Annotated in this window: 49 protein-coding genes and 1 pseudogene; 36 read left to right on the top strand and 14 right to left on the bottom strand. The window is 52.5% G+C overall.

Annotated features, from left to right (window positions below):
• Nucleotides 1-125: 125 nt before the first annotated feature.
• Nucleotides 126-707: a Maf family protein gene (locus tag CUC53_RS10555; RefSeq protein ID WP_100294126.1), complete on the bottom strand. Its 582-nt coding sequence runs from the start codon at nt 705-707 to the stop codon at nt 126-128.
• A 118-nt stretch (nt 708-825) separates the two neighbouring features.
• Between CUC53_RS10555 and yceD the strand changes: the two genes are divergently transcribed.
• The 15 genes from yceD to CUC53_RS10480 all read left to right on the top strand — a co-directional run bounded on the left by yceD (nt 826) and on the right by CUC53_RS10480 (nt 13,018).
• Entirely contained in the window at nt 826-1,347 is a 522-nt protein-coding gene (gene yceD, locus CUC53_RS10550; RefSeq protein ID WP_100294125.1) for a 23S rRNA accumulation protein YceD, read from the top strand.
• 19 nt (nt 1,348-1,366) lie between these two features.
• A complete protein-coding gene (gene rpmF / locus CUC53_RS10545) occupies nt 1,367-1,534 on the top strand; it encodes a 50S ribosomal protein L32 (protein WP_005300935.1) in 168 nt (55 codons plus the stop codon).
• A gap of 9 nt (nt 1,535-1,543) precedes the next feature.
• Nucleotides 1,544-2,563: a phosphate acyltransferase PlsX gene (plsX, locus tag CUC53_RS10540; RefSeq protein WP_100294124.1), complete on the top strand. Its 1,020-nt coding sequence runs from the start codon at nt 1,544-1,546 to the stop codon at nt 2,561-2,563.
• A gap of 7 nt (nt 2,564-2,570) precedes the next feature.
• Nucleotides 2,571-3,530, top strand: a complete 960-nt coding sequence (locus tag CUC53_RS10535; RefSeq protein ID WP_100294123.1) for a beta-ketoacyl-ACP synthase III — start codon at nt 2,571-2,573, stop codon at nt 3,528-3,530.
• A 71-nt stretch (nt 3,531-3,601) separates the two neighbouring features.
• Entirely contained in the window at nt 3,602-4,537 is a 936-nt protein-coding gene (gene fabD / locus CUC53_RS10530) for an ACP S-malonyltransferase (RefSeq protein WP_100294122.1), read from the top strand.
• A 13-nt stretch (nt 4,538-4,550) separates the two neighbouring features.
• A complete protein-coding gene (fabG, locus tag CUC53_RS10525; protein WP_100294121.1) occupies nt 4,551-5,285 on the top strand; it encodes a 3-oxoacyl-ACP reductase FabG in 735 nt (244 codons plus the stop codon).
• Between the two features lie 157 nt (nt 5,286-5,442).
• Nucleotides 5,443-5,679, top strand: coding sequence for an acyl carrier protein (gene acpP / locus CUC53_RS10520; RefSeq protein ID WP_005300909.1), 237 nt, complete (start codon nt 5,443-5,445; stop codon nt 5,677-5,679).
• Nucleotides 5,680-5,761: 82 nt separating this feature from the next.
• Complete coding sequence (gene fabF / locus CUC53_RS10515; protein ID WP_100294120.1) at nt 5,762-7,003, top strand: beta-ketoacyl-ACP synthase II; 1,242 nt, start codon at nt 5,762-5,764, stop codon at nt 7,001-7,003.
• 66 nt (nt 7,004-7,069) lie between these two features.
• Entirely contained in the window at nt 7,070-7,876 is an 807-nt protein-coding gene (pabC, locus tag CUC53_RS10510; RefSeq protein ID WP_100294119.1) for an aminodeoxychorismate lyase, read from the top strand.
• Nucleotides 7,866-8,867: an endolytic transglycosylase MltG gene (gene mltG / locus CUC53_RS10505; protein WP_167386733.1), complete on the top strand. Its 1,002-nt coding sequence runs from the start codon at nt 7,866-7,868 to the stop codon at nt 8,865-8,867. Before pabC ends, mltG begins: the two co-directional genes overlap by 11 nt.
• Nucleotides 8,867-9,493: a dTMP kinase gene (tmk, locus tag CUC53_RS10500; RefSeq protein ID WP_100294118.1), complete on the top strand. Its 627-nt coding sequence runs from the start codon at nt 8,867-8,869 to the stop codon at nt 9,491-9,493. Before mltG ends, tmk begins: the two co-directional genes overlap by 1 nt.
• Nucleotides 9,478-10,425, top strand: a complete 948-nt coding sequence (gene holB / locus CUC53_RS10495) for a DNA polymerase III subunit delta' (RefSeq protein ID WP_100294117.1) — start codon at nt 9,478-9,480, stop codon at nt 10,423-10,425. The genes tmk and holB overlap by 16 nt, the downstream gene beginning before the upstream one ends.
• Nucleotides 10,426-10,479: 54 nt before the next feature.
• Nucleotides 10,480-11,259 (top strand): TatD family hydrolase, encoded by a 780-nt coding sequence (locus CUC53_RS10490; RefSeq protein ID WP_100294116.1) that lies wholly within the window; start codon nt 10,480-10,482, stop codon nt 11,257-11,259.
• Nucleotides 11,260-11,559: 300 nt separating this feature from the next.
• A complete protein-coding gene (locus tag CUC53_RS10485; RefSeq protein WP_100294115.1) occupies nt 11,560-12,588 on the top strand; it encodes a tyrosine-type recombinase/integrase in 1,029 nt (342 codons plus the stop codon).
• A gap of 160 nt (nt 12,589-12,748) precedes the next feature.
• Nucleotides 12,749-13,018 carry a RepB family protein gene (locus tag CUC53_RS10480; RefSeq protein WP_100294114.1) on the top strand — a complete coding sequence of 90 codons (270 nt, stop codon included), beginning with the start codon at nt 12,749-12,751 and terminating at the stop codon, nt 13,016-13,018.
• A 251-nt stretch (nt 13,019-13,269) separates the two neighbouring features.
• Here the strand turns inward: CUC53_RS10480 and CUC53_RS10475 are convergent, their stop codons facing one another.
• The 3 genes from CUC53_RS10475 to CUC53_RS10465 all read right to left on the bottom strand — a co-directional run bounded on the left by CUC53_RS10475 (nt 13,270) and on the right by CUC53_RS10465 (nt 17,100).
• A complete protein-coding gene (locus tag CUC53_RS10475) occupies nt 13,270-15,822 on the bottom strand; it encodes an MlaD family protein (protein WP_100294113.1) in 2,553 nt (850 codons plus the stop codon).
• Between the two features lie 65 nt (nt 15,823-15,887).
• Nucleotides 15,888-16,496, bottom strand: coding sequence for a paraquat-inducible protein A (locus CUC53_RS10470; RefSeq protein WP_157798254.1), 609 nt, complete (start codon nt 16,494-16,496; stop codon nt 15,888-15,890).
• Nucleotides 16,474-17,100: a paraquat-inducible protein A gene (locus CUC53_RS10465; protein WP_100294111.1), complete on the bottom strand. Its 627-nt coding sequence runs from the start codon at nt 17,098-17,100 to the stop codon at nt 16,474-16,476. The genes CUC53_RS10470 and CUC53_RS10465 overlap by 23 nt, the downstream gene beginning before the upstream one ends.
• A gap of 146 nt (nt 17,101-17,246) precedes the next feature.
• Here CUC53_RS10465 and prpB point away from each other — a divergent pair, with 146 nt between their 5' ends.
• The 9 genes from prpB (at nt 17,247) to CUC53_RS10420 (ending at nt 24,963) form a co-directional block, all read left to right on the top strand.
• Complete coding sequence (gene prpB, locus CUC53_RS10460; protein WP_100294110.1) at nt 17,247-18,134, top strand: methylisocitrate lyase; 888 nt, start codon at nt 17,247-17,249, stop codon at nt 18,132-18,134.
• Between the two features lie 10 nt (nt 18,135-18,144).
• Complete coding sequence (prpC, locus tag CUC53_RS10455) at nt 18,145-19,272, top strand: bifunctional 2-methylcitrate synthase/citrate synthase (protein WP_100294109.1); 1,128 nt, start codon at nt 18,145-18,147, stop codon at nt 19,270-19,272.
• Nucleotides 19,273-19,282: 10 nt separating this feature from the next.
• Nucleotides 19,283-20,728, top strand: a complete 1,446-nt coding sequence (locus CUC53_RS10450; protein ID WP_100294108.1) for a bifunctional 2-methylcitrate dehydratase/aconitate hydratase — start codon at nt 19,283-19,285, stop codon at nt 20,726-20,728.
• A gap of 134 nt (nt 20,729-20,862) precedes the next feature.
• Nucleotides 20,863-21,168 (top strand): YebG family protein, encoded by a 306-nt coding sequence (locus tag CUC53_RS10445; RefSeq protein ID WP_100294107.1) that lies wholly within the window; start codon nt 20,863-20,865, stop codon nt 21,166-21,168.
• Between the two features lie 280 nt (nt 21,169-21,448).
• Nucleotides 21,449-22,723, top strand: coding sequence for a tyrosine-type recombinase/integrase (locus CUC53_RS10440; protein ID WP_100294106.1), 1,275 nt, complete (start codon nt 21,449-21,451; stop codon nt 22,721-22,723).
• Nucleotides 22,724-23,043: 320 nt separating this feature from the next.
• Nucleotides 23,044-23,262 carry a hypothetical protein gene (locus CUC53_RS10435; protein ID WP_100294105.1) on the top strand — a complete coding sequence of 73 codons (219 nt, stop codon included), beginning with the start codon at nt 23,044-23,046 and terminating at the stop codon, nt 23,260-23,262.
• Nucleotides 23,263-23,515: 253 nt separating this feature from the next.
• Nucleotides 23,516-23,854: a hypothetical protein gene (locus tag CUC53_RS10430; RefSeq protein WP_100294104.1), complete on the top strand. Its 339-nt coding sequence runs from the start codon at nt 23,516-23,518 to the stop codon at nt 23,852-23,854.
• A 78-nt stretch (nt 23,855-23,932) separates the two neighbouring features.
• The gene (locus tag CUC53_RS10425) at nt 23,933-24,178 is read left to right on the top strand and encodes a hypothetical protein (RefSeq protein WP_157798253.1); all 246 of its coding nucleotides are present in this window, start codon (nt 23,933-23,935) and stop codon (nt 24,176-24,178) included.
• A gap of 308 nt (nt 24,179-24,486) precedes the next feature.
• A complete protein-coding gene (locus CUC53_RS10420) occupies nt 24,487-24,963 on the top strand; it encodes a hypothetical protein (RefSeq protein WP_157798252.1) in 477 nt (158 codons plus the stop codon).
• Between the two features lie 247 nt (nt 24,964-25,210).
• On the opposite strand, the gene CUC53_RS10415 is transcribed toward CUC53_RS10420, so the two are convergent.
• Nucleotides 25,211-25,408, bottom strand: a complete 198-nt coding sequence (locus CUC53_RS10415; RefSeq protein ID WP_100294101.1) for a hypothetical protein — start codon at nt 25,406-25,408, stop codon at nt 25,211-25,213.
• 97 nt (nt 25,409-25,505) lie between these two features.
• On the opposite strand from CUC53_RS10415, the gene CUC53_RS10410 reads away from it, so the two are divergent.
• From CUC53_RS10410 to CUC53_RS10380, 8 genes are all read left to right on the top strand, one after another.
• The gene (locus tag CUC53_RS10410) at nt 25,506-26,663 is read left to right on the top strand and encodes a phage/plasmid replication domain-containing protein (RefSeq protein WP_236757905.1); all 1,158 of its coding nucleotides are present in this window, start codon (nt 25,506-25,508) and stop codon (nt 26,661-26,663) included.
• An 88-nt stretch (nt 26,664-26,751) separates the two neighbouring features.
• Nucleotides 26,752-26,940 (top strand): hypothetical protein, encoded by a 189-nt coding sequence (locus tag CUC53_RS18875; RefSeq protein ID WP_157798251.1) that lies wholly within the window; start codon nt 26,752-26,754, stop codon nt 26,938-26,940.
• A 41-nt stretch (nt 26,941-26,981) separates the two neighbouring features.
• On the top strand, nt 26,982-27,296 hold the full coding sequence (locus tag CUC53_RS10405; RefSeq protein WP_100294099.1) for a hypothetical protein: 315 nt from the start codon (nt 26,982-26,984) through the stop codon (nt 27,294-27,296).
• Nucleotides 27,296-27,556, top strand: coding sequence for a hypothetical protein (locus CUC53_RS10400; RefSeq protein ID WP_100294098.1), 261 nt, complete (start codon nt 27,296-27,298; stop codon nt 27,554-27,556). Before CUC53_RS10405 ends, CUC53_RS10400 begins: the two co-directional genes overlap by 1 nt.
• Before the next feature lie 20 nt (nt 27,557-27,576).
• Entirely contained in the window at nt 27,577-27,804 is a 228-nt protein-coding gene (locus CUC53_RS10395) for a hypothetical protein (protein ID WP_100294097.1), read from the top strand.
• A 129-nt stretch (nt 27,805-27,933) separates the two neighbouring features.
• Nucleotides 27,934-29,196 carry a hypothetical protein gene (locus tag CUC53_RS10390; RefSeq protein ID WP_236757904.1) on the top strand — a complete coding sequence of 421 codons (1,263 nt, stop codon included), beginning with the start codon at nt 27,934-27,936 and terminating at the stop codon, nt 29,194-29,196.
• Nucleotides 29,189-29,584: a DUF2523 family protein gene (locus tag CUC53_RS10385; RefSeq protein ID WP_100294095.1), complete on the top strand. Its 396-nt coding sequence runs from the start codon at nt 29,189-29,191 to the stop codon at nt 29,582-29,584. The genes CUC53_RS10390 and CUC53_RS10385 overlap by 8 nt, the downstream gene beginning before the upstream one ends.
• Complete coding sequence (locus CUC53_RS10380) at nt 29,585-30,916, top strand: zonular occludens toxin domain-containing protein (RefSeq protein ID WP_100294094.1); 1,332 nt, start codon at nt 29,585-29,587, stop codon at nt 30,914-30,916.
• Between the two features lie 524 nt (nt 30,917-31,440).
• Here CUC53_RS10380 and ihfA read toward each other — a convergent pair.
• From ihfA to pheS, 3 genes are read right to left on the bottom strand one after another with little or no spacing between them, the layout of a single operon-like run.
• Entirely contained in the window at nt 31,441-31,737 is a 297-nt protein-coding gene (gene ihfA / locus CUC53_RS10375; protein ID WP_100294093.1) for an integration host factor subunit alpha, read from the bottom strand.
• 3 nt (nt 31,738-31,740) lie between these two features.
• The gene (gene pheT / locus CUC53_RS10370; protein ID WP_100294092.1) at nt 31,741-34,128 is read right to left on the bottom strand and encodes a phenylalanine--tRNA ligase subunit beta; all 2,388 of its coding nucleotides are present in this window, start codon (nt 34,126-34,128) and stop codon (nt 31,741-31,743) included.
• A gap of 12 nt (nt 34,129-34,140) precedes the next feature.
• A complete protein-coding gene (gene pheS, locus CUC53_RS10365; protein ID WP_100294091.1) occupies nt 34,141-35,124 on the bottom strand; it encodes a phenylalanine--tRNA ligase subunit alpha in 984 nt (327 codons plus the stop codon).
• A 394-nt stretch (nt 35,125-35,518) separates the two neighbouring features.
• Here pheS and CUC53_RS10360 point away from each other — a divergent pair.
• A pseudogene (locus CUC53_RS10360) lies at nt 35,519-35,747 on the top strand (replication endonuclease); the annotation flags it as partial.
• A gap of 115 nt (nt 35,748-35,862) precedes the next feature.
• Here the strand turns inward: CUC53_RS10360 and rplT are convergent.
• The 6 genes from rplT to CUC53_RS10330 form a co-directional block, all read right to left on the bottom strand.
• The gene (gene rplT / locus CUC53_RS10355) at nt 35,863-36,219 is read right to left on the bottom strand and encodes a 50S ribosomal protein L20 (protein ID WP_005300683.1); all 357 of its coding nucleotides are present in this window, start codon (nt 36,217-36,219) and stop codon (nt 35,863-35,865) included.
• Between the two features lie 15 nt (nt 36,220-36,234).
• On the bottom strand, nt 36,235-36,432 hold the full coding sequence (rpmI, locus tag CUC53_RS10350; RefSeq protein WP_100294090.1) for a 50S ribosomal protein L35: 198 nt from the start codon (nt 36,430-36,432) through the stop codon (nt 36,235-36,237).
• Nucleotides 36,433-36,518: 86 nt separating this feature from the next.
• Complete coding sequence (gene infC / locus CUC53_RS10345; protein WP_185219337.1) at nt 36,519-37,049, bottom strand: translation initiation factor IF-3; 531 nt, start codon at nt 37,047-37,049, stop codon at nt 36,519-36,521.
• Between the two features lie 21 nt (nt 37,050-37,070).
• Entirely contained in the window at nt 37,071-38,999 is a 1,929-nt protein-coding gene (gene thrS, locus CUC53_RS10340) for a threonine--tRNA ligase (RefSeq protein WP_100294089.1), read from the bottom strand.
• A gap of 271 nt (nt 39,000-39,270) precedes the next feature.
• Nucleotides 39,271-40,266 (bottom strand): D-alanine--D-alanine ligase, encoded by a 996-nt coding sequence (locus CUC53_RS10335; RefSeq protein ID WP_100294088.1) that lies wholly within the window; start codon nt 40,264-40,266, stop codon nt 39,271-39,273.
• 213 nt (nt 40,267-40,479) lie between these two features.
• Nucleotides 40,480-41,088 (bottom strand): 2OG-Fe(II) oxygenase, encoded by a 609-nt coding sequence (locus CUC53_RS10330; RefSeq protein ID WP_201796747.1) that lies wholly within the window; start codon nt 41,086-41,088, stop codon nt 40,480-40,482.
• A 308-nt stretch (nt 41,089-41,396) separates the two neighbouring features.
• Here CUC53_RS10330 and CUC53_RS10325 point away from each other — a divergent pair, with 308 nt between their 5' ends.
• From CUC53_RS10325 to selD, 3 genes are all read left to right on the top strand, one after another.
• On the top strand, nt 41,397-41,873 hold the full coding sequence (locus CUC53_RS10325; protein WP_100294087.1) for a glutathione peroxidase: 477 nt from the start codon (nt 41,397-41,399) through the stop codon (nt 41,871-41,873).
• A 218-nt stretch (nt 41,874-42,091) separates the two neighbouring features.
• Nucleotides 42,092-43,480 (top strand): DEAD/DEAH box helicase, encoded by a 1,389-nt coding sequence (locus CUC53_RS10320; RefSeq protein ID WP_100294086.1) that lies wholly within the window; start codon nt 42,092-42,094, stop codon nt 43,478-43,480.
• A gap of 156 nt (nt 43,481-43,636) precedes the next feature.
• The coding region (gene selD / locus CUC53_RS10315) for a selenide, water dikinase SelD (protein WP_100294085.1) at nt 43,637-44,651 on the top strand (1,015 nt) is incomplete at its 3' end.

Here is a 44,651-nt window from a genome sequence, read left to right as displayed (position 1 = left end):
ATTATACCGAAATTAATCAGCTCAAGACGACAGCCCCTAGCAGGGCTAAGACGAGTGTCGCCATCCAAATATAAAAAACGGAAGCCAAGACTTCCGTTTTTTATTGGCATAGTTGCAACAAGGGATCAGGGTAGGGCGATGCCGTGTAGACTCAGTAACTCGATCAAACCGATCAGTGGTAAGCCGATCAGTGCGTTGGGATCGCGCCCTTCCAGCGCGTTGAACAGCACGATCCCCATCCCCTCACATTTGAAGCTGCCAGCACAGTCAAGTGGCATTTCTGCCTCGACATAACGGCGAATTGCGGATTCGGTAAGTGCGCGAAAATGGACAGTAAATGGCTCAACTAACTGATGAATTTCCTCAGTGGCTGCGTTCACTACGCATAGACCTGTGTAAAAGGTCACACTACGCCCTTGAGTCGCCATCAGCTGGGCGACGGCATTGTCGAGCGTACCTGGCTTGCCGAGGATGTGGCCATCGCACACGCACACCTGATCAGAACCGATGATTAAGCCGTGATCACGTTGCTTTGCGATAACATTAGCCTTGGCATAAGCCAGTCTGGCTACCAGCGCTTCGGCTGATTCGCCAGCCAACGAACGTTCATCTACATCAGGTGAGGCACATTCAAACGGGAGGCCTAGCTTTTCCAGCAGCGCTTTGCGATAGCGAGAAGTTGAGGCGAGGATCAGATTCTGTGGCATAATCGGCTACCGATGTGAGCAAGTGCCGACATTGTAGTGGCCCGCGCTATTAAAATCATCGGCTGTAAGGACCTTTTCCTTTGACTATCACTTGTTGGACCTATATTATTCGCGCCCTATGCAAAAGGTGAAGTTGCCCGTTAAGGTTGATCCAGTCCGTAGTGCCTCGAAGCTACTCGATTATGTCGGGATAGTGGAAAAGTCGCAGATGCCCAGATTGGAAGCGTCAACCGCTGGCTTACGGAGTGATATCGATGTATCGCTGCACTTTGGTAAAGATGTCCAAGCGTTAACCGTTATGAAAGGCACTGCCCATGCCAAGGTTGACCTGGTTTGCCAGCGTTGTGGGGAAACATTTGAACATCTCTGTGAAGCTGAATTTATCTACACTCCGCTGTTCGAAAGAACAAACGAGGAAGAACTGCCGGAAGCTTATGAGCCCATTGAGTTGGACGAAAACGGCGAAATTGATCTTCATCAACTCCTAGAGGATGAAATAATCCTTTCGTTGCCACAGGTAGCCATGCACTCTATGGATGTCTGTCCGCGTGGGAACATGGAGATGACTTGGGGTGAAATTGAGCCTGCTGATGAGCGCCCGAATCCCTTTGCAGTTCTTGAAACGCTTAAACGTAAGTGAATTTAGGAGTTAGCCTACCATGGCCGTACAACAGAACCGTAAAACCCGAGCTAAGCGTGGCATGCGTCGTTCCCACGATGCGCTGACCACTGCTGCCCTGACTGTGGATCAGACCAGTGGCGAAATCCATCGTCGTCATCACGTGACGGCCGATGGTTTCTACCGCGGTAAAAAGGTAATCGCTTAAGGATTGCCATTGTCTACGCAGACTGTCGCGCTAGACATCATGGGGGGAGACTTTGGCCCCTCGGAAACAGTGCCTGCCGCCGTGCAGGCACTGTCTCTTTTACCCCAGCTAAAACTTATCCTGGTCGGTGACCAACATCAGACCTCCTCTCTGCTGCAGCAACATGGCTTGCTGAATCATTCCCGCGTTCGTTTCGTACATGCATCCCAAGTGGTTGGCATGGGCGATAACCCCATTATTGCTTTGCGCACGTTGAAAGATTCTTCCATGCGGATCGCACTTGATTTAGTGAAAAGTGGAGATGCTGACGCTTGCGTTAGCGCCGGCAATACCGGTGCTCTGATGGCTATGGCTAAGTGTGTGCTCAAAGCGTTACCAGGCATAGACCGACCGGCTCTGATCAAAGCCCTGCCTACCCTAAATGGTCAGCGTACTGTGATGCTTGACCTTGGCGCTAATGTCAATTGTGACGCAAAGGAGTTGTTGCAATTTGCCGTTATGGGCTCTGTCGTGGCGCAAACCGTGGAGGGGGTCACCGCACCCAGAGTCGCCTTACTGAACGTGGGGGCGGAAGATAACAGGGGCAACAAACTAGTACGTCACAGTGCTGATTTGCTGCGTCAGTGTCAGGCACTCAATTTTGTCGGTTTTATCGAAGGGGATCATCTCTTTAGCGGGGAGTGTGACGTGATCGTCTGTGACGGTTTCGTTGGCAATGTCGCACTTAAGACCGCTGAGGGGGTCGTGCGGATGATGGCGGCGCTGGCAGGATATCCCCGCAAAAAACGTAGTTTTCTTGGTTTTATCGCCGAAATTATGTTCAAACGGCGTTTTTTATACCTGAACCCCGACCAGTATAACGGAGCAAGTCTGTTAGGATTGCGCGGAATTGTGGTAAAAAGCCATGGGCGGGCAGAACGGCGCGCTCTATATAACGCGATTCTGCTGGCCGCACAAGAGGCCAAACATCAACTTCCACTGCAAATAGCAGATCGCCTTGAAGCTGTCTTTTCCGACAGGGACCGATAAAAACTCTATGCATAGTAAAATTCTGGGTACTGGCAGTTATCTGCCGAGTGCCGTGCGCACAAATGCAGACCTCGAACAGATGGTTGAAACCAGTGACGAGTGGATTGTGGAACGCACCGGTATCCGTGAGCGCCGCATTGCCGCTGTTGACGAGACCGTTGCCACCCTCTCTTACCAAGCTGCCTTGCGGGCCCTTAATGCAGCGGGTCTGAACGCTGCCGATCTCGATATGATCGTGCTGGCCACCACTAGTGCTGAAAATGCCTTCCCCGCTGCTGCCTGCGAACTGCAGGGGCTGCTCGGCGTACCGAGTATTCCTGCATTTGACGTGGCGGCGGCTTGTGCCGGTTTCACTTATGCGCTTTCCATTGCCGATCAGTTCGTCAAGTCAGGTGCCGCTCGCCATGTGCTGGTCGTTGGTGCCGATGTCCTGTCCCGTATGTGTGATCCGCAAGATCGTGGCACCATCATCCTGTTTGGTGATGGGGCAGGGGCGGTTGTGATTGGTGCCAGTGATACACCTGGCATTCTCTCCACCCATCTCCATGCCGATGGCCGTTATGGCGAACTGCTTAAGTTACCTCAGCCTCGTCGCGGTATGCTAGGGGCAGAGCTTGAAGCCTACATGTATATGAAGGGCAATGATGTCTTCAAGGTGGCGGTCACCCGTTTGAGTGAAATCGTCACCGAAACCCTAGCTGCAGCCAATATCGAGCCGAGTGAGCTGGACTGGCTGGTGCCTCATCAAGCTAATTTCCGCATCATCAGCGCTACCGCCAAGAAGCTGGGCATGGGACTCGACAAAGTAGTGCTGACCCTCGACAAGCACGGCAACACCTCGGCTGCCTCTGTCCCTATTGCCTTTGATGAAGGGATACGAGATGGCCGGATCAAGCCCGGACAGCTGGTATTGCTGGAGGCTTTTGGTGGCGGTTTTGCTTGGGGCTCGGCGCTAGTTCGCCTCTGATCTTCGCTGGGGTGGTGCATTCATCGTCCCATCACAGATTTCATTTTTGTCTTATCTAAAAGGAATCAACAATGACTCAATTTGCCATTGCCTTTCCTGGACAAGGTTCCCAGTCCGTCGGCATGTTGGCCGAGCTGGCTGAACAACATCTTGTGATCAAGGAAACCTTCACCGAGGCGAGCCAAGTACTGGGCTATGACCTATTTGCCTTAGTGATGGCCGGACCAAGCGACGAGCTTAATAAGACTTGGCGTACCCAGCCTGCGCTGCTGACCGCCTCTGTCGCCCTGTGGCGCCTGTGGCAGCAGCAGGGTGGGGCAACCCCCGCCATGATGGCGGGTCACAGCTTGGGTGAGTACTCCGCGCTGGTTTGCAGTGGCGCACTCGATTTTGCCGATGCGGTCAAACTGGTCGAGCTGCGTGGCCTAGCCATGCAGGAAGCCGTGCCAGAAGGCATCGGTGCCATGGCGGCCATCATCGGCCTAGATAACGATGCCATCGCTGCCAACTGCGAAAAAGCAGCGCAAGGGCAGGTGGTCTCGCCGGTCAACTTCAACTCCCCGGGCCAGGTGGTGATCGCCGGTCATAAAGAAGCCGTTGAGCGCGCCAATGTGCTTATGAAAGAGTCGGGCGCTAAACGTGCGTTGCCGTTGCCGGTTTCTGTGCCGTCTCACTGCGCGCTGATGAAACCCGCCGCAGAAAAACTGGCAACTGCGCTGGACGGGATCGAGATCAAGGTTCCAACCATCGCGGTCATCAATAATGTCGACGTGTCCTGTGAACAGGATCCGGCCGCTATCAAACAGGCTTTAGTGCGTCAACTGTTCAGCCCAGTTCGTTGGACCGAGACGGTCGAGCGGATGGCTAATGAAGGGGTGACCCTCGAGATTGAGATGGGACCGGGCAAGGTATTGACTGGGCTGGCCAAGCGCATTGACAAGCGGGTGGAAGGTATCCATGCCAACGATGTCGCCTCTTTCGAACAGGCATTGGCCCAGGCTAACTAAACAGGAGCAATAGATGAGCTTTACCGATAAGGTTGTGTTGGTGACCGGTGCCAGTCGTGGCATCGGCCGTGCGATTGCCGAGACATTCGTGGCCCGTGGCGCGAAAGTGGTCGGCACGGCGACCAGCGAGAGTGGTGCCGAGGCGATCAGCGCCTACTTGGGCGACAATGGCTGCGGCATGGCACTGAACGTCACCAGCCAAGAATCCATCGAAGCTGTCTTTGCCGCCATCAAGGCGCGTTTTGGTGACATCGATATTTTGATCAACAATGCAGGGATCACCCGCGACAACTTGTTGATGAGGATGAAAGATGACGAGTGGAACGAGATCATTGATACCAATCTGACCTCACTTTATCGTCTGAGCAAACCGGTGTTGCGCGCCATGATGAAGAAGCGCAATGGCCGCATCATCAGCATTGGCTCCGTAGTGGGAACCATGGGCAACGCCGGTCAGGTCAACTATGCCGCAGCCAAGGCTGGGCTAGTCGGTTTTACTAAATCGCTTGCGCGTGAAGTGGCCTCCCGTGGCATCACAGTCAATGCGGTTGCCCCTGGTTTTATCGAGACAGATATGACTAAAGCACTCAATGAAGAGCAGCGTGCTGGCATCATGAGCCAAGTGCCTGCCGCTCGTTTGGGTGATCCTAAAGAGATTGCTGCCGCTGTGGTATTTTTGGCTTCTGATGAGGCAGCGTATATTACCGGTGAAACCCTGCATGTTAACGGCGGGATGTACATGGTGTAATCAATTTGTCGTGATTTCTGTTCAAATTTGCGATAGTACGCCGAAGTTTGGCACTTTTCGTGGTTTGACCAGCGGCAAGCTACTTGCAAACTCACAGCAATTGAATAAACTACCCCAACCAGACGCAATAGCGTATTTTTAAAGGAAAATTCAGGTCATGAGCAACATCGAAGAACGCGTAAAGAAAATCATCATCGAACAACTGGGTGTCAAAGAAGAAGACGTTAAGAACGCTGCCTCCTTCGTCGACGACCTGGGCGCTGACTCTTTGGATACCGTTGAATTAGTAATGGCGCTGGAAGAAGAATTCGATACCGAAATTCCTGATGAAGAAGCCGAGAAGATCACCACTGTTCAAGCGGCTATCGACTACATCACCGCTAATCAGGAATAAGTTCCTGTTCTGAAAGAAGCGGCCCAAGGGCCGCTTCTTTTGCATTTACTCCTCTTTAAAACACCTCTCGGAGACTACCTCAGTGTCAAAACGCAGAGTCGTGGTGACCGGCTTGGGGATGCTTTCCCCGGTAGGCAACACTGCTGAAACCAGCTGGCAAGCCCTACTTAACGGGCAGAGCGGCATTTCCCTCATCGAACATTTTGATGCCAGCGAGTTTGCAACCCGCTTCGCAGGCTTGGTCAAGGATTTTGATCCTGAGCAGTACGGTATTAACCGTAAAGAAGCTCGCAAGATGGATCTCTTTATTCAGTACGGTATTGCCGCAGGTATTCAGGCACTGAACGATGCCGAGCTCGACATTAATGAGCAGAATGCCGAGCGGATGGGTGTGGCAATCGGTTCTGGTATCGGTGGTTTAGGATTGATTGAACAAAACCACAGCAGCCTGCTCAACGGTGGTCCACGCAAGCTGAGTCCCTTCTTTGTACCCTCAACCATTATCAATATGGTGTCAGGCCATCTTTCCATCATGAAAGGTCTGCAAGGGCCGAACATTGCCGTGACCACCGCTTGTACCACAGGTACTCATGCGATTGGGATGGCGGGGCGGATGATCGCTTACGGCGATGCTGACGTCATGGTGGCTGGAGGAGCGGAAAAAGCCTCTACCACGATGGGGATGGGGGGCTTTGCGGCGGCTAAAGCACTTTCTAATCGTAATGACGAGCCGACCAAGGCCAGTCGTCCGTGGGATAAGGACCGCGATGGTTTCGTGCTGGGTGATGGTGCTGGGGTACTGGTGCTGGAAGAGTATGAACATGCCAAGGCCCGTGGCGCCAAGATCTATGCTGAACTGGTTGGTTTTGGCATGAGCGGTGACGCCTACCACATGACTGCGCCTCCTGCTGATGGTAACGGTGGCGCCCGTGCCATGAAAAATGCCATCAAGGATGCCGGCATTGCCCCCGAGCAGATCGGGTATATCAATGCCCACGGCACCTCCACCCCACTCGGTGATGTGGCTGAGTTGCGTGGTATGAAAGCAGTATTTGGTGAACATGCCAAGTCGCTGATGGTCAGCTCGACCAAATCGATGACCGGTCACCTGTTGGGTGCTGCGGGTGCCATCGAAGCGATCATCACGGTATTGGCATTGCGTGATCAAATCGCTCCACCGACCATCAATCTGGATCACCCTGATGATGAGTGTGATTTAGATCTGGTTCCCCACGTGGCCAAGCCGGGCAACTTTGAATATGCCCTCTCCAACTCGTTTGGTTTTGGCGGTACCAATGGTTCCTTGATCTTCAAACGCGTATAATTGCCCGCGGGCAATAAGACAGGCCCGATACTGCCAGTATCGGGCCTTTTTTATCGGAGGATCACTTTGCTTATCAATGGAATGACACTCGATACCATCTCGGCTCATGACCGCGGGCTAGCTTATGGTGATGGACACTTTACCACCATGGCCGTCAAGGAAGGGCGAGTGCTGCAATGGGCGGCTCATTTGGCTAGGTTACAACAGGGTTGCCAGCGCCTAGGAATGGTCGAACCGGATTGGCACCAGCTGACGCAGGAGCTAGAGCAACTTGTCGTAGGTGAGGCGCAGTGTGTTGCTAAGGTGATCCTGACCCGAGGGGAGGGGGGGCGTGGTTATGATGGCAGCGGGTGCCAACAAACAACTCGTATTCTTTCGCTAGCCCCCTTTCCAACGCAGTATGCTAGCTGGCGCCATACGGGGATCAATATGATGGTCTGCCGCCAACGGATCGGTGATGCTCCCATGCTGGCTGGGCTCAAGACCTTGAACCGGTTGGAACAGGTGTTGCTCAAAAACGAACTTGTTTGCGCAGGAGCAGTCGAAGGAGTAGTACTGAGCAGCCGTGGTGTATTAGTTGAAGCTGTCAGTGCGAACCTGTTTTGGCGTCGCGGTAAGACTGTTTTCACGCCAGATCTGAACCGCTGTGGGATCGATGGCATCATGCGCCGGCAGATAATGGCGATGCTCAAACAGATGGGGATTGAGTTACGGGTGGTGGAGGCTCCCTTGGAGTCACTTTGGCAAGCAGAAGAGGTGTGGCTGACGAATACCCTGATGGGGGTGGTGCCAATCAACAGTATCGACGATATGCATTATCCTGCACCAGAATTGAGTCGCCGTTTACAGGAGCGTCTGGCCCTTGAAGTTTAATCGGCTTTACACCTTGCTCGCGGGCGCTGCGTTGATAGCTGCTACCGCAGGGGGGTATATACATACTAAATGGCAGCAAGTAGAGGTACTGACCAATAAGGGGCCAACTCGCCTCTTTACGGTTGAGAAAGGCGCCCATGCCGCTCGCTTGATCGCAGAGCTCGCCGATAGCGAAATCACCCCTTGGGCGGTGCGGCTTTGGCTACGTGGCCACCCTGAATTAGTGGCCATCAAGTCAGGCACTTACGAAATTAAAGAGGGGGCATCGCTCAAGGAGACTCTCTCTCTATTTGCTTCGGGTAAAGAGTTCCATTTTAGCCTGACCTTTGTGGAAGGCTCCCGCTTTGAAGATTGGCAAAAGCAGCTTGCTAGCGCACCTTATCTTGAACGGTTGCTCGCCGAACAACCTGATGTTGATCTTGCCCACGAACTGGGGATTGAGAATGGTCAGCTGGAAGGGTGGTTTTTACCAGAAACCTATGCCTATACCACTCATGCCAGTGATCTCTCGATTTTGCGCCGGGCTCACCAAGAGATGGCGACCTTTTTGCAGCAGAGCTGGGAAAAACGCCAAGCAAATCTGCCTTATAAAACCCCTTACGAAGCCTTGATCATGGCCTCTATTATTGAGAAGGAGACGGGGCTGCCAGATGAACGAGCGCAAATTGCCTCGGTGTTTGTTAATCGTTTACGGCTAGGCATGAAACTGCAGACCGATCCTACCGTGATTTATGGGGTCAAAGATCGTTACGACGGTAATATTCGCCGTAGCGACCTGACTGACAACAACCCTTATAACACCTATGTGATTGATGGACTGCCGCCTACGCCTATCGCTATGCCGGGGAAGGCATCTATTGAAGCTGCATTAAACCCAACCTCGACCGACTTTCTCTACTTTGTCGCCAAAGGGGGCGGTGCCCACTATTTCTCTAAAACCCTTGATGAACATAATCGAGCGGTGCGTGAATACCTATTGAAGAAGCCTTAATGTCAAAATTTATTGTGATCGAAGGATTGGAAGGGGCTGGGAAAAGCTCAGCGGTGCGTTACGTTACCGCGTTTTTACAGCGTCATGGTATAGCACGGTTTGAGTGTACTCGTGAGCCCGGTGGCACGCCGTTAGCGGAACGAATGCGTGCCATCGTCAAAGAGGTGCACGATGAGCCTCTCACCATTGAAGCCGAGCTGTTGTTGATGTACGCGTCTCGGGTTCAATTGGTTGAGACTCGTATCAAGCCTGCTCTTGCTCAAGGGATCTGGGTTGTCGGTGATCGCCATGATCTCTCTTCCCAAGCCTACCAAGGGGGAGGACGCGGTATTGATGCCGCGCTTATCCGAGCTATCAAGCAAGCGGTGCTGGGTGATTTCAAGCCGGACCTTACTCTCTATCTCGATATCGATCCCAGCCTCGGTTTGCAGCGAGCCCGCGATCGTGGGGAGTTGGATCGTATTGAGCTGGAACAGCTCAGCTTTTTCGAACGCACCCGAGCGCGCTACCTTGAACTGGCGGCCCAAGATGATGCCATTGTGGTGATCGATGCGGCGCAAACGCCGGAGCAGGTAAACGCGGCGATCGATGCCGTATTGGATAGCCATTTATGTATCCCTGGTTGATCCCTGACTGGCAGACGCTGAGTCGGACATCGGTTGCCGGTAGACTTGGCCATGCTTGGCTGCTACTTGGTGATCCTGGCCTGGGTAAAGAGCAGTTAGCAGATAAGCTGGCATGTTTGCACCTTTGCCAGCAGCCACAAGGGGGGGAACCATGTGGTCACTGTCACTCCTGTCAACTGTTTGACAAGGGCCATCATCCGGATCTTGGTGTCATCAGCCGTGAAAGCAAAACTATCGGCGTCGAGGCCATTCGTGATATTTGCCATCGGTTACAGCGTTCAGCACAACTGGGTCATGGCAAGGTGGTGATCATCTCAGGGGCAGAGCGGATGACCGAGTCTGCGGCCAATGCGCTGCTCAAGACCTTGGAAGAGCCGGCCGGTGATAGCCTGCTGATCCTCATTGCCTCTCAGGTTTCCCATCTGCTGCCTACCATTCTCAGTCGTTGTCACAAACATGTCTGTCAGTTACCTGTGGAAGGGGAGACGTTGCAGTGGCTGGCCGACCAAGGCCATCAGGCGACCTTGACACAGGTGCGGATCTGTCAGGGAGCACCGCTGCGCGTGCTCGAATATATCGAGCAGCATCAAGATGATGCCCGCCGTGAGCTGCTGGCAGATCTGATTGCACTTGGCACAACGCCCAGCAAGGTGATGGCGTTATGCCATCAGCTTGCCGAAGAGACTCAGGTTCGCCTGCACTGGGTGCAACTTTTTTTGTGTGATGCCCTGAAAACCCAAGCCGGCTGTAGCCACCATCAATTGGCCATGCCGGATCTGGCGATTCAGAGCCAGCTACTGGCCGAACGCTATGCTAGTGAGACATTGCTTGATGCCGAGCAGCAACTGGTCGCGTTGAAAGAAGCCTGTCAGCCAGGGCAGCTCTCCAATCCCACTATTCATCTGATGAACTGGCTCAATCGCTGGTTATAACGGTATAACGTATTGTTGTGAATATCTCGACATCGTTCGTCATAAAGGATTTTTATGTTACTTGTTGACTCCCACTGTCACCTTGATCGTCTCAGTTATGGCAGCAAACAGAGCTGTATGGCCGACGTGCTGGCCAACGCTGCCGCCCGTGATGTGGGCTATTTTCTCTGCGTCAGTGTGACGCAAGCTCAGTTTCCGACCATGCTTGAGGCGATCGCGCCTTATCCCCAAGTGTTTGCCTCCTGCGGGGTACATCCCCTCAACCAAGATCCTGGAGTCAATGCTGAGTTACTGCTGACCCAAGCGGCCGATCCACGTGTGGTTGCGATCGGCGAAACCGGTCTTGATTACTTCTATTCCCCTGAAAATAAAGAAGTGCAGCAGGCCTCGTTTCGGGAACATATCCGCGTTGCCCGCGCCTTGAACAAACCGCTGATTATTCATACCCGCGATGCCCAACAAGATACCTTGCAGATCATGCGCGAGGAGGGTGCTGAGCAAGTCGGTGGGGTATTGCACTGCTTTACCGAATCGTTGGAAATGGCACAGGCGGCAATGGCAATGGGGTTTTATATCTCTATTTCTGGGATTGCGACGTTTAAAAATGCGGGGGCGTTGCAAGATGTCGTCAAAGCGCTGCCTCTGGACAGATTGCTGGTCGAGACCGACTCGCCCTATCTTGCTCCCGTCCCACACCGGGGGAGGGAGAACGAACCGGCATTTGTGCGTGACGTTGCTCAGTTTATCGCTGATCTGCGGCAGATACCGCTCACTGAGTTGGCACAGGCTACCACGAACAACTTTTTTGCCTTATTTAAATGGGCAAAACAGTAACCATCACAGCCCCGCCCATCGGGGCTGTTTTATTTGAGATAATCTGAGGCCCGTTACCTAAAATTTACGATAAAAAGGCATTGTTATCTCTCACGCATCATGGTGAGTTGTTGTGGCAATATTGGCACAATTGCCTCGAGAGCGAGGGTCTGAGTTACCCACAGTGAGTAATGAGTAAGTTGAAATAGCTGATGAGTATTTTGCTGATCTTATAAGTATCGATAATATTCATTATCGATACTTGATGTATAGGAAAGATCCTGTAAGATCGTCACAAACTCCTTATGAATCATACTGTTTGTGACATACCCCGATATTTCAGGCTCCGCTTACTCATCACTGCAAACCGTTTTCGATGCTCAGCTAAATAGTCGAGCTCGGCGCTTTTTACGCAGTGCTAAAGCAGATTCAACCCTGAATGCCTATCAGGCTGATACCCGCATTTTTGTCTTTTGGTGCCAACTACATGGGGTGGAACCACTGCAAGCAAGCCATCACCATATTATGAATTTTTTAGCTGACCAAGCTGATGGCGTATTGGCAGATTGGGTATGGTTGGATAAGGCAGAGGGGAAGGGAGAACTTCGCCATGGTGAACCACGTAAACCTGCCACTTTAGTCAGACGGCTGGCAGGCATCCGTTACGCTTTCAAACAGAAAGGTATTCATCCAATGCCGACTGAACATCCCGATATCAAGGAGATGATGCGCGGTATTGTCCGGCTTGGGGATAACCATAAACGTAAAACCGGTGCCTTGACTCTTGAGCCACTGGCTAAAGTACTGGATGGTATCGACACCCATGATTTAGCAGGTCTGCGTGATCATACCTTGCTGCTCTTAATGTTTAGCGGCGCGTTGCGCCGTTCTGAGGCAGCACGAATCGAAGTCAGTGATCTCGATTTTGTAGGGCAGGGGATCCGTCTTCGCCTCAAACCAAGTAAACATCAGCTGCATGAAACCGAGATAGCCCTGATCCCCGGTAAACATTATTGCCCCGTATTGGCACTGAATAACTGGCTCAAAAAAAGTAGGATCAATAGCGGGCCACTGTTTAGGCGAATGAATCGTTGGGGCCAGATCACCCCCGATCCCTTGGGACCACAAGGCATTAACTTGATGATCAAACGACGAACTGGCCACTCTATCGATTATCTTTACGTCAGTGGCCACAGCTTACGTCGCGGTTTTATCACCTCAGCGGTCACCGCAGGTAAACCGATGAACAAAATCATCGAAGTCACTCGCCATAAAGATATGCGGACGTTACAAGAGTACTTTGATGACGCCCATAAATTTGCGGATCATGCGCTGGATGGCTTGTTATAGCAGACTGCATCACTTGTTTTTTTATGTTAAATTTCATCATATTGATATCAATGCATATTTCCAGACCATTCAAGAGCTCGAAATAACGTCAGCCACAGCAGCTAACAATACTGAGCTTTTGTGAGAGATAACAAAATCAAAAGTGGAGCATTGCAACCCTATGAGCCAAGAAGTAGCAATCAATGAAGGCGAGGTGGCAACCCCCGACAATTGTGCTGAACGGCAACGTCAGCATGTGAAACGAAAACAGCAGAATCATACTCGGCTACAGTGCTGGATCAGTCACGCTCATATTGAGCGACTACAAAAACTGTGTATGTCTCTTGAAGACAGCCAAGCATCTGTGATCGAGCAAGCCATCGATCAACTCTACTTTCATGAGCAGCTCTCACTGGATAAACGGGATGAAAGGAGGGGAGGCGACCAATAAAAAAGCCAGGTATCAACAAACCATCATACCTGGCACTGGGGAATCGGCTCTTAAAAGAGCCTTGCGCTAACTGATATTCGGACATTTTCAGTGTAGTCAAAGGTGAAAAAGCCGCAATTTTTTATCAAAAAATCAACCAAAGTGTGGGTTTTTAGACTCATTTAGGTTTAACTCACTGACCACACGCCACAGCTCATCCCCTCGAACCGGCCTAATCGATTCGAGGGCTCAACTCTTGGTCACCTGCTAGGTCAAGGGGCAATTCTGGGGTTCCACTCAAGCCACTCTTTCTGCGCCTTACTGTGTAACGGATAGCGATGATTGGCTTTGACGGTTGAGCCCATCTCTTGTTCCGGCGTGGTAAAAGCAATGCCCCCAGCTAATAAACTTTGCACCGTTTCAACTTCAATGGTGCCTCCGGTTAACCCAATATCTGCTTTTACCCCAGATACATTCCAAAAACGGCTGTTTGCCCTGACGAGATGGGCGTATTCCTGTTGAATATTTACCGCAACCACTATTTCACTGCCATCGCGAGCCAGTTCAATATTGGTCACACTGCCGACCACCATCTTACGAAATAGCAAAGGACTACCGATAGCAAGACCATCAACCGCTCGACTGGTCAGGGTCAGCGCTAACCCAACTGGCTCATGTTGGCTGAGGGGAAACTGATCCCGACTCGCCCCTTTACCAGGTTCAGCATCAATAAATGCCCCCTTAACCAAGGTATCGAGATGGGCGATCCCCCCTAACCCAACTTTGGCTTCGACCAAGTTAAATCGAGCACCAGACTGCAAAAAACGCGCGGCATACTGGGCATTTAATGCGGCTTTAAACATCACTTGCCCCATTGAAGGCTGCAACATTATCTGCTCAACATGACCGATATCGACCCCACGATAGCGGATCGGGCTGCCGATTTTCAGGCCCGGATTACTATCAGCAACCAGCGATACGGTACGTACTTTGGCTTGCGCCTGCGCTTTGCTCTCAAATAACTGATGACTGCTATGGCCATTGGCTAACTCATCAAACTCGATAGCCCCCCGCAACAAGGTGGCCAAATTGCCCACCTTCACCTCGACCCCATCAAGGCGAAATTGCGTTTCCAGCGCAGGTTTTTTCCAAAACTGAGGTTGCTGTGCAAGCAGAGGAGCATAAGCCGCGTTGATCGCCAGCACCACCTCAACCCCCTCTTTGCCTGCCCGCAGCGCGCTGACCTTACCCGCTTCCAGCCCCAAATAGAGGACCGGCGAGCCTACCCCAATGCCATCTGCCTGCGCCGCTTGCAAGATCCACTGGCGAGGTTTGTTAGCGCGAGAGCCGAGCAGTGCCAGTTCTTGGCTGGGATAGAGGTAGCTAAGTTGCTCGCTGTTCGGCACCTGGACTAGTGAGATCCCCCCTGCTAGCCATGTGCTGACAGGGCTAGTCTCGACCTTGATACCACTCAAATCGGCATTGATCAGCAGTGGGGTAGCGCGATAGAAGCGAGCCCCTTTGAGGAGGTGGCCATAATCGGGAGCAATATGTAACTCAACACGGGCTTGCCCTTCTGAATCAAGGACCAACTGGCTAATTTGTCCGACTTGTAGCCCTTTGTACCAGATAGGAGCGTCTTGGCTCAGCCCAGTAAGGTCGTCGGCTCGGAGCACCACCTTGGTGCCAATCGGAGTAGCACGATCAATGAGCGCCAGCGTCTGGGTAAGATTGCCCGGTTTATAATCGAGCCGAATGGCTGGGCCTGTGAGTAAACGGTCGGTATGTTTAACACCGGCAGGCGACAAACTGGCGCTCTCCCATATCAACTGACTGTTATCGGTAATCCGATAAGCCTGCTCTGGGTTGAACAACGCGGTGACCACTCGGCCTTTATCGGTCAAACGAACGGGGTCGATCCGGCCGATTTCAATCCCTTCATAGAGGATTGGCATCCCTTCCTTAATGGCCAGATCCCCAGCAAGGATCTCAATGCGCTCGCCGCGGGCGGCTTCGGCAAGCCCTTTGTACAGGACAAAGATCTGACCTTTCTCTGATTCTGGCGATGCATTAGGAGAGTCAAAGGCAATCCCCCCACTTAAGATAGAGCTGAGACTTCCGGCCTCCACACTCACCCCCGCCAAACTAAAAGAGCTCTTAATCCCGCTGATGTTCCAAAAACGCGTATCCGCTTTTACCAGATGTTCAAAACGAGGCTCGATCACCACATCAAGAAGGACATGTTGGTTATCCTTGCCAAGACGGGTATTAATGACACTGCCCACCTCGATCCCCCGAAAATAGAGCTTGGCCCCAATACCGATAGAGCCCAATGAATCAGCGGTTAGGTGCAACACGCGCCCTTGAGCCTGATAGCCGGGGGGTGGACCTTCAAGCGCCTCGAACGTCTCTTCTGGTGGATTGCTTTCCTGTCCAGGTTGCACATTGATGTAGTTGCCAGATACCAGCGTATCTAAACCTGAAATCTCGGTCAGGGATGCTCTTGGACTCACCAGCCAGAACTCAGATCCCTTACGCATAAGCGATCTCGCTTGGCTATCAATCTTGGCTAGCACAGCTATCTTGCGACCATCATCAGCCAGCTCAAGATCTTGGACGATGCCAATGGCGACCCCTTGATAACGGATCTGGGTCTTCCCCGGCAAGATGCCATTGCCTTGGGCAAAATTAATTTCGATCAGCTGGCCACGGCTCACTACCTGCTGATAGAGAAAGCCTCCCGCCAGTAACAACGCAATCAAGGGCAATAGCCAGACCGGCGATAACCAACGGCGTTTTTCAATGAGGGGTTCAGCCCCGACCATACAGGCTCCTTTCGTTTGTGAAAACGCTATCTTATTGATGAAAAACAATAGGGTGGCTCGCCTTGTTACCTGGCAGCCTTATCCCACAATAAACGGGTATCCAACATCCGCGCCGACAACATCGTCAATACCACCACGCCGGCAAATGCCGTTGCACCCGGGCCCGCTCGCACATTGAGCAACACCCCCCGATCTACCAAGGCCACCATCAAGGAGATCACAAACAGATCTAACATCGACCAGCGGCCGATAAAGTCGATCAGCCGATACATCAACAGCTGGCGTTTGCGCCGCACCGGCTTCGCCCGCTGCAACTGCCAACAAATCCAAGCCAAGCCAATCACCTTGCCCACTGGCACTAGAATACTGGCCGCCAACACGATGGTGGCAATACCAGACATCTTGCTGCGATAAAGCATCATGATCCCGCTAAAAATGGTGTCTGACTGCAGCAATCCTTTGTTGTAGAAGTGGGTGATAGGTAACAAATTCGCCGGCAATAGCATAAACGTGGCCAGCGCTAATAGTCCCCATGACCACCTGAGCGAATGAGGGATACGAACCTGTAGCCGAGAGCGGCAGCGAGGGCACTGGGCATTAGTTTGGTAACGCACCAGCAGGCCACAGGTATGGCAACGGCAGAGTCCTAACTCACGAGCACTGGTCATCGCTATCGCGCTCCTCTGCGACCCGGCGCCAATAGGGGGAGGGGTCAAATAGGGTCAGTAAGGTCAAATTGAGCAGCATCAGGATACCGAGGCTCAATAAGCCTCCCCCTAGGCGCACATCAGCAATATCAACCAGTTTGAACAACGCAACCAGCAGGCTAGCTATATAGACCTCGAGCATCGCCCAGTGGCGGAAAACGGCCACTGCTTTGAGGGTGAAAGGCAAGATGCGCCAACGTTTAGCCAAGCCAGAAGCCAACGCGAAGATACCCAGTAGCAAGCCGACCGGCGCCAATACCGCACACCACAGCACCAAGGCAGCGACCACATACTCATGCTCTGCCAGTAGGATAAAAATCCCCTTGAGCAGGTCCGCGTCGGTATTCACTCCGGCTAATCGCAGATAGATAAGTGGTTCGAAAAACGCCGATGGCAGTAATAACAAGCCGGTTATCGTCAGCGCCATTAACTGAGAAGGGCGAAAGGCATAACGGCCGTAGAGGTGCTGGTGGCAGCGAGGACAGTGAGCATGGCGACGCAGCGGGAGAGCCTTGCGCTTAATAAGCAGGTCACACGCTGGACAAACGATAACGAAGTCGGGCTCCATCATATATTCAACCTGTTGAAGCAATAGCGGAAATTTACCCTAAAAGCCTCCCCCTGTCTTGCCCACCTATCAATTGATACCAAAGCGGTGTTGACGTTAACGTAAACGTGATATTAGATGACCTCATTACTTGGATGAAAGGAGTCAACATGTCTACTGCGTTTCCCTCGGCAGGATTGCGCTTTCGCGCCGCCTTGGCTAATGAAGCGCCCCTACAGATCGTCGGTACCATTAATGCCTATATGGCGTTAATGGCCGAGCGTAGCGGTTTTCAGGCGCTCTATCTTTCTGGCGCTGGGGTGGCCAATGCCTCCTACGGTTTGCCGGATCTCGGCATGACCTCCCTCAACGACGTGCTGATCGATGCCGAGCGGATCACCGCGGCTACCCGAGTACCACTGCTGGTCGATATCGACACTGGCTGGGGCGGGGCATTCAATATCGCCCGCACCATCCGCGCGTTCGAGCGGGCTGGGGTTGCCGCCGTCCATCTGGAAGACCAGGTAGCCCAGAAGCGCTGCGGCCATCGCCCCAACAAGGCGGTGGTGTCGCTGGAGGAGATGTGCGATCGGATAAAAGCAGCAGTGGATGCTCGCGAGCATAGCGAGTTCGTCATCATGGCCCGCACCGATGCGCTGGCGGTGGAGGGGATAGATTCTGCTCTTGAACGTGCCGCTGCCTATGTAGACGCTGGCGCCGATATGATCTTCGCCGAGGCAGTGACCGATCTTGCCCAGTATGACCAGTTCAAGCAGGCAGTCGGGGTGCCGATCCTCGCCAACATGACCGAGTTCGGCAAAACCGAGCTGTTTGACAAAGAGCAACTGGCCGCTCACGGGGTCGACATGGTGCTCTACCCCTTGAGCGCCAATCGAGCCGCCAATCAGGCAGCCCTCAACGTCTATCAACATATTCGCCAGGATGGCCATCAAAGGGCCGTCGTGGAGACCATGCAGACCCGGGAGTCACTCTACGACTTCCTCGGCTATCACCACTACGAGCAGACACTGGATCGTCTGTTTTCTGGCAACGAGTAAGAGGCCACATATGGGACAACAACAACCGTTGAGCGGGGCCGGTCTGCGCGGGCAGAGTGCGGGGGAAACCAGTATCTGCACCGTGGGCAAGAGCGGCACCGGCCTCACCTATCGCGGCTACGACATCAAGGAGCTGGCCGATAGCGCCCAGTTTGAAGAGGTCGCCTATCTGCTGCTCAAGGGGGAGCTGCCAAACAAGCAGCAGCTTGATGGGCACAAACGTGAACTGCGTCGCCTGCGCGCCTTGCCCCAGCCACTGTTGGAGGTATTGGAGCGTATCCCCGCCAATGCCCATCCCATGGATGTGCTGCGCACCGGCTGCTCCATGCTTGGCGATCTGGAGCCGGAAGAGGGGTTCGAGCATGAACATGAGGTAGCGGATCGGCTGTTGGCCGCCTTCCCGGGGATCCTGATCTACTGGTACAAGTTCAGCCATGAAGGGATACGCATCGCTCTCGATACCGATGAAGAGTGTATCGGCGGCCACTTTCTGGCACTGCTGCACCAGAAAGCGCCAAGCGAGCTGGAGCGTCGGGTGATGCACGTCTCCCTCATCCTCTACGCCGAGCATGAGTTCAACGCCTCCACCTTTGCAGCGCGAGTTTGCGCCTCGACCCTGTCCGACATGTTCTCCTGCATCACCGCCGCCATCGGCACCCTGCGCGGCCCGCTCCATGGCGGCGCCAACGAGGCGGCCATGGCGATGATCGCGCCTTGGCAGGATGAAGCCCAAGCAAGGCGCGAACTGCTGGCCAAGCTGGCGGCCAAGGAGAAGGTCATGGGCTTTGGCCACGCCATCTACCGCACCTCGGATCCGCGCAACGTTATCATCAAGGCGTGGTCGGCCAAGCTTGCCGAAGCGGTGGGGGATGACCGGCTCTACCGCATCTCTTGCGAGGCGGAGCAGGTGATGTGGGAAGAAAAAGCGCTCTTTCCCAACGCCGACTTTTTCCATGCCAGCGCCTATCACTACATGGGGATCCCGACCAAGCTGTTTACCCCCATCTTCGTCTGCTCGCGGGTCACCGGCTGGTGCGCCCACGTGATGGAGCAGCGCGAGCACAACCGGATCATCCGTCCGAGCGCCGATTACGTCGGCCCGGCCCCCCGTCACTTTGTCTCTCTACAACAACGATAAGGAAGTCACGATGTCCGCCAACGTCGACGTCAACCACAGACCCGCGCCCGATCAGGTGCTGGTCGATATTGCCGATTATGTCTGCAAACACCCCGTAACCTGCGAGGCGGCCCTCGACACCGCCCGCTACTGCCTGATGGATACCCTGGGCTGTGGCCTCTTAGCCCTGCGCTTTCCCGAGTGCACCAAGCACCTTGGCCCCATCATACCCGGCACCATCGTGCCCCATGGTGCCCGGGTGCCCGGCACCCAACTCTGCCTCGATCCGGTCAAGGCGGCCTGGGATATCGGCGCCATCATCCGCTGGCTCGATTACAACGACACCTGGCTGGCCGCCGAGTGGGGTCACCCATCCGACAATCTGGGCGGTATTCTGGCCACCGCCGATTGGCTCTCCCGTACCCGCGTCGCCGAGGGGAAAGCACCGCTCACCATGGCTGATGTGCTGGTGGCCATGGTCAAAGCCCATGAGATCCAGGGGGTGCTGGCGCTGGAGAACTCCTTCAACCGGGTCGGTCTCGATCACGTGGTATTGGTCAAGGTCGCCAGCACCGCCGTGGTGACTCATATGCTGGGCGGCACCCGCGATCAGGTGATCGATGCGGTCTCCCAAGCCTGGGTCGATGGCCAGAGCCTGCGGACCTACCGTCATGCCCCCAATGCGGGTTCCCGCAAGAGCTGGGCGGCGGGGGATGCCACTTCCCGCGCAGTGCGCCTAGCGCTCATCACCATGAGTGGCGAGATGGGGTATCCCGGCGTGCTGACTGCCCCCAAATGGGGTTTCTACGATGTGCTGTTCAAGGGCAATCAGTTCGCCCTGCAGCAGGGGTATGGCACCTATGTGATGGAGAACGTGCTGTTCAAGATCGCCTATCCCGCCGAGTTCCACGCCCAGACTGCGGTGGAGTGCGCCATGAAGCTGCACGGTCAGGTGAAGGGGCGGCTGGATGAGATCGACCGCATCGAACTCACCACCCATGAGTCGGCCATTCGCATCATCAGCAAGGTGGGTGCCCTCAACAACCCGGCCGACCGGGATCACTGCCTGCAGTACATGGTGGCGGTGCCGCTGATCTTTGGGCGCCTGATCGCCGAGGATTACGAGGATGACGTGGCGGCCGATCCCCGCATCGACGCGCTACGCGGCAAGATGGTGGTGCAGGAGGACAAGCGCTACAGCCGTGAATATCTGGAGGCGGACAAACGATCCATTGCCAACGCCATCCAGATTTTCTTCAAGGACGGCACTCACACTGCCAAGGTTGAAGTGGAGTACCCGGTCGGCCATCGCCGCCGGCGGGAGGAGGGGATCCCGCTGCTGGTGGAGAAATTCCAGCACAATCTGGCCACCCGCTTCCCGGCGAAACGGGTCAACGACATTCTGGCCCTCTGTCAGGATGGGTCACGCCTTGCCGCCACCCCGGTACACGCTTTTATGGATCTGCTGGTGATCTGACTCGGCGAACGCTGCTAGGTTATTCGTACTGACACGCGGGCCTTGCTGGTCCGCACTGTTTTCCCTGCACGGATGTTTGCAATACTGTATATCCATACATATACTTTATTCATCATCAGCAAAAGGAGGCCAGCATGGCTGTCGAAACCAAATATGTGGTAGTACGTGAGGGAGTGGAAAAAATGACCTTTGCCAGCAAAAAAGAGGCGGATGCCTATGACAAGCTGCTGGATACCGCCGATGAGTTAATGACGCTACTGGCGAACGGCCCTGTGGCGTTGACCACAACACAACAAGAAGAGTTGGCGTTTTACCTCGCCGAGCAACGGGAATCGTTACAGCATCTGTTGAAAGGAGGAAAAGGGCAGGGGAGTGATACCGCCGCACCGCTGACCAGTGGGCATGCCGCCAAGGGCAAGTCGCTCAAGAGCGTGGCATAAACAAGGCTCACGATTTATGGGGGCTAACGCAGCCCTCTTATTCATAAAAAACGATTTTAAAATCATTTTTAAAGCTATTTACCCCGAGAAATTTTTAACTCATGCGCATATCTATTGAATATGGCCCTGCTCACATGACAGTGGCCATTGTCTCTATCCTGATGGGTCAATGAGCCAAATACCTTCGCCGCTGTGGGTCGTCGTATGAGCGTAACCAACCCCCATTAGCTGAACGTCAGCCCTCAAAGCCGATCCACCATTGCACACAGTAATCATCCCCATGACACCACTATTATTGCCACCCGCGATGCCACTGTTTGATGGCTTGCCATACCTTGAGGCGGGTAACCCAGAGGTGAACCGTTATTTGGCCCACCTTAGCCTCAATGATGTACCCGATGCTGGGCTGATTTATGAGCTGGCCGTCGACTGGCTGCTAGAGCAACGTCACAGTGAGAACAATTACAAAACCTATCGCAGTGAACTCACTACCTTCTTACACTGGTGCTTTGCTGTCATGCGCATCAACCCAAGCGAGCTGACCCGCCGCGTGATGATCCACTACCTCGACTATTGTCACTCCCCACCTGCAACGCTTATCGCCTATCGCAACGTGGCACAATTTGTTGTCGATAAGGAGTGGGGAGAGCGGTTACCCAATCCACTGTGGCGCCCCTTCTTGGGTAAGCGAGAGCTCGGCAGTGAGCTGCCATACCGCTTGAGTGAACCCGCAATGAAAACCAAGCTCGCGATCCTGTCCGCCTTTTTTCAGTTTCTGATCCAAGAGGAGTACATGGAGAGGAATCCAGCCCTGCAGCTGCAACGGGCCAAGCGCCCCGCGCCACCAGAGGGGGAGGAGAGCAACCAAGCCTTTAGCGAGTTGCAGTGGTCTTATGTGATCCAGGCAGCCGATCAACTGGCCAGCGCATCACCAGAACAACATGAGCGCAGCCGTTTTCTGGTGATCTTGCTGTACGCCTGTTATTTACGGATCTCTGAGGTCGCCGCCAAACCGGGCTTTACCCCAGTGATGGGGCAATTTCGCCGTGACCATCATACCGGGGTATGGGGGTACTACATTCCCCGTAGCAAAGGAGGCAAACGGCGCACCGTCGCGGTATCCAACGCCTTACTGGATGCACTCAAACGCTACCGGATCCAGCTCGGTTTATCACCCCTACCAGCTCCCAATGAGCAGACGCCGCTGTTTGTGCGTCATAAGCCTGCGGCCCATGGTCGCCAGCAAGGCGAGCTCAATGCCAATCTCGGTATTCGGCAACTACGGGAACTGGTACAAGCGGTGATCGTCAAAGGTGCAGAATTGGCCGAGCAGGATGGTTTTGCTCAAGATGGTGCAGAGATGCGTCAGCTCACCCCACATGCAATACGCCATACCGGGATCACCCATGATATTAACCTCAACGGTCGGCCGCTTTCCCATGTGCAAGCTGATGCAGGCCATGACAGCATCGACACCACTTCGCAATACCTGCATACCAGCCAGCAGGAACGTCACGAAAGTGCTCAGCAAAAACCGTTGGATAGATTGCGATGACGTGAGAGATAACGAATGAACGTCCTCTTTTTCGCAGTAACAAGGAGTGTAAGTGTTGCTGTAAACCCCATTAGGCTAAACGATAATCTATCGCATTTTATGCTCGCGGCAGCATACACTAGCAGGCTCGTGCTAACGCCTCGCTATAAACCATTGTGATAGGCACAACTTGAATGATAAATTACTCACTAAAACAGATAAGGCTTAGGCGGCCACCCATTTTAGCTGCCCATCAGAGGCACATAGACGCTGGTCACATTGGCTAGCGTTCTCTCGTTGGCGTGCCGTCGGCTCGAACACCGTTGAATTGAGGAGATACCATGATTTCGGATATACCATTACAAATGCTGCCTGCGTCCGGTTGGTTTTTCAGCACCGCCGACGGGGCGCTTCGTCCGGTGATCGCCTGGAAATGCGTCGCAGGTATTATCACCGGAATGGTGGCTGATGGTACTCGTCCTATCGCAGTGGATGTCAGGCCCAGCGATGATGGCGTGTTTGTTCATGAATCAGAGCTAGAACAACATTCCCCTGAATAGCCTGCGGCCTTCTTAACACCTTGATACCTAACACAGGGGCTACGGCCCCTTTGTCATAACGCCTTATTACCAACGCTAAAAATACGGGGGGAATTCCCAGAAAACCATGCTCACGCTATCCACAGGGGAGGGGTGTTATCTCTTTTGAGTTATCAATCAGTGATTAAGGCCAAGTTAAGGTTCAGATGACAACATGACTGCCAGTAGGGAAATGGTTTTCTGCTTTTATTTACAATGACTTATGAGGTGATAAATGGGTGTAATTGAACGTATTTTGAACATTCAACTAAAAATGGATGTTTACGCTAACGAAGATCGTAAGGTTGCAGGGATTGCTCAGTCAGCAATTGAGAATGATTTTGCCAGTTTGACTGCGCTTCAACAGGCCGTTCTTCAGTCATTTTTGACTCAACAGTGTTCGGGTGTGACTGACCCTGGTGATCACCACAATGGATGTGAGGTTCCGCTTGAAGGTAATGATCTTCTTGAGGCTTATACATTTTGTGACGATCCAGAGGTTTTGCTATGTCCTAGCTGTCGTCAAGAAGAACATGATTACGCGGAAGAAAAGGCTGAATTAGACGCTGAATGATGCCGATAAAGCCAATTATCGGCATCAATGATCAAGGGGCTTTGTCGGCCCGTTCTAACAACCTTGCAGGGCTACCATATGGGCTATGTGTGGAATGATTTTGGTGTGCTCGCCGGAGTATGTGAAAACGACGATTGTTTTTTTGTGGTCAGCACCGAGGCTCAAGCCAGAAAGATCTCAAAGTATGCATTCAAGGAAAGTGCTGTCGATGTTGCACAGACTGCAAAGTCGATGATTGGATGCAAGGTAAGGCTACGGACAAGCCAAAATACGGCCAAATGGTCGCCTGAGGTGTGGTTTAGTGGCATCGAACAGGTGAATTGAGACTATCCGCTATGATCAAGGGGCCTCCGGCCCCTTTGTTCTACCTACAGGCATAAATGCGCATAATGTGCGTGATTATGTTGAGTGGTTTTCACCCTGCCATACTCCCGCAGGGGGCAGGGTGACGCTGTTAGGCCGCGACGTGGGCCAGTTCGCTGGCATCGTCGCAACGACATAGCGCCCGTAACATAATCTGGATTATGCGAAGCCTCGATTTTTTGGTAACAGTTACCGAAAATCATTGCATTTATGGTAACAGTGACCCATAATGCAATTACGGTAACAGTTACGATAAATAGGGGATGGTTATGAAAATTCGCTGCACGCAATCGGGCATTGGGGTTGAATCAGGTACTACATGGCCAGTTCTACAGGACACTAAAACGTACTGGATTGCTGTTATTTGTGGGGTTGAAAAAAAAGTAATCAAATCAACGGGTTTGTTTGCTGGCGCTCCCAAAAACGGCCCCTCGTTTGAACTGGTAACAGTTACCGAAAATCAACTCGATTTAATCCCCCAGTCTCGCCCACGGGGTCGCCCATCAACTGGTTCAGCCCTCACCCCAGCCCAAAAACAGGCCCGTTACCGTGCCCGTAAATCTCAAAAATCGGTAACTGTTACGTTTAATCGAGAGCATTTCGAGCAGTTGGATACATTCATTCGGGCTGTTCGACAGGGCCACAGTATGGAATTGACTCCCGATGCGTTGGACGCCATTTACCGCGCCATTCGCGATGCTGCGTTTTATCAGCTGCCAAAATCCGGCATCAATAGCCAGATTTGATTTTTCACACTGCCGTTTTGATTTGGCATTTATGGTCACAGTGACGATAAATGCCGTTTTTGATGTGGTGCTCGTATAGCCTCGGCCATTCTGTCATGGCATCGTTTCGCCATGGCAGAACTGGCGAGGAGGCAAGCGAAGCGCGGCAGTTAAACCCCCAATGCGGGGTAGGGGGTTTGGGGGTGTTTTGAAGTCCGAGGTTCAGTGACTCTCGGACTTTGGTATGATAACCCATACTAATTTGCGTCTATGACTCGATTACAATCTCCCCCCGCTTGTTCACTTTCACTTTGTCAACTGCAAAATCTATCAGTTTATGTAGCAACTCTGATTCCTGAATTGGCGCCTTTTCCATATTTACAAGTATCTTATTGATTTCCCTGCATTTTACTTCTGCTTTTCTTTGCTCTTCTTTTGTTAACCGTAATGTTGCTGGCATGGTCATAAATCCTCTTTGGGCTCTCCCCCTCAGTTTACATGTATACATGTTGACAGGTTTTGTGAGTGCATATATACATGCGTGCAAATAAACAAAATGTTACATGCGTGCATGGGTGCATATGTTTTTCGACTGGTTAGGGATAGAGCAGACGTTTGACACACCGTTACCTGTACTCGACGGCAACGCATATATTCGCGTCGTCGTTGAGCAGGGTGAAATCACAGAGGGTGGCTCCCTCGCCTCACCCGCGTTTAGTCATCGCGGCTCGTTTTGCGATTCTGTTTTAATCCGTGCATCTGGCCATTGTCTCGTTATGTCGGGTAACCCATCACGTTGGGGCCGTGTTGAAAACCTCTGGGGTTTGCGTTCAATTGATTTATGCGTTGAGAAATTCAACGAGATTTTGCGTGAAATATATGCCGATTTTGATTTTATTCCCCAGTTCACTAAATGCACTCGTGTATTTTATGAGGATGGTTCAGCTATGAAACACATTGGCGCTGATGGGGCAATCATTAAAGAGCTGCACGTTACAAAAAATTTTACTGTTGGTGCAGGTAACGAGAGAAAATACCTATCAGCAATTTCCAGATTGCCATATCGTAATTCTGTCCCTAATCTATTTACCAATGGTTTTGGCGTTGACTGGAAATCTAAAAAAGGCAACGCTTCTCTGATTTATCCCTGTATTTACGCGAAAGCCAACGAATTAGAATTACACTCATTAGACAAAATAATTAAAACGTTTGGGCCTGAATCTGATGAGGTTGAACATTTAAAACGAGTTATTGATTTATGTTGGGCAGTTGGTTTAGTGCGTTATGAATTAAAACTCAAATATCGGTATTTACAACGAAATGGTTTAACGTATTGGGGTATGTCTGATTTCGCCAAATTACATCTATTAATGGACGAATTTACTGACCTCGACAAAACATTGAGCGTATCAAATATGACATTCGAGACGATTTCACAACAGCTCTATTCCTCTGGCATTGTTGATTCAACGCGGGCCGCGAACACCACAGCCATGTACGCATATCAGTGGATGCACGGTCAGGAATTTGATTTAAACAAGAGCCAAACAAAAACACATCGCGCTCGACTCCGTAAAATCGGCATTGATATTGCTCGCCCGTGTAACGTTAGCCAGTTCAGCCCAATTAAAATGGTTTCCTGCACTGAAATTCACAGACAGGAAATTATGCCGCCTAGCTGGTATCAACTCCCGTCAACTGGTTTGCGTTTAGTGGGGTAACATCATGAATTATTGCCCGTGTTGTCATCTCCCTATTATTGGTAACAGTGACGTTTATTGCCGCCGTCAGATTTGTCTCGACGTTCGTATGGCAGCCGAACAGCAAAAACTGATTTCCGAAACTGGCCAATATTTAGTTCAATGGGAAACATTGGACGCCGAAATTAAAACCCAACGTTTTGATGATAGATCTAAGGCCAATTATTTTTTTACTGAGATTTACGCTAATTCTATTAGTGCATTTCTACAGTATCCTGATGGCAGCGTTTTAGAATAGCAGCCTAAACAGTAACAGTGACCAAAATAGGAACCTAAACCATGAGAGTTATATTTATCGGTGCCGCTCATCGTCACGGAACATCGAAATTAGGCAAACCGTATGACATGTGTAAATTTACGTATGCCATCCCTATTAGCCCAGTCACTACCGCGACCATGAATTATCACGGTTTCGGTTATGAGCCTAAAGAGGTCGATTTAGAGCCCTCAGCTCTTAACAAATTCGCTCTCTGTCAAATCGGTGAAACGATTGATATTTCTGTAGAGCCCGACCCAACCAATTTAACCCGTAATATCGTGACTGGTTTAATTAAACCATCCACCGAATCAGAAAAAACATCGAGTAAATTTTAATGGCTAAACGCGCGTGTCTGTTTATTGATGAATTAACAAACCGTTCATATATGCGGGCATTAGATACATGCCCAGAAATAGGCACACGCGGCGAGCTCGTTTTTGCAATGATAACTCCCGCAGAGTTATCACAGATAAAAACAATTCCCGACCTGTTCGGTTTGGATTTGGATTTATTCGGATATTTCGTTTTATATTTTATCCTCCTGTTTCTGGGAGGGTATTTCACTGGCCTGATAGCTCGTAAATTGGGCCGTTAACCACAGAAAGGGATAACACCATGCAAAAAATCAAATCGTTTTTTAATGGTTCTAAAAAATTGGCTCTGATTCCTGCTGTTGCTGTCATGGCCTTAGCGTCTATGCCTGCCTCAGCTGCTATCAGTGATGAAATTCAAACCGCTATTGCCAACGGTACTGCCAACTATGGCACTGTGACCGCTGGTGTAATTACTGTCGCAGCTCTTGGTTTCTGTGTCGGTATGATTGTTAGCTGGTTGCGCAAATAATTGTTGGTCGCGGCGATACTCGCAGCCACGGGGGCGTTTGTTTTCGGTGCTGCGTTCCTCTCTGGAGTGTTTACCTCCTGAGATTTTCAGGGGCCTGTTAGGCCCCTTTTTACTATCAGGGGCCCTATCATGCGTTACCATTTTCTCCTCGCTGTCCCTCTATTTTTACCGTCTATTGTGTTTGCTGCGTGCGCTCATAGCGTGAATTACGGCACATTCCCTATTAGTACTGGTAGTAGTGTTTGTGTTGCTTTTTCTGGTTCGACAATGGGCGGTTGTGTTGCTATGTGTGGCGGTGGCGCTGGTGCCGAATTGTGTGTTGAGTTTCCATCTGCTAGTCCTCCAATACGAGGGCCGTACATATCAACGGGTCAGGAATGCCTGTGGGAGCCAGGGGACGGCACGGGGAGCGGTAACTCTGGTGGTGAACAGGGCGGCCCAGACGGTACGTACGCTAATCCAAACGGCGTCGTTAACGTCGGCGGTATTGTTGTTGGTCGTGATTTTACAACTGATTTGGGACGCGGTTTTAATGCTGTGTCTAATAACGTTGTCCAATCCGCCGCATCTATTAAAAACGAAATCAATAAATTCTCGGATAAAATTTCATCTGACCGACTGTTAGATAATTCAAATTTCATGGCACCTATGTTAAATGCATTGGAACGAACAGCCTATAACACATCCACGTTATTAAATGGCGCTGGTGATACACCGCTGGATTATGAGGTTGCTGCCAATATTAAACAGCTCAACGAAAAAACGGTTTTCGACCCTGCATTCTGGAATGGCAAACACACGGAAATAACGGATTTGTTATGGGATATTCGTCGTGATTTAAGTCACATGGGCGGCGGCGGCGGTGGTGGTGATGTGAGCGGTATTTTGTACCCCATGGCAGCTGATACCAAAAAAATCAGTGATTCCGCATTTGCACTAGAAAATTCAGCCTACACACAGCAATCTATTTTAATCGACATACTCGACGAATTAAAAAAGGGCGGTACTGGTGGGGGTACTGGGGGCGGGGAGGGGAACGGCCCCTGCACTGGCCCATTATGTTCTTTTACACCATCCCCTAATAATTCCGGCTCTGGTTTATCATCCATTTTTAATGATGAATCCATCGCTGATGTTAAAAAGAAAGTTACTGATAAAAACACTGAAATATCTGGTGTTATGCAGGATATTAAAAACGTGTTTTCGGGCGGTGATTTATCAATCGCTGGTTCATATAACAACGATTTCCATGACATTAACGGCGCTAATATCGATTTGAGTGGTAAATCTAATATGGAGCTGTTTTTTTCATCCGGCCCTAAACAGGCTTTGTGGTTTTTGGCTGTATTAGTTGCGTTCGCTGTATTAATGGGGGGTCGTAAAAATGCGTAATATCACATTACTGTTATTGTTAATTCCGTCGTTGGCATTGGCTGCTGATGACACATCATTTTTGGATTATGTGGGCTCCAAACTAAACGACCTCCATTTTGCTGTTACTCAGGAGGTGCCAAATATGTTTCACCGTTTTGTGGCATGGGGAATTGAGTATTACACACTGGCCGTTATTACTGTGAAACTCGAAACCATTAAATTTGCCTATTTGGTTGCCAAACAAATAGCCATAGACATTAATATTAGCGGTTATTTGGTTTCATCTATTTCCCAAATGCCTAACGGGGTTCGCTGGGCACTACAGGAACTAGGGTTTGCAAATGGTCTCAATTTATTAATTAACGCCTACATTACTCGTTTTGTTATGAATATCATGGGGTGGTAAATGGCAATCGTCATTGAACACGGTCACAACGGCAGTTATAAATCATCCTCGGTCATTTGGTATCGTTTATTGCCTGCGCTACGTGCTGGCCGTCTCGTTGTCACTAACGTTGCTGGCATGTATCCGTTGCACCGTATCGAGGAATTTTTAGGCGAAAAATTCCCAGACGGCGCTCGTCTATTTCGGATTAGCTCACAAGACCCTCGCTATCAGGAATTATGGAGACGTTGGCATCACTGGATGCCCATCGGCGCATTCGTGTTTATTGATGAGTGTCAGGATATATATGACAGGGACGTTTTTAAGGGCCAGCCTGATTACGATTTAAAACCCATTGATACGTACAGCGATGTATTACCCGCCGATTTCATCCAGTTATTTAAGGACACACTAGAAAAATTCAAACCCACCGAATTTGACGATTGTGACACTGACGACACGGGCCGAATTGTTTTTGATGAACGGGGTAGAATTATTTACCCGACGACACCAAAAGAAAGTTTCATGCGCCATCGTCATTACAATTGGGATGTTGTGTTTGCTACGCCTGATATTACATCTATCCCGCGCCCTGTTCGTTCGTGTTGTGAAGTGGCGTTTGCCTATTCCAGCAAAGACAGTTTCTTTTTCTCTAAACGGAAACCACGCATTTATGAACATAACCCCCTCGAAAATGGTATCCCTACGCGCCAGAGCATCACGTTTAAACGGCATGTTCCGTTGGCTGTTCATCGTTTATATAAATCCACACAGACAGGCTCTATCACAAAATCTGGTCAATCTACTGGGCCGCTATCGAGTTTTAAAATCCGTTTCGTCCTGTTTATCGTACTGCCTGCGATTTTGCTCGGTTGGGGCTGGTTTATTTTCAAAAACATGTTTTCAGAGTCTGACATATCTAAAACGGGCACTGCTGTGGTTTCTGAGGGTCGTTCTGGTTCGCCTGCTGATACTGTGGCTTTGCCTGTTTCTCTCTCGACAAATAGCGCTGTTGGGGCTGAGTCTGTTTTCATGACGCCGTATGGTGTGACTGAGCTCTACACGAACGGCGCTAGCGGGGCTATTTATTACGGCCGTTTCGAGGGGTTAGTGCTGTTTAGCGGCAAACTGGGTGATGATGAACTCGTTTTCAATTCGGATGATCTCATTAACATGGGTTACCGCGTGGATTGGCTCGGTGACTGCTACACGGTCGTGACTGATAAAAATGGTCGCTCTGTTGTGGTGAACTGTCCGCCGCGTGTTAACAAACCACAGGCCGTTGCCGGCAATCGTCAACTCGTTCCGGACAACGTCAACACGTTTGCAACGCTAGCCGCGCCAGCGGCGTGACGCAGCGAGCTGAGCGCACTAACGCCGCTGGCGTGGCAGCAATGCCACGTCAGTTTTTTTTGCATTTTGTTATCTCTGACGCCGATAACTAGCTTTATCGGCATCAGCCAGAGACTGCGCATAATCTATATTATGTTAAATAAACCATTGAGGTAAGTGCTGCGGCGATGCTCTCTTTCTGGATACTGATATATCTCCTACTGGATCGGCATAAATGCTAAAAATATGGCATCCATTACCATGACGATAAATTAGCGGAGCGATATTTCATGGCTCACGTCGTGGTAAAACGCTGCGTGATTCTGCTCGCTCGATGACTGTTTAGCCATAGCGATACCAGTGCTCGTGACTATACAGCAAGAAATGGCGAGCATTTAACCTTCGGCCTCGCTTGCACGCGGCTTGCTCTTTTGAGCATTGCGCCCGTAATCGTACTGGCCATAAAAAAATCCGAAACCAACTGGTTTCGGATTTTTTGTCTTGGGCGATCAGCTTAGCGACGCTGTTTAAGTAATGTTATCTAATTACTCATTCGGCTCGACGTTCTCTACCCTCGCCTTGAGTTTTTGACCCGGTCGGAACGTCACCACGCGCCGAGCACTGATTGGTATATCTTCACCCGTTTTCGGGTTACGTCCGGGGCGCTGATTCTTCTCTCGAAGATCGAAATTACCGAAGCCTGAAATCTTGACTTGTTCACCGCGCTCAAGCGCGTGTCGGATCTCCTCAAAGAAGGCTTCCACCATATCTTTGGCTTCACGCTTGCTCATCCCGAGCTGGGTGAACAGGTGCTCTGCAATGTCGGCTTTGGTAAGCGCCATAGATCAATCCCTCAAGGATGCATTCAACTCTTCACCAAGGGCCCGCACGACATTGTCTACGGTCTCGGCAATCTCTTTCTCCTCCAGGGTGCGCTGGGTATCTTGCAGAACAAGACTGATGGCTAGGCTCTTCTTGTCCTCAGCCATACCAGCACCCTGGTATACGTCAAACAAGTTTATTCCAACTACCTGATTTGCGCCAACTTTTTTAATTACTGCCAGCACATCACTGGCCAGAACAGCAACATCGACCACCACGGCGATGTCGCGACGGTTGGCCGGGAACTTGGACACTTCTGCCGCGACCGGTACCTTGGCTGGCGTGAGCGGGTCTAATTCCAGCTCAAACATTACCGCGCGGCTCTTGAGGCCCAGCTTTTTCTCGAGGCTTGGGTGGATCACGCCGATGTGGCCGATGACCTCGCCATTACGCAGGATGGCGGCACTCTGGCCAGGATGCAGGGCGCTGTGTTCGGTACGCTCGAAGGTAAAACTGGCCCCTTCGGCGGTCAAGTCCAGCACGGCTTCCAAATCCCCTTTCAAATCAAAGAAGTCAGCTGCGCGGGCTTTAATGTCCCAGTGCTCGTCGCTCTGGTTGCCAGTGATGATACCGGCCAGCATCGGCTCCTGACGGATGCCATTCTCGGCGCTGTCATCCTTGATGAAACGCAGACCCTGTTCAAACAGACGCACACGCGGCTGCTGACGGTTCTGATTGTAAACCACCGCCTGTACCAGACCCGGGAACAGAGAGACACGCATGGCGGACATCTCGGCCGAAATCGGGTTCGGCAGCACGATGGCATCGCTCTGCGGGAACAGGGTTTGCTGGGTCTTGGGATCGACAAAGCTGTAGGTGATCGCTTCCTGGAAACCGCGGTCAACCAGCAGGTCACGTACCCGTTTCAAGGTCACCTGCCCTTCTGCCTGCTCAACCATTGCCAGAGAGGCGGCGGGTTTGAGGTTCGGGATATTGTTGTAGCCGTAGATGCGGGCCACTTCCTCGATGAGGTCTTCCTCAATGGCGATATCAAAACGCCAAGAGGGCGCCAGCGCAGTCCAACCGTCAGCATCCACAGTCACCTGCATGCCGAGGCGGGTCAGGATTGCGATCACCTGAGCATCCGCCACGCTGATGCCGATCACTTTGTCGAGCTTGCTGCGACGCAAGCGGATGGGGGCCGCTTTCGGCAGATGGGCATCGGATTTGACCTCAATGACTGGACCCGCTTTTCCGCCACAAATGTCCAGCAGCAGACGGGTGGCTCTGTCCATCACCTTGGCTTGCAGCTCGGGATCAACCCCGCGCTCGAAGCGATGGGAAGAGTCGGTGTGCAGACCGTAGGCACGGGCACGACCGGTGATGGAGAGCGGCGCGAAGAAGGCACACTCCAGCAAAATGTCGGTGGTGGTCTCGGATACACCGGTGCGGTTGCCGCCGAAGATACCGGCCATGCAGGCAGGACCTTTGGCATCGGCAATCACCAAGGTAGTCTCTTTGAGCTTCACTTCGTTGCCATCGAGCAGGGTCATCGGCTCATCGGCATGGGCGCGGCGCACCACCAGTTCCCCTTCCAACTTGGCCAGATCGAAGGCGTGCATCGGCTGACCGTATTCCAGCAGCAGGTAGTTGGTGATGTCGACGATGGCGTCGATGGAACGAATACCGCCACGGCGTAGCTTCTCTTGCATCCAGAGCGGGCTCTGGGCCTGCAGGTTCAGCCCCTTGATGACGCGCCCCAGATAACGGGGGCAATCGGCGGTTGCTTCAACCCGGATCGGGAACGTTGCGTCAATGGTTGCAACAGCCGGCGCCCAGGTCGGCTCGACCACGTCCACGCTGTTGAGCACGCCAATTTCACGAGCCAGACCCGCGATACCGAGGCAATCGGCACGGTTCGGGGTCAGATCCACGTCGATGCTCACGTCATTGAGTGCGAGGTAGTCTCGTATATCTGTGCCGATGGGGGCATCCAGCGGCAACTCGATGATGCCGTCAGCTGCAACATCTATTCCCAGCTCACTGAAAGAGCAGAGCATGCCGTGGGACGGCTGGCCGCGCAGCTTGGCTTTCTTGATGGTGAAATCACCCGGCAGGGTCGCCCCTACTTTGGCCACGCACACTTTGAGGCCCTGACGGCAGTTCGGTGCGCCGCAGACGATATCCAGCAGCTCGGCCTCGCCCACGTTGACCTTGGTCACCCGCAGCTTGTCGGCGTCCGGATGCTGGGCGCACTCGACCACTTCACCCACCACCACATTGTTGAACTGGCCAGCCACCGCTTCCACGGCGTCAACTTCCAGACCGGCCATGGTGATCTGCTCGGCCAGTGCATTGTCACTCAACTCGGTGCGGACCCACTCCATCACCCAGGATTTACTGAATTTCATGTTCTCTCGCCCTTACTTGAACTGCTTGAGGAAGCGCAGGTCGTTTTCGAAGAAGGCACGCAGGTCGTTGACCCCGTAACGCAGCATGGTCAGGCGCTCAACGCCCATGCCGAAGGCAAAGCCGGAGTATTTTTCCGGATCGATACCAACCGAACGCAGTACGTTCGGGTGCACCATGCCGCAGCCCAGCACTTCCAGCCACTTGCCGTTCTTACCCATCACGTCTACTTCGGCACTCGGCTCGGTGAACGGGAAATAGGAAGGACGGAAGCGAATGGTCAGGTCTTCCTCGAAGTAGTTGCGCAGGAAGTCGTGCAGAATGCCCTTGAGCTCAGTAAAGCTGGCATGCTCGTCAACCAGCAGACCTTCAACCTGATGGAACATCGGGGTGTGGGTCATGTCGTAGTCGTTACGATAGACGCGGCCCGGTGCAATGATGCGGATCGGCGGCTGTTGCTGCTGCATGGTGCGGATCTGCACACCGGAGGTGTGGGTACGCAGCATCAGATCAGGATTGAAGTAGAAGGTATCGTGATCGGTACGCGCCGGGTGATGAGCCGGAATGTTCAGCGCATCGAAGTTGTGGAAGCCATCTTCAATCTCGGGACCACGGGCAACCTTGAAGCCCATCTCGCCAAACAGGCGCTCGATGCGTTCAATGGTGCGGGTTACCGGATGCAGACCGCCATTATCAATGCGGCGGCCCGGCAGGCTGACGTCGATGGTCTCGGCGGCCAGCTTTTGGTTCAGTGCGGCGACGTCGAGGTCTTCACGACGCGTGTTCAACGCATCCTGAACTTGCTGTTTGGCCTGATTGATCACCGCCCCCGCCGCGGGACGCTCCTCAGCAGACAAGGCACCCAAGCCTTTCATCTGCTCGGTAAAAAAGCCCTTTTTACCGAGATATTTGACCCGGATTTCGTCAAGGGCGGCGATATCGCTCACACCCTCGATTTCGGCCTTGGCCTGACCGACTACTTCTTCAAGCTGTTGCATGTCTTCCTCGTCACCACTCCTAAAACAGGAGCATGTAAGCTAAATAAGGTCAAAGGACTGATAATACAAAAAAAGCCCCTGCGCTGACCATAGCTATCCCCCCGCTTTTCTCCCTAGCCATCATTTTGTTATCAAGAGCAGCGTCAACCAGAGCTTGCGATTTGTTTAATTTGCGATCAACATTATTTGTTTGTTGGCATATTTAGTGATTCAAACTATAACCCCCATGGCATCCTCCCGCTGAGATCATCAAGGCAGAACAACGTAGATTGCGCGCAGCTGTCGCTGACATCGCATGCAAAAGCAAAGCGTTGGCAAACGATCGAACACCTTTAGTTCAATATCGAAAAGCGCCGAGACGACTAAGCCCAAGCCCCTCCCCTTGATTGGCTTGTGGAATGCTCCTGTTTATGGATTTCGTGTTTGCAAGGCTCACCACGACGGCCCCTGCACTGGCACCTGTTGCTATTTATGCGCCCGGAAGATCGCACTGGGTGTTCGGCATCCTCCAACGCTATGTCCTGACCGATGACCACGAAAAGCTGGTACGGGATATCAAGGGCTGCTCACCCTTTACCGACTGTACTCCCCGCTTTGACTGGAAGGAAATAGACCCGGCCAAGAGTCCGGAATAAGCTTGATGCCATCAGGTTTGCCGTCCGAGATGGTAAAATCGCTATATTGCAGATACAAAAAAGGAGGCATGAGCCTCCTTTTAGCGTTTATAACAGAACTGGATTAAACCAGAGCTGCTTTAGCTTTTTCAACCAAGGCGGTGAAAGCCAGCTTGTCATGAACGGCGATATCGGACAGGATCTTGCGATCGATCTCGATAGAAGCCTTTTTCAGACCGTTGATCAGACGGCTGTAGGACAGACCATTCTGACGAGCTGCTGCGTTGATACGCGCAATCCACAGCTGACGGAATTGACGCTTTTTCTGGCGACGATCACGGTAGGCATACTGACCAGCTTTGGTTACCGCTTGTACCGCTACGCGGTAAACACGGGAACGGGCGCCGTAGTAACCCTTGGCGGCTTTCATTACTTTCTTGTGACGAGCGCGAGCGGTCACACCACGTTTAACTCTTGGCATTTTTCACATCCCCCCTTATGCGTACGGCAGACAAGCGACAACACGTTTGTGGTCAGCAGCAGAAACAAAGAATTTCGGCCCTAAATGACGCTTACGCTTGCTACTCTTCTTGGTCAGGATGTGACGCAGGTGGTTGTGCTTGCACTTGAAGCGACCTGAGCCAGTTTTTTTGAAGCGCTTTGCGGCGCCTCGGTTGGTTTTCATTTTTGGCATTTTATACTCCGCATTGTGAGTGACAACAAAATCGCAAGGCGAATTAACTCACGGGGCTGACCCCATGAGTTAATTTCTTGTGGGCCTTAAGATTTCTTCTTAGGTGCGAGAACCATCACAGCTTGACGGCCTTCGACTTTCGGGAACGATTCGACTACGGCCAGCTCTTCCAGATCATTCTTGACTCGCTCCAAAACCTTGATACCAAGATCTTGGTGTGCCATTTCACGACCGCGGAAGCGCAGAGTGACCTTCGCTTTGTCCCCGTCTTCTAGAAAGCGAACCAGGTTGCGTAGTTTTACCTGATAGTCGCCTTCGTCAGTACCAGGTCGGAACTTGATCTCCTTAACCTGGACGACTTTCTGCTTTTTCTTCTGTTCTTTGGTGGTTTTGCTCTTTTCGTAGAGGAATTTGCCGTAATCCATGATCCGGCAAACCGGCGGTTCAGCGTTCGGACTGATCTCAACCAGATCCACTCCAGCCTCAAGGGCCAAGTTCAGAGCATCTTGAATGGAAGTGATGCCAATTGCTTCACCATCCAAACCTGTCAGTCGAACTTCTTTCAGACGGATCTCTTCGTTGATCCGGTGAGCGCGGGCTTGCGGTTGCTTACCCAGTTTTTTTCCGCCTTTTATAGCTTATTCCTCCACTTTCTTGTGTCCACGGGTCTGAACTTCTTGGGTTAATAGCGCGATCAGTTCTTCAACAGGATACGAACCCAAGTCAGCCCCTTTACGAGTCCGCACAGCAATCTTACCGGCTTCAACTTCTTTGTCGCCGCAGACCAACATGAAGGGTACTCGCTTCAAAGTATGCTCGCGGATTTTAAAGCCTATCTTCTCATTTCTCAAGTCCGCTTTTGCGCGAAGACCCGCATCATTCAATGCATTGGCTACTTTCACTGCATAATCGGCCTGATTATCGGTGATATTCATCACCACAGCTTGAGTTGGCGCCAACCAAGTTGGGAATAATCCTGCGTACTCCTCGGTTAAAATACCGATGAAGCGTTCAAGTGAACCTAAAATAGCACGGTGGATCATAACCGGTACGTGACGTTCGTTATCTTCACCTACATAGGTGGCTCCCAAACGGCTTGGCAAGGCGAAGTCGAGCTGCACGGTACCACACTGCCAAGCTCGATCAAGGCAATCATGTAGGGTAAATTCTATCTTAGGTCCGTAAAAGGCCCCTTCCCCCGGCTGCAGATCGTACTTCAGGCCATTCAGCACCAACGCATCGGCTAGCGCTTTTTCGGCGCGATCCCACATCTCGTCAGAGCCGATCCGCTGCTCGGGACGGGTCGATAGCTTGACCACAACGTTTTCAAAACCAAAGGTACCGTAGACGTCATAAACCATACGGATACAGGAAGAGACCTCTTCCATGATCTGCTCTTCGGTACAGAAGATGTGAGCATCATCCTGCGTAAAGCCACGCACCCGCATCAGGCCATGCAGGGAACCCGAAGGCTCGTTACGATGGCATGAGCCAAACTCGGCCATCCGTAACGGCAAATCACGGTAGGATTTCAGCCCTTGGTTAAAAATCTGCACATGGCCCGGGCAGTTCATCGGTTTGATGGCGTATTCACGATTCTCTGACTGAGTGGTGAACATGGCTTGGGCATATTTTTCCCAGTGGCCTGAACGTTCCCATAGGACTCGGTCCATCATGAACGGGCCTTTCACTTCCTGATAGTCATACTCTTTGAGCTTGCTCCGGATGAAGGTTTCCAGCTCACGGAAGATGGTCCAGCCATCGTTATGCCAGAACACCATGCCCGGCGCTTCTTCCTGCATGTGGTAAAGATCGAGCTGCTTGCCGATCTTGCGGTGGTCGCGCTTGGCGGCCTCTTCCAGGCGCTGCAGATAGGCCTTGAGCTGCTTCTTGTCAGCCCAGGCAGTACCGTAGATACGCTGCAGCATCTTGTTGTTGGAGTCACCGCGCCAGTAGGCACCGGACATTTTCTGCAACTTGAAATGATGGCAATGGCGCATGTTAGGCACATGGGGCCCACGGCACATATCAATGTACTCTTCGTGATGATACAGACCAGGCTGGTCATCACGGGCAATATTCTGATCTAGGATTTCGACCTTGTAACTCTCGCCGCGTGCCTCGAACACATCACGCGCTTCCTGCCAAGAGACCTTTTTCTTGATAACGTCATAATCCTTGGCGACCAGCGCCAGCATGCGCTCTTCCAAGGCAGCCAGATCTTCATCGGTCAAGGTACGGTCGAGATCAACGTCGTAATAGAAACCGTTATCGATAACCGGACCGATCGCCATCTTGGTCTGAGGCCAAAGCTGCTTGATAGCATGACCTAGCAAGTGGGCGCAGGAGTGGCGCAGAATATCCAGACCGTCTTCGTCTTTGGCAGTGATGATGGCCAGTGAGGCATCAGCTTCGATCAGCTCACACGCATCCACCAGTTCACCGTTTACCCGACCAGCAATACACGCTTTAGCGAGGCCGGGACCGATGTCCGCAGCCACATCCATAACGGAAACAGAGTGGGCAAATTGACGTTGGCTGCCGTCAGGCAGAGTAATGATTGGCATTATATGTCCTTAATACAGTGGTGGCCCCTACCAAAGGCCACGTGCAATTTAAATAACTCTTTATATTTCAAGCCACTCACTTTGGTGTTTCACCATCAACCAAACGGTTAGTACACTGCGTGGTACACATCTAAATCGATGTATCGAGCTATCAATAATCCAAAAACGCGGCAGATTGTATCAAACGCCACAACTCGGGCAACAGCGATCGCCATAGCGCACCGTTACATGATTCCCTTGCGCCACTACGATACAGCGGCAATCTCTCCCCTTAACAGGGGCCTGCATTGTGCAGTATCTGCGCCAAGAAATGGTCAAAGCTGTGGCCATGGTGCGCCAACAGTTTCGGGAACATAGAAATGGAGGTCATACCTGGAAAGGTATTGATTTCATTTAATAAAATCTCACCATCCTCGGTCAGGAAAAAGTCGATACGGGAAAGATGGCTCAGCTTGAGCTGACGAAACGCCTTGATCGCATAGCCATGAATGGCGTCAGCTTGTGCCGGCGTCAGCCCTTGGGCCCGTAACGCCGTTTCGGTGTGACTAGTGCTGCTGTATTTCTCTTCGTAGCTGTAGAACTTATCCTGCGGCACACAGATTTCACCAGGGTAAGTCGCAACCAGCTGGTCGCCGTACTGATAAACAGCAACCTCTAACTCCCTCGGTTTGACCGCTTTTTCAATCAATACCTGATCGGAGTAACCAAACGCATCACGGATCCCCTTAACCAGTTCCGCATCGTTACTGGCGGCATAGCAGCCTACCGACGATCCTTGAGAGGCCGCTTTAATAAACACCCTGCCCCACTGAGCAAGCGCATCTCTTGCGGTGGCAATACTTGTCTCGTCCTGTTCGGTCAAAAATAGGTAAGGGGTATTGGGTATGCCTATCGCAGAGAGCCACAACTTGGTCGTAACCTTGTTAAAACAGATTTTGCTTGCCTCTGCACCACACCCCAAATAAGGCAACCCTGCCAGCTCAAGAAACGACTGCAGATCGCCGGTTTCCCCAGGGTATCCATGGATACAGGGCACGACGTAATCGACCACGCGCGCCATGTTATCGAAAGACAGCAGCTTATCGAGCCCGAGCTTACATTCACGGCCATCGGCACTGAGCCAGCGGTCGGCAAATATCTCGACCCGAGTCACATCGACGTGAGGTAACAGGGATAGTTGCTTTTCTAAAAAGTTGGCACTGCGCAGCGATACCTCGTGCTCGGCACCACCACCGCCACACAACAGCAAGACATGCATGTTATTCATCAAATCAGATCTCTATAGGAAAACGTGGCTCGTCATGATCAGTGATGATCGTGCCGCCCTTGGCACTCGACGCCACATGGCAATGTAAAGAAGCGCCAGTGTAGCAAGCTAATAAAAGGCTTGTCAGCTGACGGGGCCCTGATGGCCCCGTTTGTTAGGATAAATAGGGTGTACTCACCCGATATCATGAGGCAAAACAGAACAACCCATGGCTTATCGGGGCGGATCAAGCCGCCCATGTTGATGACCGTTCACCCGAAACCAGCCTGCAATGCTGTAACGAACCTGATTCGCAGGCAGCACCTCATGGGGAAATCCTTCGGATAAAAACAGCACCAATCGTCCCCCTTGCGGCTCAATGTCGATCAAAAACTGTTCACTGTCGTCATACATCCGCAAGACCCCTCCAGCCGCTGGCTGCCAGTCATTATTGAGGTAGCACACCGACGTCAGGCGACGATTTGACTGGCCAGCAAACGCATCGCGATGGCGCGCATAAAAATCACCACTATCGTAACGGGCAAAATGGGCCTCGTAATCAAACAGCCCCAGCATCAATGACTGATTGACCACCAAGCGCAATGCCTCAAGGCGGGACAGGTAATCGGCAACAGGTGAACCCAAGGTTGGGTCCAGCCAATGGATCTGATCACGGCGGATCTGGCGGTTAGCATGATGCAGCGCGGCGCGGCCGATCCCCGCCGCTTGCCATTCATGAGGCAAACATTGGCTGAGATGCTCAACCTCGTGTGCAGTTAAAAAATCATCCACGACCACCCATCCTCGGGTGTAAATGGCATCCATGGCAGCTTGATAGTCCAAGATTGGCTCACAGCAAGACGAAAGAGAGTGTGTTGTAACGGCAAACAGGTGAAAACACCAGCGGGCAATGGTTTTCAAGCGTATCTTGCGATCAATCCGCACCTGATCACGTCAATCCCCCTATGGTATGTTCATCCCTGATCCCTTCCCCTCCCCTTGCGTATTTACTGATAAAATGTGGCGCCCCTACGATATGAACCGCGCAGGGCCCTGCCAACAACGACACGGGCTGATAGCGGGTCGACACGCCACCATTCGTTGCGCTAACCGACCCGCATGGCCAACATACCGACATAAGGAATACGCTGATGCCACTGCCAAACCTCACCCTACACACCCTCAACGGCAACCCCTATCCACAGGATCAGTTGGTCGGCAAGGTGATCTTGGTGGTCAATGTCGCCAGCCGCTGCGGTTTTACCCCGCAATACACTGGGCTTGAAGCCCTATATCGTGAGTTCGGCCCAGCAGGCTTGGTGATCTTAGGCTTTCCCTGCAACCAATTCGGCCAGCAAGAGCCAGGGGATGCCGACGACATCGCCCGCTTCTGTACCCTCGATTATCCTGTCACCTTCCCAATCATGGCGAAATGTGACGTCAACGGCGAGCACGCTCACCCCTTCTATCAGTGGCTTAAGCGGCAACAACCCGGCCTACTCGGGTCAGAGCACATTAAGTGGAACTTCACCAAGTTTCTCATTAACCGAGAGGGCAAGGTCGTCGAACGTTTCGCCCCTCAAACCAAACCACAGAGCCTCACTTCATCCATTCGTGCGCTGCTATGACCCTGCAATCGCTCCCCCCGTCGGCGTGCAAGCAGAGCGCTACTGCGTGTAAGCCGCATATCTGCTATATTGCGCCCCCATATCATTTCTATGCGCTGGCCACCACTGCGTGACCCGCGCAATGTTGTGGCTGGCCACATTGGACCGCGTTGAACCGCGTTAAAGATTGTGGCGCCACGCGCTGAGCCCAAGGCTCACCAGAGGAGTCTCTCTCGACTATGTCATTTAACGAACTGGGCCTATCACCGCACATTCTGCGGGCCGTCAAAGAGCTGGGTTACCAGCAGCCAACCCCGATCCAGCAACAAGCCATTCCGGCCATATTGGCGGGGCAGGATGTGCTCGGCGGCGCTCAGACAGGCACAGGTAAAACGGCGGGATTTACCCTGCCGATGCTACAGCAACTGCTGGCTAACCACGGCCGTAGCCGTCGTCAAGTGCGGGCGCTGGTGCTCACCCCAACCCGAGAGCTAGCAGCCCAGGTTGGCGAGAGCATCATTAAATATGCCCATCACCTGCCATTTCGTACCCTGATCGCCTACGGCGGCGTCAGCATCAAGCCCAATCTGGACGCCATCAAACTGGGGGTCGATATCTTGGTTGCCACCCCAGGCCGCCTGCTAGACCTGCTGACCCAAGGTGCTCTGACCTTGAGCGAACTCGAAGTACTGGTACTCGATGAAGCGGATCGCATGCTCGACATGGGCTTTATCCATGACATTCGCCGGATCATGAAGGCATTACCAGCCCAGCGGCAGACCCTGCTGTTTTCGGCAACCTTCTCACAAGAGATCAAAGCGCTGGCCGATGACCTGCTCAACGCCCCTACCCTGATCGAGGTCGACCCCAGCAACACGGCCGCCGAGCAAGTGAACATGAGGGTGATCCAAGTGGATCGCGAACGCCGCCGCGAGCTGCTCTCCCACATGATTGGGCGTGGCAACTGGCAACGGGTATTGGTCTTTGTCCGCACCAAGCAAATTGCCGATCGGCTCGCCCAACAGATGCAAAAAGATGGCCTCGATACGGTCGCCATTCACGGCGATAAGAGCCAGGGCGCCCGCAACCGCGCCCTGAGCGATTTTCGTGAAGGCAAGGTACGGGTGCTGGTCGCGACCGACATTGCCGCCCGCGGCCTAGACATCGATCAACTGCCCTATGTGATCAACTTTGAGCTGCCGCAAATGGCAGAAGATTATATCCACCGGATTGGCCGTACCGGCCGTGCTGGGCGCGGAGGGGAAGCGATCTCACTGATAAGCCATGACGAACTAGGCCAGCTCAAGGCCATTGAAGCCCTGATCAGCCAACCCCTGCGCGTGGAGATCATGCCAGGGTATGAACCTAGCGGTAAAGCGAGTCGGCAGACATTGCCTGGCAGCAAACCAGTGCAAAATCCACCTCGGGATCGGAGTAACGCCAACATTAAAAAGGGCAAAGGCAAGCCCAGCACCGCTAACGCCAAGGGAGAGAGCAGCAAAAAGCCAGCTTCGCCTCGCAAGCGGGAAGTGGTGGGGGAGGATATTGGCTTTACCCCGATGCGGCGTCTGCCCAAAGCCGAGCGCGATAGCTACCAAGACAACAGCCGTGCTGAGGCGGAAGAGTAAACAGAGCATAACCTTTGCATCATCATGGGGAACGCGGGCACATACCGCGCCCCATCATCACCGCGAGCATGCCGACCTTCTGACCGAGGGTATTGATAGGCACAGCCAACATCACAACTGAACTAGCCCCACTGGGATGGGCGCTAAGGGGAAAATATGTCTTCTATTCGTCTGACCCAATATAGCCACGGCGCCGGCTGCGGCTGCAAAATTTCACCCAAGGTGCTCGACACCATCCTCAAGAGCCAGATCCCGGGCTTCAACGACCCCACGCTGGTGGTCGGCAACAGCAGCAAGGATGATGCGGCGGTGGTCGATATCGGTAACGGTCAGGGCATTGTCTCCACCACCGATTTTTTCATGCCCATCGTCGACGATCCCTTTACCTTTGGCCGGATTGCCGCCACCAATGCCATCAGCGACATCTACGCCATGGGTGGCAAACCCATCGTGGCCATCGCCATCCTCGGCTGGCCAATCAATACCTTGTCCGCCGAGGTGGCCCAGCAGGTGATCGACGGTGGCCGTCAGGTGTGCCATGCAGCGGGGATTTCGCTGGCGGGCGGCCACAGCATCGACGCGCCCGAGCCCATCTTTGGCCTGGCGGTAACCGGCATCGTGCCGCTCAACGCCATCAAACGAAATGATACCGCTCAGGTAGGCGACACCCTCTACCTGACCAAGTCCCTAGGTATCGGTATCCTCACCACCGCCCAGAAGAAGGGCAAGCTCAAGCCCGAGCACGAGCAACTGGCCCCTAACGCCATGTGTGCCCTCAATACCCTCGGCCAGCAGTTTGCGGCCTTGGCGGGGGTTCATGCCATGACCGATGTCACCGGTTTTGGGCTGGCTGGCCATCTGCTGGAGATGTGTGAAGGGTCCAACGTCAGTGCCTGTCTCGACTTCAAGGCGCTGCCCTTGCTGGACGAGGTGGATCACTACCTCGCCGAGGGCTGCGTACCGGGCGGCACCCTACGCAATTTCGATGCTTACGGTCACAAACTCGCGGTCATGGACGATCGCACCCGCAACATCCTGTGCGATCCCCAAACCAGCGGCGGCCTGCTGGTCGCGGTTGGCACAGAGAGCGAAGCTGAGCTGCTCGCCATCGCCCGTGAGGCAGGCCTTGCGCTATCGCCCATCGGCCAGATCCGCGCCCTTGATGGTGACC

Source organism: Aeromonas cavernicola, assembly GCF_002795305.1.
GTDB lineage: Bacteria > Pseudomonadota > Gammaproteobacteria > Enterobacterales > Aeromonadaceae > Aeromonas > Aeromonas cavernicola.
This window is presented reverse-complemented; position numbering and strand designations above follow the sequence as displayed.

What these genes read in the sequence shown, in the direction of transcription:
- CUC53_RS10555 (WP_100294126.1), bottom strand. Translation starts at nt 707, where the DNA reads ATGCCACAGAATCTGATCCTCGCCTCAACTTCTCGCTATCGCAAAGCG.
- yceD (WP_100294125.1), top strand. Translation starts at nt 826, where the DNA reads ATGCAAAAGGTGAAGTTGCCCGTTAAGGTTGATCCAGTCCGTAGTGCC.
- rpmF (WP_005300935.1), top strand. Translation starts at nt 1,367, where the DNA reads ATGGCCGTACAACAGAACCGTAAAACCCGAGCTAAGCGTGGCATGCGT.
- CUC53_RS10535 (WP_100294123.1), top strand. Translation starts at nt 2,571, where the DNA reads ATGCATAGTAAAATTCTGGGTACTGGCAGTTATCTGCCGAGTGCCGTG.
- fabD (WP_100294122.1), top strand. Translation starts at nt 3,602, where the DNA reads ATGACTCAATTTGCCATTGCCTTTCCTGGACAAGGTTCCCAGTCCGTC.
- fabG (WP_100294121.1), top strand. Translation starts at nt 4,551, where the DNA reads ATGAGCTTTACCGATAAGGTTGTGTTGGTGACCGGTGCCAGTCGTGGC.
- acpP (WP_005300909.1), top strand. Translation starts at nt 5,443, where the DNA reads ATGAGCAACATCGAAGAACGCGTAAAGAAAATCATCATCGAACAACTG.
- tmk (WP_100294118.1), top strand. Translation starts at nt 8,867, where the DNA reads ATGTCAAAATTTATTGTGATCGAAGGATTGGAAGGGGCTGGGAAAAGC.
- holB (WP_100294117.1), top strand. Translation starts at nt 9,478, where the DNA reads ATGTATCCCTGGTTGATCCCTGACTGGCAGACGCTGAGTCGGACATCG.
- CUC53_RS10490 (WP_100294116.1), top strand. Translation starts at nt 10,480, where the DNA reads ATGTTACTTGTTGACTCCCACTGTCACCTTGATCGTCTCAGTTATGGC.
- CUC53_RS10480 (WP_100294114.1), top strand. Translation starts at nt 12,749, where the DNA reads ATGAGCCAAGAAGTAGCAATCAATGAAGGCGAGGTGGCAACCCCCGAC.
- CUC53_RS10475 (WP_100294113.1), bottom strand. Translation starts at nt 15,822, where the DNA reads ATGGTCGGGGCTGAACCCCTCATTGAAAAACGCCGTTGGTTATCGCCG.
- CUC53_RS10465 (WP_100294111.1), bottom strand. Translation starts at nt 17,100, where the DNA reads ATGATGGAGCCCGACTTCGTTATCGTTTGTCCAGCGTGTGACCTGCTT.
- prpB (WP_100294110.1), top strand. Translation starts at nt 17,247, where the DNA reads ATGTCTACTGCGTTTCCCTCGGCAGGATTGCGCTTTCGCGCCGCCTTG.
- prpC (WP_100294109.1), top strand. Translation starts at nt 18,145, where the DNA reads ATGGGACAACAACAACCGTTGAGCGGGGCCGGTCTGCGCGGGCAGAGT.
- CUC53_RS10450 (WP_100294108.1), top strand. Translation starts at nt 19,283, where the DNA reads ATGTCCGCCAACGTCGACGTCAACCACAGACCCGCGCCCGATCAGGTG.
- CUC53_RS10445 (WP_100294107.1), top strand. Translation starts at nt 20,863, where the DNA reads ATGGCTGTCGAAACCAAATATGTGGTAGTACGTGAGGGAGTGGAAAAA.
- CUC53_RS10440 (WP_100294106.1), top strand. Translation starts at nt 21,449, where the DNA reads ATGACACCACTATTATTGCCACCCGCGATGCCACTGTTTGATGGCTTG.
- CUC53_RS10435 (WP_100294105.1), top strand. Translation starts at nt 23,044, where the DNA reads ATGATTTCGGATATACCATTACAAATGCTGCCTGCGTCCGGTTGGTTT.
- CUC53_RS10430 (WP_100294104.1), top strand. Translation starts at nt 23,516, where the DNA reads ATGGGTGTAATTGAACGTATTTTGAACATTCAACTAAAAATGGATGTT.
- CUC53_RS10425 (WP_157798253.1), top strand. Translation starts at nt 23,933, where the DNA reads ATGGGCTATGTGTGGAATGATTTTGGTGTGCTCGCCGGAGTATGTGAA.
- CUC53_RS10420 (WP_157798252.1), top strand. Translation starts at nt 24,487, where the DNA reads ATGAAAATTCGCTGCACGCAATCGGGCATTGGGGTTGAATCAGGTACT.
- CUC53_RS10415 (WP_100294101.1), bottom strand. Translation starts at nt 25,408, where the DNA reads ATGACCATGCCAGCAACATTACGGTTAACAAAAGAAGAGCAAAGAAAA.
- CUC53_RS10410 (WP_236757905.1), top strand. Translation starts at nt 25,506, where the DNA reads ATGCGTGCATGGGTGCATATGTTTTTCGACTGGTTAGGGATAGAGCAG.
- CUC53_RS18875 (WP_157798251.1), top strand. Translation starts at nt 26,752, where the DNA reads ATGGCAGCCGAACAGCAAAAACTGATTTCCGAAACTGGCCAATATTTA.
- CUC53_RS10405 (WP_100294099.1), top strand. Translation starts at nt 26,982, where the DNA reads ATGAGAGTTATATTTATCGGTGCCGCTCATCGTCACGGAACATCGAAA.
- CUC53_RS10400 (WP_100294098.1), top strand. Translation starts at nt 27,296, where the DNA reads ATGGCTAAACGCGCGTGTCTGTTTATTGATGAATTAACAAACCGTTCA.
- CUC53_RS10395 (WP_100294097.1), top strand. Translation starts at nt 27,577, where the DNA reads ATGCAAAAAATCAAATCGTTTTTTAATGGTTCTAAAAAATTGGCTCTG.
- CUC53_RS10390 (WP_236757904.1), top strand. Translation starts at nt 27,934, where the DNA reads ATGCGTTACCATTTTCTCCTCGCTGTCCCTCTATTTTTACCGTCTATT.
- CUC53_RS10385 (WP_100294095.1), top strand. Translation starts at nt 29,189, where the DNA reads ATGCGTAATATCACATTACTGTTATTGTTAATTCCGTCGTTGGCATTG.
- CUC53_RS10380 (WP_100294094.1), top strand. Translation starts at nt 29,585, where the DNA reads ATGGCAATCGTCATTGAACACGGTCACAACGGCAGTTATAAATCATCC.
- ihfA (WP_100294093.1), bottom strand. Translation starts at nt 31,737, where the DNA reads ATGGCGCTTACCAAAGCCGACATTGCAGAGCACCTGTTCACCCAGCTC.
- pheT (WP_100294092.1), bottom strand. Translation starts at nt 34,128, where the DNA reads ATGAAATTCAGTAAATCCTGGGTGATGGAGTGGGTCCGCACCGAGTTG.
- pheS (WP_100294091.1), bottom strand. Translation starts at nt 35,124, where the DNA reads ATGCAACAGCTTGAAGAAGTAGTCGGTCAGGCCAAGGCCGAAATCGAG.
- rplT (WP_005300683.1), bottom strand. Translation starts at nt 36,219, where the DNA reads ATGCCAAGAGTTAAACGTGGTGTGACCGCTCGCGCTCGTCACAAGAAA.
- rpmI (WP_100294090.1), bottom strand. Translation starts at nt 36,432, where the DNA reads ATGCCAAAAATGAAAACCAACCGAGGCGCCGCAAAGCGCTTCAAAAAA.
- thrS (WP_100294089.1), bottom strand. Translation starts at nt 38,999, where the DNA reads ATGCCAATCATTACTCTGCCTGACGGCAGCCAACGTCAATTTGCCCAC.
- CUC53_RS10335 (WP_100294088.1), bottom strand. Translation starts at nt 40,266, where the DNA reads ATGAATAACATGCATGTCTTGCTGTTGTGTGGCGGTGGTGGTGCCGAG.
- CUC53_RS10325 (WP_100294087.1), top strand. Translation starts at nt 41,397, where the DNA reads ATGCCACTGCCAAACCTCACCCTACACACCCTCAACGGCAACCCCTAT.
- CUC53_RS10320 (WP_100294086.1), top strand. Translation starts at nt 42,092, where the DNA reads ATGTCATTTAACGAACTGGGCCTATCACCGCACATTCTGCGGGCCGTC.